This window comes from Streptomyces sp. NBC_00620 (assembly GCF_026341825.1).
Lineage (GTDB): Bacteria > Actinomycetota > Actinomycetes > Streptomycetales > Streptomycetaceae > Streptomyces.
In genome coordinates, this window is record NZ_JAPENY010000002.1 from 1257265 (window position 1) to 1314935 (window position 57671).

Annotated in this window: 46 protein-coding genes and 1 pseudogene (2 of these 47 only partly in view); 24 read left to right on the top strand and 23 right to left on the bottom strand. The window is 70.9% G+C overall.

The window, feature by feature from the left end; translation table 11 throughout:
- A protein-coding gene (locus OG246_RS24885; RefSeq protein WP_266467769.1) for a TetR/AcrR family transcriptional regulator crosses the window boundary here: on the top strand, positions 1-164 show its 3' end. Its footprint begins 502 nt before the window's first position; the window shows 164 of its 666 coding nt (coding positions 503-666); its start codon lies off the left edge, out of view; the stop codon is at positions 162-164.
- A 51-nt stretch (positions 165-215) separates the two neighbouring features.
- Here OG246_RS24885 and OG246_RS24890 read toward each other — a convergent pair whose 3' ends face one another.
- Entirely contained in the window at positions 216-1487 is a 1272-nt protein-coding gene (locus OG246_RS24890) for a glycoside hydrolase family 18 protein (RefSeq protein WP_266467772.1), read from the bottom strand.
- Positions 1488-1818: 331 nt separating this feature from the next.
- Here OG246_RS24890 and OG246_RS24895 point away from each other — a divergent pair, with 331 nt between their 5' ends.
- The 3 genes from OG246_RS24895 to OG246_RS24910 all read left to right on the top strand — a co-directional run bounded on the left by OG246_RS24895 (position 1819) and on the right by OG246_RS24910 (position 5649).
- A complete protein-coding gene (locus tag OG246_RS24895; protein ID WP_266467775.1) occupies positions 1819-2991 on the top strand; it encodes an acyl-CoA dehydrogenase family protein in 1173 nt (390 codons plus the stop codon).
- A gap of 423 nt (positions 2992-3414) precedes the next feature.
- Positions 3415-4542, top strand: coding sequence for a hypothetical protein (locus OG246_RS24905; RefSeq protein WP_266467779.1), 1128 nt, complete (start codon positions 3415-3417; stop codon positions 4540-4542).
- A 12-nt stretch (positions 4543-4554) separates the two neighbouring features.
- Positions 4555-5649 (top strand): phosphotransferase family protein, encoded by a 1095-nt coding sequence (locus tag OG246_RS24910; RefSeq protein WP_266467781.1) that lies wholly within the window; start codon positions 4555-4557, stop codon positions 5647-5649.
- Between the two features lie 30 nt (positions 5650-5679).
- On the opposite strand, the gene OG246_RS24915 is transcribed toward OG246_RS24910, so the two are convergent.
- On the bottom strand, positions 5680-6117 hold the full coding sequence (locus tag OG246_RS24915) for a hypothetical protein (RefSeq protein ID WP_266467783.1): 438 nt from the start codon (positions 6115-6117) through the stop codon (positions 5680-5682).
- 267 nt (positions 6118-6384) lie between these two features.
- Between OG246_RS24915 and OG246_RS24920 the strand changes: the two genes are divergently transcribed.
- From OG246_RS24920 to fxsA, 4 genes are all read left to right on the top strand, one after another.
- Positions 6385-6825, top strand: a complete 441-nt coding sequence (locus tag OG246_RS24920; protein ID WP_266467785.1) for an Lrp/AsnC family transcriptional regulator — start codon at positions 6385-6387, stop codon at positions 6823-6825.
- A 47-nt stretch (positions 6826-6872) separates the two neighbouring features.
- Complete coding sequence (locus tag OG246_RS24925; RefSeq protein ID WP_266467787.1) at positions 6873-8486, top strand: amidohydrolase; 1614 nt, start codon at positions 6873-6875, stop codon at positions 8484-8486.
- A 542-nt stretch (positions 8487-9028) separates the two neighbouring features.
- On the top strand, positions 9029-9820 hold the full coding sequence (locus tag OG246_RS24930; RefSeq protein WP_266467789.1) for a polyprenol monophosphomannose synthase: 792 nt from the start codon (positions 9029-9031) through the stop codon (positions 9818-9820).
- Between the two features lie 125 nt (positions 9821-9945).
- Positions 9946-10521 (top strand): FxsA family membrane protein, encoded by a 576-nt coding sequence (fxsA, locus tag OG246_RS24935; protein WP_266467792.1) that lies wholly within the window; start codon positions 9946-9948, stop codon positions 10519-10521.
- A 141-nt stretch (positions 10522-10662) separates the two neighbouring features.
- On the opposite strand, the gene OG246_RS24940 is transcribed toward fxsA, so the two are convergent.
- The 4 genes from OG246_RS24940 to OG246_RS24955 all read right to left on the bottom strand — a co-directional run bounded on the left by OG246_RS24940 (position 10663) and on the right by OG246_RS24955 (position 14162).
- Positions 10663-11037, bottom strand: coding sequence for an RNA polymerase-binding protein RbpA (locus OG246_RS24940; RefSeq protein WP_164314920.1), 375 nt, complete (start codon positions 11035-11037; stop codon positions 10663-10665).
- Between the two features lie 254 nt (positions 11038-11291).
- Positions 11292-12644, bottom strand: coding sequence for an MFS transporter (locus tag OG246_RS24945; RefSeq protein ID WP_266467797.1), 1353 nt, complete (start codon positions 12642-12644; stop codon positions 11292-11294).
- 40 nt (positions 12645-12684) lie between these two features.
- On the bottom strand, positions 12685-13452 hold the full coding sequence (locus OG246_RS24950) for a glycerophosphodiester phosphodiesterase (protein ID WP_266467798.1): 768 nt from the start codon (positions 13450-13452) through the stop codon (positions 12685-12687).
- Positions 13449-14162 carry a YitT family protein gene (locus OG246_RS24955; protein WP_266467805.1) on the bottom strand — a complete coding sequence of 238 codons (714 nt, stop codon included), beginning with the start codon at positions 14160-14162 and terminating at the stop codon, positions 13449-13451. The genes OG246_RS24950 and OG246_RS24955 overlap by 4 nt, the downstream gene beginning before the upstream one ends.
- A 64-nt stretch (positions 14163-14226) precedes the next feature.
- Here OG246_RS24955 and OG246_RS24960 point away from each other — a divergent pair, with 64 nt between their 5' ends.
- Positions 14227-15726: a PLP-dependent aminotransferase family protein gene (locus OG246_RS24960; RefSeq protein WP_266467808.1), complete on the top strand. Its 1500-nt coding sequence runs from the start codon at positions 14227-14229 to the stop codon at positions 15724-15726.
- Between the two features lie 88 nt (positions 15727-15814).
- Here the strand turns inward: OG246_RS24960 and OG246_RS24965 are convergent.
- Positions 15815-17426, bottom strand: a pseudogene (locus OG246_RS24965) (hypothetical protein).
- On the bottom strand, positions 17395-17589 hold the full coding sequence (locus OG246_RS24970; RefSeq protein WP_266467812.1) for a hypothetical protein: 195 nt from the start codon (positions 17587-17589) through the stop codon (positions 17395-17397). The pseudogene OG246_RS24965 and the gene OG246_RS24970 overlap by 32 nt, the downstream one beginning before the upstream one ends.
- Positions 17590-17848: 259 nt before the next feature.
- Between OG246_RS24970 and OG246_RS24975 the strand changes: the two genes are divergently transcribed.
- The 5 genes from OG246_RS24975 to OG246_RS24995 all read left to right on the top strand — a co-directional run bounded on the left by OG246_RS24975 (position 17849) and on the right by OG246_RS24995 (position 23229).
- Positions 17849-18241, top strand: coding sequence for an ankyrin repeat domain-containing protein (locus OG246_RS24975; RefSeq protein WP_266467815.1), 393 nt, complete (start codon positions 17849-17851; stop codon positions 18239-18241).
- Positions 18242-18541: 300 nt separating this feature from the next.
- Positions 18542-19960, top strand: a complete 1419-nt coding sequence (locus OG246_RS24980; protein WP_266467818.1) for a HEAT repeat domain-containing protein — start codon at positions 18542-18544, stop codon at positions 19958-19960.
- 139 nt (positions 19961-20099) lie between these two features.
- On the top strand, positions 20100-21224 hold the full coding sequence (locus OG246_RS24985; protein WP_266467821.1) for a glycosyltransferase family 1 protein: 1125 nt from the start codon (positions 20100-20102) through the stop codon (positions 21222-21224).
- Positions 21221-22375 (top strand): glycosyltransferase, encoded by a 1155-nt coding sequence (locus OG246_RS24990; RefSeq protein WP_266467824.1) that lies wholly within the window; start codon positions 21221-21223, stop codon positions 22373-22375. The genes OG246_RS24985 and OG246_RS24990 overlap by 4 nt, the downstream gene beginning before the upstream one ends.
- Positions 22372-23229 (top strand): SGNH/GDSL hydrolase family protein, encoded by an 858-nt coding sequence (locus tag OG246_RS24995; RefSeq protein ID WP_266467828.1) that lies wholly within the window; start codon positions 22372-22374, stop codon positions 23227-23229. The genes OG246_RS24990 and OG246_RS24995 overlap by 4 nt, the downstream gene beginning before the upstream one ends.
- Positions 23230-23254: 25 nt before the next feature.
- On the opposite strand, the gene OG246_RS25000 is transcribed toward OG246_RS24995, so the two are convergent.
- The 5 genes from OG246_RS25000 to OG246_RS25020 are packed head-to-tail and all read right to left on the bottom strand — an operon-like array spanning position 23255 to position 27680.
- Positions 23255-24124 carry a biotin-dependent carboxyltransferase family protein gene (locus tag OG246_RS25000; RefSeq protein WP_266467831.1) on the bottom strand — a complete coding sequence of 290 codons (870 nt, stop codon included), beginning with the start codon at positions 24122-24124 and terminating at the stop codon, positions 23255-23257.
- Positions 24121-24738, bottom strand: a complete 618-nt coding sequence (gene pxpB / locus OG246_RS25005) for a 5-oxoprolinase subunit PxpB (RefSeq protein WP_266467835.1) — start codon at positions 24736-24738, stop codon at positions 24121-24123. The genes OG246_RS25000 and pxpB overlap by 4 nt, the downstream gene beginning before the upstream one ends.
- The gene (locus OG246_RS25010; protein ID WP_266467840.1) at positions 24735-25493 is read right to left on the bottom strand and encodes a LamB/YcsF family protein; all 759 of its coding nucleotides are present in this window, start codon (positions 25491-25493) and stop codon (positions 24735-24737) included. Before OG246_RS25010 ends, pxpB begins: the two co-directional genes overlap by 4 nt.
- A 19-nt stretch (positions 25494-25512) precedes the next feature.
- On the bottom strand, positions 25513-26364 hold the full coding sequence (locus OG246_RS25015; protein WP_266467844.1) for a putative hydro-lyase: 852 nt from the start codon (positions 26362-26364) through the stop codon (positions 25513-25515).
- The gene (locus OG246_RS25020) at positions 26361-27680 is read right to left on the bottom strand and encodes an MFS transporter (RefSeq protein WP_266467847.1); all 1320 of its coding nucleotides are present in this window, start codon (positions 27678-27680) and stop codon (positions 26361-26363) included. The genes OG246_RS25015 and OG246_RS25020 overlap by 4 nt, the downstream gene beginning before the upstream one ends.
- 189 nt (positions 27681-27869) lie before the next feature.
- Here OG246_RS25020 and OG246_RS25025 point away from each other — a divergent pair, with 189 nt between their 5' ends.
- The 4 genes from OG246_RS25025 (at position 27870) to OG246_RS25040 (ending at position 36152) form a co-directional block, all read left to right on the top strand.
- Positions 27870-28574 carry a GntR family transcriptional regulator gene (locus OG246_RS25025; RefSeq protein WP_266467850.1) on the top strand — a complete coding sequence of 235 codons (705 nt, stop codon included), beginning with the start codon at positions 27870-27872 and terminating at the stop codon, positions 28572-28574.
- A 93-nt stretch (positions 28575-28667) separates the two neighbouring features.
- Complete coding sequence (locus OG246_RS25030; protein WP_266467853.1) at positions 28668-30194, top strand: hypothetical protein; 1527 nt, start codon at positions 28668-28670, stop codon at positions 30192-30194.
- Between the two features lie 133 nt (positions 30195-30327).
- Positions 30328-31206, top strand: coding sequence for a hypothetical protein (locus OG246_RS25035; protein WP_266467856.1), 879 nt, complete (start codon positions 30328-30330; stop codon positions 31204-31206).
- Between the two features lie 59 nt (positions 31207-31265).
- Positions 31266-36152 carry a hypothetical protein gene (locus OG246_RS25040; RefSeq protein WP_266467859.1) on the top strand — a complete coding sequence of 1629 codons (4887 nt, stop codon included), beginning with the start codon at positions 31266-31268 and terminating at the stop codon, positions 36150-36152.
- 73 nt (positions 36153-36225) lie between these two features.
- Here OG246_RS25040 and OG246_RS25045 read toward each other — a convergent pair whose 3' ends face one another.
- The 9 genes from OG246_RS25045 to OG246_RS25085 form a co-directional block, all read right to left on the bottom strand.
- Positions 36226-37776, bottom strand: a complete 1551-nt coding sequence (locus tag OG246_RS25045; RefSeq protein WP_266467861.1) for a GMC family oxidoreductase — start codon at positions 37774-37776, stop codon at positions 36226-36228.
- Between the two features lie 88 nt (positions 37777-37864).
- Positions 37865-39427, bottom strand: a complete 1563-nt coding sequence (locus tag OG246_RS25050; protein WP_266467870.1) for an APC family permease — start codon at positions 39425-39427, stop codon at positions 37865-37867.
- 174 nt (positions 39428-39601) lie between these two features.
- Complete coding sequence (locus OG246_RS25055; RefSeq protein ID WP_266467873.1) at positions 39602-41068, bottom strand: aldehyde dehydrogenase family protein; 1467 nt, start codon at positions 41066-41068, stop codon at positions 39602-39604.
- Positions 41061-42191, bottom strand: a complete 1131-nt coding sequence (locus tag OG246_RS25060; RefSeq protein WP_266467877.1) for an aromatic ring-hydroxylating dioxygenase subunit alpha — start codon at positions 42189-42191, stop codon at positions 41061-41063. Before OG246_RS25060 ends, OG246_RS25055 begins: the two co-directional genes overlap by 8 nt.
- Before the next feature lie 11 nt (positions 42192-42202).
- Positions 42203-43357 (bottom strand): N-methyl-L-tryptophan oxidase, encoded by a 1155-nt coding sequence (solA, locus tag OG246_RS25065; protein WP_266467880.1) that lies wholly within the window; start codon positions 43355-43357, stop codon positions 42203-42205.
- 52 nt (positions 43358-43409) lie between these two features.
- The gene (locus OG246_RS25070) at positions 43410-45866 is read right to left on the bottom strand and encodes an FAD-dependent oxidoreductase (protein ID WP_266467883.1); all 2457 of its coding nucleotides are present in this window, start codon (positions 45864-45866) and stop codon (positions 43410-43412) included.
- 33 nt (positions 45867-45899) lie between these two features.
- Positions 45900-46508, bottom strand: coding sequence for an MBL fold metallo-hydrolase (locus OG246_RS25075; RefSeq protein WP_266467887.1), 609 nt, complete (start codon positions 46506-46508; stop codon positions 45900-45902).
- A 29-nt stretch (positions 46509-46537) separates the two neighbouring features.
- Complete coding sequence (locus tag OG246_RS25080; protein ID WP_266467891.1) at positions 46538-47623, bottom strand: S-(hydroxymethyl)mycothiol dehydrogenase; 1086 nt, start codon at positions 47621-47623, stop codon at positions 46538-46540.
- Positions 47624-47901: 278 nt separating this feature from the next.
- Positions 47902-48738, bottom strand: coding sequence for an IclR family transcriptional regulator (locus tag OG246_RS25085; RefSeq protein WP_266467893.1), 837 nt, complete (start codon positions 48736-48738; stop codon positions 47902-47904).
- Between the two features lie 241 nt (positions 48739-48979).
- Here OG246_RS25085 and OG246_RS25090 point away from each other — a divergent pair, with 241 nt between their 5' ends.
- Together OG246_RS25090 and OG246_RS25095 are read left to right on the top strand one after the other, a co-directional pair.
- Positions 48980-49300 (top strand): bifunctional 3-phenylpropionate/cinnamic acid dioxygenase ferredoxin subunit, encoded by a 321-nt coding sequence (locus OG246_RS25090; protein WP_266467895.1) that lies wholly within the window; start codon positions 48980-48982, stop codon positions 49298-49300.
- 115 nt (positions 49301-49415) lie between these two features.
- Entirely contained in the window at positions 49416-50690 is a 1275-nt protein-coding gene (locus OG246_RS25095; protein ID WP_266467899.1) for an NAD(P)/FAD-dependent oxidoreductase, read from the top strand.
- A gap of 194 nt (positions 50691-50884) precedes the next feature.
- Here OG246_RS25095 and OG246_RS25100 read toward each other — a convergent pair whose 3' ends face one another.
- Complete coding sequence (locus OG246_RS25100) at positions 50885-51553, bottom strand: hypothetical protein (protein ID WP_266467901.1); 669 nt, start codon at positions 51551-51553, stop codon at positions 50885-50887.
- Between the two features lie 422 nt (positions 51554-51975).
- Here OG246_RS25100 and OG246_RS25105 point away from each other — a divergent pair, with 422 nt between their 5' ends.
- The 4 genes in view from OG246_RS25105 to OG246_RS25120 are tightly spaced (at most 24 nt apart) and all read left to right on the top strand, a layout consistent with a single transcriptional unit that may run on beyond the window.
- Entirely contained in the window at positions 51976-54996 is a 3021-nt protein-coding gene (locus OG246_RS25105) for a nitrate- and nitrite sensing domain-containing protein (protein ID WP_266467905.1), read from the top strand.
- On the top strand, positions 54993-55433 hold the full coding sequence (locus tag OG246_RS25110; protein ID WP_266467908.1) for a roadblock/LC7 domain-containing protein: 441 nt from the start codon (positions 54993-54995) through the stop codon (positions 55431-55433). The genes OG246_RS25105 and OG246_RS25110 overlap by 4 nt, the downstream gene beginning before the upstream one ends.
- A gap of 21 nt (positions 55434-55454) precedes the next feature.
- Complete coding sequence (locus OG246_RS25115; RefSeq protein WP_266467911.1) at positions 55455-55850, top strand: DUF742 domain-containing protein; 396 nt, start codon at positions 55455-55457, stop codon at positions 55848-55850.
- Between the two features lie 24 nt (positions 55851-55874).
- Positions 55875-57671 carry the 5' portion of a hydantoinase B/oxoprolinase family protein gene (locus OG246_RS25120; protein WP_266467914.1) on the top strand. The gene runs 1818 nt beyond the window's last position, so the window shows 1797 of its 3615 coding nt (coding positions 1-1797); the start codon lies at positions 55875-55877; its stop codon lies off the right edge, out of view.

Consider the following 57671-nt stretch of genomic DNA (forward strand, 5'->3'; position numbering starts at 1 on the left):
GCGTCGAGGGGGCGACCCTCGACTGGATCGGCCACCAGGACCAGTCGCTGCCGCGCGACATCATGCGCGAGCTGCTGGTGAAGATGCTGGGCGGTGCCATGCGCGCGGTCGAGGAGCTGGACCCCTCGTACGCGGCCCCGGAGCCCGCACGCCGGGACGGCTGAACAAGGGGCGGGAGCCGCCGGACCCCCGCCCCAAGTGACTTGCCAGTACGGCTAGTTGATCGACTTGATCAGCTCACCGTTCGTGGTGTCACCGCTCAGCTCCCAGAAGAAGGTGCCTCCCAGGCCCTGCGCGTTCTTGTACGTCATCTTGGTCGAGATGGTCGACGGGGTGTCGTAACTCCACCAGTTGGTCCCGCACTTGGCGTACGCCGTGCCGGCCACCGTCCCCGTCGCCGGGCACTTCGTCTTGAGCACCTTGTAGTCCTCGATGCCCGCCTCGTACGTGCCCGCCGCCGCACCGGTCGCCGTGCCGCCCGGAGTTGACTGGGTGACGCCGGTCCAGCCGCGCCCGTAGAAGCCGATGCCAAGGAGCAGCTTCGAGGCCGGGACACCGAGGCCCTTGAGCTTCGCGATGGTCGCGTCGGTGTAGTAGTTGGCCGTCGGGATGCCGCTGTACGAGGTCAGCGGCGAGTGCGGGGCCGTCGGTCCTGTGGCGGCCCAGGCGCCGAAGAAGTCGTACGTCATCGGATTGTACCAGTCGACGTACTGCGCGGCGCCCGCGTAGTTCGCCGCGTCGATCTTGCCGCCGCTGGTGGCGTCGGCCGTGATCGCCGAGGTGACGAGGTTGCCGGTGCCGAACTTCGCACGCAGCGCCGCCATCAGGTTCTTGTACGCCTCCCGGCCACTGGTGTCACAGGTGGCGCCGCAGGCGTTGGGGTACTCCCAGTCGATGTCGATGCCGTCGAAGACATCCGCCCACTTGGAGTTCTCGACCAGGTCGTAGCAGGACTGGGCGAACGCGGCAGGGTTGGCGGCGGCCGCACCGAACCCGCTCGACCAGGTCCAACCACCGAAGGACCAGAGGACCTTGAGGTTCGGGTGCTTCTTCTTCAGCTCACGCAGTTGGTTGAAGTTGCCGCGCAGCGGCTGGTCCCAGGTGTCGGCGACGCCGTCGACGGACTCCGCGGCGGTGTACGTCCGGTCGGTCGCGGCGTACGCGTCGCCCATCGCGCACTTGCCGCCGGTCACGTTGCCGAAGGCGTAGTTGATGTGCGTGAGCTTGGCCCCCGAGCCGGAGGTCTCGATGTTCTTGACGTAGTACTTGCGGTCGTAGGTGCCCCATTCGGTGAAGTAACCGACGACCTTGGAACCGGCCGCGGCGGCCTGGGCGGTGCCGGCCTGTGTGCCGGCCGCGGCGGGGGCGGAATCGGTGGTGGCTGTCGCGGTGCCGGCGCCTGCCAGGAGTCCCGCGCCGAGAACGGCGCAACAGGCGGCGGACAGGAGCGCCCGGAAGAGGGCGCGGGGACGGTGCGGTCTGCGCATCGATGTCTCCTCGTGGGGGAGGGGAGAGCGGGGGAGCCGTGCTGGGACCTGCCGAGTGCTGTTTGGCATGAACGCGGTGAGGCGTTGGAGGAACCCTAGGAGGACTAGACCAGTGCGTCAATGGTGCGGACCAATTTCCCTTTCTTTTAGTAAGCGGTCGTTAACTGGTGACTCGGTGCCTCCGATCGGGCATACTCACAGCGCCACAGCCGCTGGTCAGCCGGTTCTGTAACCCGGAACGGCAGCATCGGTCGAGGCCAGTGAGAGCAGGCGGAAGCCACCCCACCCAGGTGAGCGTTCGCCAGTGCCCAACAGGGAGGAGAGCGTCCCCATGCCCGACCGCGCCCCGCAGCCGGTGGACCGTCAACTGCCCACGGACGAGGCCCGGGATCTGATCTCGCTCGTCCGCGACATCGCGCAGCGCGAGATCGCCCCGCAGGCGGCCGAGCAGGAGGACGCCGGGCACTTCCCGCGCGATGTCTTCCGCCTGCTGTCCGAGTCAGGACTGCTCGGACTGCCCTACGACTCCGGGTACGGCGGCGGCGACCAGCCGTACGAGGTCTATCTCCAGGCCCTCGAAGAGCTCGCCGCGGCCCGCCTCACCATCGGCCTCGGCGTCAGCGTGCACTCCCTCGCCTGTCACGCCCTCGCGAACTACGGCACCAAGGAACAGCAGGCCGAGCACCTGCCCGCGATGCTCGGCGGCGGCCTGCTCGGCGCGTACTGCCTCTCCGAACCGTCCTCGGGCTCGGATGCCGCGTCACTCCGTACGAAGGCGGTACGGGACGGCGACGACTGGGTGATCACGGGCACCAAGGCCTGGATCACCCACGGCGGAGTCGCCGACTTCTACACCGTGCTCGCGCGCAGCGGGGCCGAGGGTGCCCGCGGCATCACGGCTTTCCTGGTGCCGGGCGACGCCGAGGGCCTGAGCGCCGCGCCGCCCGAGAAGAAGATGGGCATGAAGGGCTCGCCCACCGCGCAGGTGCACTTCGACGGTGTACGGATTTCCGACGACCGGAGGATCGGCGACGAGGGCCAGGGTTTCGCGATCGCCCTGTCCGCGCTCGACTCCGGACGGCTCGGCATCGCGGCCTGTGCGATCGGCGTGGCCCAGGCGGCCCTTGACGAGGCCCTGGCCTACGCCACCGGCAGGCTTCAGTTCGGGCGGCCGATCTCGGACTTCCAGGGGCTGCGCTTCATGCTCGCGGACATGGCGACGCAGATCGAGGCGGGCCGGGCGCTCTACCTCGCCGCCGCACGGCTGCGCGACGCGGGCCGGCCGTTCTCCAAGCAGGCGGCCATGGCCAAGCTGCTGTGCACGGACACCGCGATGAAGGTCACCACGGACGCCGTCCAGGTCCTCGGCGGGTACGGCTACACCGCCGACTTCCCCGTCGAGCGCTACATGCGCGAGGCCAAGGTCCTCCAGATCGTCGAGGGCACCAATCAGATCCAGCGGATGGTCATCGCCCGTCACCTCGCGGGTCCTGAGTCCCGCTGAACTGCCCGTGGCCGTACATCGCCGACGGCGACGCCAGCCGGACCCACTCGGGGTCGTGGCGCCCCGGCAGCGTGCGGCCGCGATCGGCCCAGGTGCGGATGAGGGCGCGGTAGATGGGGGGATCCTGGAGCGGCGGAGCCTGCTGAACCGGCCGCTGAACCGATTCTGCGGGAGCCGGAACGAGGATCCTGCGCCGACGCCCGGTCGCTGAATATGTGGGGGTCATACCGGGGCAACGCATGGGCGGGCAGGCAGGTCACCGGCCCCCGGAATCGACCGTGAGTTCGCGGTGAGCCCGTACGGGGACTTCGGACGGGCGCACGATCTGGCCCCCGGCAGATATCTGACGTACCGTCATCTGCGCCGCCGGGGGCCGCATCCCTCCGGGCGACGTCAACTGCCGTGCGCCCAGGGAGGCTTGCCGTGCCCGACGACCGCCCCGTTGCCCTCGACGAGTACCCCGTGCACCAGGTGCCCCTGTCCATGAAGCATGTCGCCACCGGGGACCGGAACGCCTACGACCGCTGCATCTTCCACGTCTTCGACCACCGCGGGCGGGCGCTGCTGATCGTGGGGCTCGGCGTGTATCCGAACGCCGGGGTGATCGACGCGTACGCCACCCTGCGGGACGGGAACCGCCTGCACGCGGTACGGGCGTCGGACGCGCTCGGCGACGACCGGATGAACCTCTCCGTGGGACCACTGCGCATCCTTGTCGAACGCCCCCTGAAGGACTTCGTCCTGCGGTGTGAGGCCGATCCCGACGACCCCGACGGGCTGTCGTACGAGATCAACTGGTCGGCGGACTTCCCGGCCCTCTGGGAGCCGCACCACCTGCAGCGGCGAGGCGGACGGCTCACTCTGGAAGGCAGGCGCTTCGTGCAGGCGGGACGCTGCGAGGGCTGGATCCGCGTCGGCGGCGAGGAGATACGCCTGACCGGTGACCAGTGGACCGGCACCCGCGACCGCAGCTGGGGCGTGCGCCCGATTCCGGGCGAGGAGGGCGGCCGGCTCGCGGACGAGAACCAGACCGAGGGATTCCACTGGCTCTGGTGCCCGGTGCGCTTCGAGGACCGGTTCCTGATGGTCGTCATCCAGGAGGACGCCGACGGACACCGCACCCTCAACGACGCGACACTCGTACGCGACGGGCATCGCGACCTCCAACTCGGCTGGCCCCAGGCCGACATCACCTACCGCCCGGGTACCCGCCACCCCACGTCCGCCGTAATCCACCTCACACATCCGGCGGACCGCAAACCCATGGAGCTGGGAGTGGAGGTCCTCACCTCCTCCCCGCTGGCCGTGGGCGCCGGCTATCCGCCCGCCGACGACTGGCAGCACGGCACCTGGCGCGGCCGCGACTGGACCGACCGCCGCGTCTACGACCTCGCCGACCCGTCGGCTCACCCGCTCGCCGCGTACGGGGTGATCGACCACGCCGCCCGCTTCACCCTGAACGGGCAGACCGGGCACGGGATCTTCGAGCACGGCTCGTTCGGCCGCCACGATCCCAGCGGCTTCACCGGATTCGACTCGGTCGCGCACTGAACGGGCCCTGAGATGACCACAGCACCCCGCCCGCGTACGACGACCCGCGACCTCCAGGAACTGACCGGCCGGCTGACCGGCTGGCTCGCCACGCGCCTCCCCGGCGCCAGGGCGGTGAACGTCACCGTCCCCGAGTCCAACGGCATGTCCAGCGAAACCCTGCTCTTCGACATCGAGCACCCCGAACCACCCTTGCGCGCCTGCGCGTTGAGACTGGCGGCGGACCCGGCGGCGTACACGGTCTTCCCCGTCTACGACATGCCCAGGCAGTACCGCACGATGCGGCTGGTCGCGGAGCACACCGACCTGCCCGTGCCGCGCGTGCTGTGGCTGGAGGAGGACCCGGGCCCGCTCGGGGCGCCGTTCTTCGTCATGGAACGGATCGCCGGGCGAGTGCCGCCGGACGTCATGCCCTATACGTACGAGGGGAATTGGCTCCACGCGGCGAGCGACGAGGAGCGAGAGCTCCTCGAGTCGGCCTCGATCGGACTTCTGGCGCGTCTGCACGACCAAGTGCCCGTGAAGGAGGCGGACTTCCTGTCCCTCACGGGCGACCGGAGCCCGCTGAGGCGTCACGTCGAGGCACAACACGCCTACTACGAATGGGTGGTTGACGGGCTGTCACGCTCGCCCCTCATCGAGAGCGCCTTCGCCCGGCTCGACGACCTGTGGCCGCGCGACGAGGGCGAGGCGGTGCTCAACTGGGGCGACGCGCGCATCGGGAACGTCATCTACGACGGTTTCGAACCCGCCGCCGTCCTCGACTGGGAGATGGCGGCCCTGGCCCCGCGCGAGGTGGACCTCGGCTGGACCGTCTATCTGCACCGCTTCTTCCAGGACCTCACCGTGAGCTTCGGCCAGGCGGGCCTGCCCGACTTCCTGCGCCGCGACCGGGTGGAGCGGCGCTACGCCGAACTCACCGGCCACACACCGCGGGACATGGACTTCTACACGCTGTACGCCGCTCTGCGCCACGCGATCGTGATGCTGCGCATCGCCTACCGACAGGCGCACTTCGGCGAGGTCACCGTCCCCCGGGACCCGGACACACTGATCCTGCACCACGGCAGCCTGCGAGCCATGGTGCAGGGCAGCTACTGGAGTTGACCGGTCGTCAGTCGCGGAACGCGAGGACGGTCAGGCGGCCAGGCGCCGCATCTCGGGGACGCGGATGGGGCGCGAGCTCGGGCCGCCCACGTGCGAGAACGGCTGGGTCCGCCAGTCGAGCCCCTGAGGGAGCGTCAACAGCAGGGCCGTGTCCTGCTCCTGGAGTTCCGCGGTCTCGTCCGCGGGCTGTGCGTCGTCCGCCGCCCGGCCCGTACCGGTGCAGACCGTGAGACCGAACGGGTTCCACGGCGAGGCGCACAGCGCGTGCTCGGGCAGGACCTCCTCGTCCGCCAGGAGCGCGATGGGCTGCGCGCAGTCCGGGCAGATCACCCGGTACATCTCGAAGGTGTCGTACGCGTCGAACTCCTCACCGTCCAGGGCGTCGGGTTCGACGCCCTCCGGCTCGGGTTCGGACACGGCCTGCTGCCGCTTGGACGCGGTACGACCAGGGCGCTTAAGACTCTGCATGGGTTTCTCCCCCTCGGGTGGGCCGACAAGGCACTGCGGCCTCGACCACAGCAAGCACTTCCCGTCCCGTCTCTGCCGTAATCACGAGAACATCACGGACCCGGTTCCGACTATGTGGCGTTCGTCACATGCCGCCCGCAGGTGCCCGGCCCGGTGGATTTGTCCCCCCGTCTCCTCGCAGGCCACTCCCGGCTACATCACAAACCGGGTATGACCTGCGCCGCTCAGGTATCCGACGGGATCAAGGGCCCTGTAGGTTCTTGCGCCATGGAGGAGCTGGACCGACAAATCGTGCAGCTGCTCGTCGCGGACGGGCGGATGAGTTACACCGACCTGGGCAAGGCCACGGGCCTGTCCACGTCTGCCGTGCACCAACGGGTGCGCCGGCTGGAGCAGCGCGGCGTCATCCGCGGCTATGCCGCGGTCGTGGACCCGGAGGCCGTCGGGCTGCCCCTGACCGCCTTCATCTCGGTGAAGCCGTTCGACCCCAGCGCCCCCGACGACATCGCGGAACGCCTCGCCGGTGTGCCCGAACTCGAGGCCTGCCACAGCGTTGCGGGCGACGAGAACTACATCCTCAAGGTGCGCGTCTCGACCCCGCACGAGCTGGAGGAGCTCCTCGCCCGGCTGCGTTCCCTCGCGGGGGTGTCGACGCGGACGACGGTGGTGCTGTCGACGCCCTACGAGGCTCGGCCGCCCCGGATCTGACGGCCCCCGGCGCGGAGCGGGTCGCGACAGGGGCGAGACTGTTCCCCATGAGTGAGAGCACCGCCCCGTCGGACACCGTGCTGCTGCGCGGTGGAGAAGTCCACAGTCCCGCCGATCCCTTCGCCACCGCGATGGTCGTCGAACGCGGGCAGGTCGCCTGGGTCGGCTCGGAGGGCGCGGCCGACGCCTTCGCGGACGGGGTCGACGAGGTCGTGGACCTCGAAGGCGCACTGGTCACCCCGGCGTTCACCGACGCACACGTGCACACCACCTCGACGGGCCTCGCGCTCACCGGCCTCGACCTGTCCGACGCCCCCTCCCTGGACGCCGCGCTCGCCCTCGTACGGGACTTCGCCACCGCCCGCCCCACCGACCGGGTCCTCCTCGGTCACGGCTGGGACGCCGCCCGCTGGCCCGGCGGACGCCCTCCCACGCGCGCCGAACTCGACGAGGCGACCGGCGGACGCCCGCTGTACCTCTCGCGCATCGACGTCCACTCGGCCGTCGTCACCACCGCCCTCCTGGACCTGGTTCCGGGGGTCACCGATCGAGCCGGGTACCAGGACGGCCCGCTCACCCGCGACGCCCACCACGCCGTCCGTGCCGCCGCCCTCGGCGCCATCACCGGGGAGCAGCGCACCCGGGCCCAGCGCACCGCGCTCGCCCACGCCGCCTCCCTCGGTATCGGCTCCGTCCACGAGTGCGCGGGCCCGGACATCTCCTCCGAGGACGACTTCACCGGGCTGCTGCGGCTGGCCGCCGAGGAGCCGGGCCCCAGGGTCGTCGGCTACTGGGCGGAACAGGACATCGACAAGGCCCGTGCCCTGGGTGCGATCGGAGCCGCGGGCGATCTCTTCGTGGACGGCTCCCTCGGCTCGTACACCGCCTGTCTGCACCAGCCGTACGCCGACGCCGCCCACACCGGCACCGCCTACCTCGACGCGGCAGCCGTCGCCGCCCATGTCGCCGCGTGCACCGAGGCGGGCCTCCAGGCGGGCTTCCACGCCATCGGGGACGCCGCGGTGACCTCCGTGGTCGAAGGAGTGCGTGCCGCCGCGGAGAACGTCGGTCTGGCCCGCGTACGCGCCGCCCGGCACCGCGTCGAACACGCCGAGATGCTCACCCCCGAGACCATCGCGGCCTTCGCCGAGCTGGGCCTCACCGCCTCCGTGCAGCCCGCCTTCGACGCGCTCTGGGGCGGCGAGGACGGTATGTACGCCCAGCGCCTGGGTGCCGAACGGGCCCGTACGCTCAACCCGTTCGCGGCCCTGCTGCGCACCGGCGTGCCGCTCGCCTTCGGGTCCGACAGTCCCGTCACCCCCTTCGACCCGTGGGGCACCGTCCGCGCGGCGGCCTTCCACCGGACGCCCGAGCACCGGGTGTCCGTACGCGCAGCCTTCACGGCGCATACGCGCGGTGGATGGCGGGCCATCGGACGGGACGACGCGGGTGTCCTGGTGCCGGGCGCGCCCGCGGACTACGCCTTGTGGCGCACTGAGGACCTGATCGTGCAGGCTCCCGACGACCGGGTCGCACGCTGGTCCACCGACCCTCGCTCCGGCACACCCGGGCTGCCGGATCTGACCCCAGGGAACGACCTGCCCGTCTGCCTGCGCACCGTCGTGGGCGGCCGGACGGTATTCGTACGGCCTAACGAGTGATGTCCCGGGGTGGCGCGGCTCCGATCACCGCCCGCCGCCCCGTCGCGCGACCTGCGCATCCTCCGCACTGACCAGGCGTTTGAGGGTAAAAGCGCAGGTCAGGCGACTGTTGACAGCTGGCCGCAGGTGGCGGGTAGGTTCGGCCGGGTCCACCACCGGACGTCCGACGGGGGAACTTCCGCGCGGTCTCGAAGCGCCGCTGGGTCAGGGGCGGTGTGCCGCACCGGCGCACCACCACTGGGAGCCAGGCCCAGCACCCGCGCAACGAGAGGCGAGGGAACGTTCCGACACGTCGGCAGGTGTGACCCGGGTGGGGCCCGGACGTTCAGTAGACAACGGCTTTCGGTCGACCCGCAGCCAGCGGGTCCCTGGTCGGCCCGAAGGGCGCCGGGCCCCGATCCGCAGCAGGTGAGCTGCGCCGGGCGGGGTTTCCCCTTACCCGCCTCTTGTCGAATCGACACCCCCGTACCGACACCGCGGCGTGGCAGCGCAGGTTGAGGCCACTATGGTGGACCTCTGCGTACGGACTCGAAGGGGCAGCAGTGAACGACGGCGACGCGACCCTCGCGGCGGAAGCCCAGGGGAGACAGTTCGGCCCGCTCGGCACCGCCTTGGTGATCATCCCGACCTACAACGAGGCGGAGAACATCAAGAAGATCGTCGGCAGGGTGCGCGCCGCTGTGCCCGAGGCGCACGTCCTGGTGGCCGACGACAACAGCCCCGACGGCACCGGCAAGCTCGCCGACGAGGTGGCCGCCGAGGACGAGCAGGTCCAGGTGCTGCACCGCAGAGGCAAGGAAGGTCTCGGCGCCGCCTATCTCGCGGGCTTCCGCTGGGGCATCGAGCACGGCTACGGCGTACTCGTCGAGATGGACGCCGACGGCTCCCACCAGCCGGAGGAACTGCCCCGCTTGCTGACCGCCCTCAAGGGCGCCGACCTCGTGCTCGGCTCGCGCTGGGTACCCGGCGGGCGGGTCGTGAACTGGCCCAAGTCCCGCGAGTTCATCTCGCGCGGCGGCAGTCTGTACTCCCGAGTCCTGCTCGATGTGCCGATCCGCGATGTCACGGGCGGCTACCGTGCCTTCCGCAGCGAGACCCTCCAAGGCCTCGGCCTCACCGAGGTCGCCTCCCAGGGCTACTGCTTCCAGGTCGACCTGGCCCGGCGCGCCGTCAAGGCCGGCTATCACGTGGTCGAGGTGCCGATCACCTTCGTCGAGCGGGAACTCGGCGACTCCAAGATGAGCCGGGACATCCTGGTGGAGGCCCTTTGGCGGGTCACCACGTGGGGCGTGGGGGAGCGGCTCGGACGGATCACGGGGCGCAAGTCCCGCTGACGGCGATCCGAGCGACGTACGGCCTCTGAGCGTGTTCCGGCCTTCAGCGGCTCCGTCCCCGACCCACAGGCGCTGTTGATCATCCGCTTATCCCGTACTGAGCCGCGTCCAGGCACACTGGGAACATGACGACTGGCGCTCCCACTCCCACGTACCCCGCTCGCCCGCGGCGCTCGCGGCTGCGCACCTTCCTGCCGCTGGGCATCGCCGTGTGGCTGGTGCTGGAGATCTGGCTGCTGACCGTGGTGGCCGGCGCGGCGAGCGGCCTGACGGTCTTCCTGCTGCTTGTCGCGGGCTTCATCCTCGGCTCCGTGGTCATCAAGCGGGCCGGGCGCCGGGCCTTCCGCAACCTCAGCGAGACGCTGCAACAGCAGCAGAGCGGGGTGGCGCCCACGAGCGGGACCGGCAAGGGCGACGGCAACGGCCTGATGATGCTCGGCGGCCTCCTTCTGATGATCCCCGGCCTGATCTCCGACGCCTTCGGCCTGCTCCTGCTGATCCCGCCGGTCCAGAAGGCCCTCAGCCGCTACGCGGAGCGGACGATCGACCGCAAGATCGCGGCGGCCTCTCCGGGCACGCTGGGCGACGCCTTCCAGCAGGCACGCATGCACCGCCCGGACGGCAAGGTCGTACAGGGCGAGGTCATCAGGGACGACACGGGCCGCCAGGAGCCCGGCCCGCGCCCGCCGCTCAACGGCTGAGTGCTCGCCCTGGGGGCGCGGCCCCCAGGGCCGGCGCCTCCGGGCGTCCCCGGAACGCACAAAGCCACGGACCCCGTACCCATCAGGTACGGCGCCCGCGGCTGCGTGCGTTCGTGGTATGCCACTCAACCCCCGGAGGGGTTACGCGGACTTGCGGCTGTCCCGCGGATGTACCGCGATGTTCATCGCGCCGGAGCGCAGAACCGCCAGACGCTCCTCAAGGACCTCTTCGAGTTCCTCTCGGGTGCGTCGCTCCATCAGCATGTCCCAATGTGTACGCGCGGGCTTGGCCTTCTTTTCCTCAGGGCCGTCGCCGTCCACCAGGAGTGCCTGGGCCCCGCAGACCTTGCACTCCCACTCGGACGGGATCTCCGCCTCGACCGAGAAGGGCATCTCAAAGCGATGTCCCTTCTCGCATGCGTACTCCACGGCCTGGCGCGGGGCCAGGTCGATGCCGCGGTCCGTCTCGTAGCTTGTCACCACGAGGCGCGTACCGCGAAGAGCTCGCTCACTCATGAATCGTGCCTCCCGGGCTTGTCGCCCACAGGACAGGTGTCGCTGTCGTCGTCATCCGGTCAACGTCCGGTCGGCGGTAAAGATTCCCGTTCCGGGTCATGCGTCGCCGTCGTAGCCGCCCCTTGTTGTACCCACCTGCGCCCGCTTTGTCACATCTGAGAGCAGATGTAACCCGGCGTTTCAGTATCTTGACGCGCAGTAACGGTACGCCTGGCAGGCCAAACGCGTACACTACCGGCCTTTGGCCTCCGGCGCTAAATCCTGTCGGGTACGGGATTCCCCGCGTCGCGTATCGCCTGTCGCACCGGCACCCTCGCGAGCAGCACGAACCCGATGACGAAGAAGGCCACAAGCGAGATGATCGCGTCCCGATAACTTCCGGTCAGCTGGTACGTGAGCCCGAACAGCAGAGGGCCCAGCCAGCTCATTCCGCGGTCGCTCATCTCGTACGCGGAGAAGTACTCGGCCTCCTTGCCGCTCGGCACGAGATGCGAGAACAGGGAGCGCGACAGGGCCTGGCTGCCGCCCAGGACGAGCCCGATGCCGGCGGCCAGGACGAAGAACCAGACGGGCGCGCCGGCGGGCAGGAAGTACCCGGCGCCGAGTGTCACGGTCCAGGCGACGAGCGAGCCGAGGATCGTACGTTTCGCGCCGTACCTGCGCGCCAGCCGTCCCATGCCCAGGGCGCCCCCGACCGCGAGCACCTGGACCAGCAGCACGGCGACGATCAGGGTCGACTGGCCGAGGCCCAGCTCCTCCGAACCGTAGATCGAGGCCTGTGAGATGACCGTCTGGATGCCGTCGTTGTAGACGAGGTAGGCGAGAAGGAAGGACAGGGTGAGCGGTTTGCCGCGCATGTCGCGCACGGTGGCCGCCAGTTGCCGCCATCCGGGCGCGGACGCCGTCCCGGCAGGGGTCTTGCGCCTGTCGTCGCGCAGACGCTTGAGCGGTACGAGGGTGAAGGCGCCCCACCAGACGCCCGCCGAGGCCAGACAGATGCGGACCGCCGTCGACTCGGAGACGCCGAAGGTGTCGTGGGCCGTGAACAGGATCAGGTTCGCGACCAGAACGAGGGAGCCCGCCGCGTAGCCGAAGGCCCAGCCCCGGGACGAGACCGCGTCACGCTCCTCGGGCGGGGCGATCTCCGGCAGGTAGGAGTTGTAGAGGACCATCGACACGGCCACCGAGGCGTTGGCGACGATCAACAGCAGACCGCCGAGCAGATAGCGGTCGCCGTCCAGGAAGAACATGCCCGTGGTGGCCGCGGCGCCCACATAGGCGGCGGCCGCGAGCAACGGCTTCTTGCGGCCCGTGCGGTCGGCGGCCGCGCCCGCGATCGGCATCACGAAGATCGACAGGATGACGGACACCGAGACCGAGTACGCGAAGAAGGAACCGGCGCGGATCGGTATCCCCAGCGGATGCACGAAGCCGTCCGCGTCCGCCGCCGCCTTGGCGACCGACGTCAGATAGGGGCCGAGGAACACGGTGAGCACGCTCGTCGAGTAGACGGAGCACGCCCAGTCGTACATGTACCAGCCGTGTTGCTCGCGCCGTCGCTCGGCGGCCTCGTCGGCCGCCTGTGCGCGCACGGTGTCAGTGCCCACCCGTGCCCCTCGCTTCCCGTGAACGGACCGCGCGGCGGGCTCAGACCCAGGTGCCCCGGTCCTCCAGGACCCTGCGCAGCGTGTCGATGTGATCGGTCATGATGCCATCGACTCCCAGGTCCAGGAGCCGGTGCATGCGATCCGCCTCGTTGACCGTCCACACGTGGACCTGCAACCCGCGCGCGTGGGCGGCGCGCAGGAAGCGCCGGTCGACCACCGGCACGCCCGACTGGGACACGGGTACCTGGGCGGCGACCGCCGAGCCGCGCACCGCGGCCGGTATGCCGTACGAGCGCAGCCGCAGCCCCAGGACGCCCCGGGTGCCGTACGAGGTGGCCAGGCGCGGCCCGGCCAGGCGCTGGGCGCGGAAGACGCGCGCCTCGGAGAACGAGCCGACGCAGACGCGGTCCCAGGCGTTGGTGCGGCCGATCAGGTTGAGCAGGGGATGGAGGGCCGGTTCCGCCTTGATGTCGACGTTCCAGCGCACCTCGGGAAAGGTTTCGAGCAGCTCTTCGAAGAGGGGGACCGGTTCTTTGCCCGCCACGCGCGCGTGGCGCACGTCCTCCCACGGGAGGTCCGCGATCCGGCCCGCTCCGTCGGTCACCCGGTCCAGGGTCGAGTCGTGGAAGGCGACGAGCTTGCCGTCCGCCGTCGCGTGTACGTCCGTCTCGATGTAGCGGTAGCCCGCCTCCACCGCCCGCCGGAACTGGGCCAGGGTGTTCTCCAGACCGTCCGCGGCGCCGCCCCGGTGCGCGAAGGGGATTGGGCCGGGGTGGTCGAGGTACGGGTGGCGTATACGCGTGCTCACCCGGGCAGTATGGCGCGCTCCGGTTGACCGGTGGCAACGACCGTGCTGCCGCCCGGTGCCGTGGGGGCGGCGAACACGCGCAGGAAGAACTGGGCCAGCGGACCGATCGCGACGGCGTACAGCACGGTGCCGATGCCGACCGTGCCGCCGAGGGCGAAGCCGGTCGCGACGACCGCCACTTCGACGGCCGTGCGCATCAGGCGGATCGAGCGGCCGGTCCGCCGGTGCAGGCCTGTCATCAGGCCGTCGCGCGGTCCCGGACCGAAGCGTGCGGTGATGTAGAGGCCGGTCGCCGCACCGTTCAGCAGGATGCCCGCCACGAGAAGGGGAATCCGTACGGCCAGGCTGTGCGCGGCGGGCAGGAGGGCGAGGGTGCCGTCCATGGCGATGCCGACCACGAAGACGTTGGAGACCGTGCCCAGGCCCGGGCGCTGGCGGAGCGGGATCCACAGGAGCAGCACCGCCGCGCCCACGAAGATCGACACCACGCCGATCGTCAGGCCGGTCAGCTCGGCGAGCCCCTGGTGGAGCACGTTCCAGGGCTCCAAGCCGAGGCCCGCCTCCACGAGCAGGGCGGAGCTCGCGCCGTACAGCGCCAGGCCGGCGTACAGCTGGACGAGTCGACGCGGGAACCGTCCGGACTTGAGGAGTCCGGTCTCCGATTGGCTGGACAAGATGAAGCCCCCTGTGGTGGTCGTGGCCTGACACATGACACTCTGTGGCTTGAGAAGGAACCACATCCATGGCCAATTCGGGGAAGGTGGACTGGGAATCATGACTCAGTGGACTTCGGCGGTGGGTGCCGCTCAGCTCGCCCGGCTCCTCAACTCCCAGCAGGAGCGCCCCGCGGGGCCCGGCACCCGCCGCCCGCCCGCCTATCGCGCGCTCGCCGACGGCATCCGGCTGCTGGTGCTCGAAGGACGGGTGCCGGTCGCCGCGCGGCTGCCCGCCGAGCGGGAACTCGCGCTGTCCCTGTCCGTCAGCCGTACGACGGTCGCCGCGGCCTACGAGGCGCTGCGGTCCGAAGGATTCCTGGAGTCCCGCCGCGGAGCGGGCAGCTGGACCGCCGTGCCCGCGGGGAACCCGCTGCCCGCGCGCGGCCTTGAACCGTTGCCGCCCGAAGCCCTCGGATCCATGATCGACCTCGGCTGCGCGGCGCTGCCCGCGCCCGAGCCCTGGCTCACCCGGGCCGTGCAGGGCGCCCTGGAGGAGCTGCCGCCGTACGCGCACACCCACGGCGACTATCCCGCCGGACTGCCCGCGCTGCGCTCGATGCTCGCCGAGCGGTACACGGCGCGCGGGATACCGACCATGCCCGAGCAGATCATGGTGACCACCGGGGCGATGGGAGCGATCGACGCGATCTGTCATCTCTTCGCCGGGCGCGGTGAACGGATCGCCGTCGAGTCGCCCTCGTACGCCAACATCCTTCAGCTGATGCGCGAGGCCGGGGCCCGGCTGGTGCCCGTCGCCATGGCCGAGGGGCTCGCCGGGTGGGACATGGACCGCTGGCGGCAGGTCCTGCGGGATTCGGCTCCCCGGCTCGCGTATGTCGTCGCCGACTTCCACAACCCGACGGGCGCCCTTGCCGACGAGGACCAGCGGCGGGTGCTCGTGGACGCGGCGCGGTCTGCTGGGACTGTGCTCGTCGTGGACGAGACGATGAGCGAACTGCATCTGGACGACGGGGTGCACATGCCCCGCCCCGTGAGCAGTTTCGACCCCGCAGGATCGACCGTCATCACGGTCGGGTCCGCAAGCAAGGCCTTCTGGGCCGGGATGCGCATCGGGTGGGTGCGGGCCGCCCCCGATGTGATCCGCAGCCTGGTCTCCGCGCGCGCGTACGCCGACCTGGGCACGCCCGTGCTGGAGCAGTTGGCCGTGAACTGGCTGCTCAGCACCGGGGGCTGGGAGCAGGCCGTGGAGATCCGGCGGACGCAGGCCCGGGAGAACCGGGACGACCTGGTCGCCGCGGTGCGGCGGCAGCTGCCCGAGTGGGATTTCTCGGTGCCGCGGGGCGGGCTCACGTTGTGGGTGCGGACCGGAGGCCTGTCGGGGTCGCGGCTGGCCGAGATGGGGGAGCGGGTGGGGGTCCGCGTGCCGTCCGGGCCACGGTTCGGGGTGGACGGCGCCTTCGAGGGGTATGTGCGGTTGCCGTTCACTGTGGGGGGTGCGGTGGCCGAGGAGGCGGCGGTGCGGCTCGCTGCGGCGGCGCGGTTGGTGGAGACGGGGGGTAGTGGGGGGAGTGAGGTGCCTCGGACGTTTGTGGCTTAGGTGGGGTTTTTCGCCCCCTCCGCCCCTTCCCGTCCCGTTCCTGAGGGCTCCGCCCCCAGACCCCCGTGTCGCGCTGACGCGCTCGTCCTCAGACGCCGGACGGGCTGATCTCCGCCTCTGCCGGAGTCGTGCGCTCCGGTAGGAGGTCCAGGACCGCCCGCCGATGGGTGTCGCTGGTCGCGTCGTCGTAGGGGTCCGGGGTCGCCGGGACCTGGAGGCGGAGGACCGGGCCGGTGCCCAGGCGGGCGTAGCCCCGACCCGGGGGTACCTCACGGGTGGGCGTGGTGTGCGGGGGTGAGCCCAGTACCGCCCCCAGCTGGGCGGAGGACGCGGGACCGAGCACCACGCGCGCGCGAGTGTGCTGGCGGACGGCGTCGCTGAGGGAGTCCAGGCTGTCGAAGTGCTCGGCCACGACGACCGTGACACCGGCCGCGCGGCCATGGCGCAGAGGGACCTGGAGGAGTGACTGTGGGTCGTTGCGGCCGTCGACGGCGGCGAAGTGGCCCAGCGCGCTCGGACGGTCCAGCAGGATCCACAGCGGGTGCTTGGTGTCGTCCGGCGCGGACTGGCCGGCCTGACGGGCGCGGTTCGCGGCGATGAGACGCCGTTCCGTCTCATGGGCGGCCCACTCCAGGCTCGCGAGCGCCCCGGCGAGCCCGCACTCGACGGCCAGTACACCCTCGCGGCCGGTCAGGCACGCGTACTCGCCGGTGCCCGCTCCCTCCACGATCACGACATCGCCGTACTGGAGACACTGCAGGGCGATCGAGCGCAGCAGTGTGGTGGTGCCGCTGCCGGGCTCGCCCGCGACCAGCAGATGCGGCTCCGTGGAGCGGACTCCCGTGCGCCAGACGACCGGGGGGACGTCACGCTGTTCCTCGCCGTAGGTGAGGGGGAGCGTGCGCTGGACGTCGGCGGGGTCGGTGAAGCCGAGGACCGTCTCGCCGGGTGCGGTCACGAACCGCTGGGCGGCGATGTCGGTCGGGAGCGGCGGGAGGACCGTGATCCTCAGCTCGTTGCCCTCCTCGTCCCACTCGAAGTGGTATTCGCGGCCGCGGCCGGACTTGGCGTGCAGCAGCTGCTCGATCCGGGCGCGGGACTCCGCCTCGCCGTCGGTGAAGTACGCCGGGTAGCGGAGGAGGAGCCGGGACACACGTCCGTCCTCGTCGAAGTCGTAGGAGGAGAAGGCCTTCTCCCAGTCGCCGCCGTGGGCATAGAGGGGGGCGGGGTCCTCGGCCGCGGAGAAGTACGGGACCAGGGCCTCGTACAGCGACTGGAGGCGCTGGGTCTGCGACTCGTCGGGGCCCGTCGGCTCCGGGGCGGTGCGTTCGCGGCCCGCCCACGCTGCCGCCGCCATCAGCGTGATGACGGCGAGCAGCGGTCCGTACGGCACCAGTGCCACGACCAGGACCACCGAGGCCACCAGGAACAGCAGGGGCCCGCGCCGGTCCTTGGGCGTGGCGGCCCACTTGCGCCGTCCGGCAGCTGCCAGCCGGCGCAGTCCACGAGTGATCGTGATCAGCGGGTGGAGGACGTCGGTGGCGCTGTCGGCTGCCGTTCGGGCCAGATCCCGGCTTCGGGCGATCTGTGCGCTGCCGTTGCTCAGAATGCGGGGGAGAGGGCGCCGGGCCACTGCTGTCTCCTGATGGTGCGTGCGAGAGAGGGACGTCAGAACTTGATCCCGCCGAGGAGGCCCGCAAGGCTCTCCCCGCCGGCCTTGATGCTCGGAGCGATGGCCGTGCTCGCCATGTAGAACCCGAACAGCGCGGCCACAAAGGCATGCGACGCCTTGAGCCCGTCCTTCTTGAAGAAGAGGAACACGATGATGCCGAGGAGGACGACGCCTGAGATGGACAGAATCATTTGAGCTCTCCTGGTTCGTGGGGACAGTCACCATGAGTTCTTCCAGGATCACAGCATGTATCCATACGATAAAAGGTGCAACTGAGTGAATTTCCGCTGATTTCACCCGAGTGGCGGACTCTTTTGGGCCGCCTGAACAGGTCTGTTCCGTCCGGCAAGTCCGTTGTGATCCTTGCCGCAGGCCGTGCCGGTCATGTGGAGCCGGAGCCAGTACGCTGGCGATTCACCCGAACGGTTGCAGTGAGAGGCGGTCCGGCCGATGAGTGAAGCCCCCGACCCCGAGGTCGTGGAGCTGGCGACCAAGATCTTCGATCTGGCGCGCCGTGGCGAGACCGAGGCGCTCGTGGCGTACGTCGACGCCGGCGTTCCCGCCAACCTCACCAACGACCGTGGCGACTCGCTCGTGATGCTCGCCGCCTACCACGGCCATGCCGAGGCCGTACGCGCCCTGCTGGAGCGCGGCGCCGAGGCGGACCGCATCAACGACCGGGGTCAGACACCGCTCGCCGGTGCTGTCTTCAAGGGCGAGGAAGCCGTGATCCGGGTGCTCCTGGACGGTGGCGCCGATCCGGCCGCGGGCACCCCCTCGGCCGTCGACACGGCGCGCATGTTCGCCAAGGCCGAGCTGCTCGAGTTGTTCGGTACACGATGACTTAGATGCTCTGACCAGGCAAAACGCAAAAAATCGGGGAGGCGGTGCGGGGGCGCCGGAAATGCGGTCGCGGCGGGAAGAACCGCTGGGTCATCATGACGTCGTGATTCACGGACGTGATGGCTGGGCAGGTGTTGCCGCACCGCGCGGGCCGTGATGCGGCCCGCATGGGCCACCTACGAGAGGCAGAGGAAGATGGTCTTCAGCAAGCAAGAAACGGCGGGCGCTCCGACGTGTTGTCACGCGGCCAGGTAATGCAGGATCCCGGTTGCGTCGACGCTTGATGTGAGGCTGTTTCCCATGTTCGATCCGGTCATAGCGCCCAGCGGTACGCTGCTCGGCCTGCTCCAGAGGGGCCGCGGCGACGGCACGCTGCACGCGCTCACCGCACCGCGCGCCGAAGCGCTCGCGGCGCTCAACCACTGTGTGCTGAGCGACCCCCGCCACGACTGGCAGGTGGAGAACCGCTCGCTCTACTACGCCCGTCTCTACCTCGACCTGAGCGGTGAGCTCGACGAGATCGAGCGGCACCTCTTCGACGTGGAGGACGTCCTCGACGACTGCGAGTCACGCACCGGGCTCGGCCTGGCGGTGCTCGGACACCTCGCGTCGTACGGCAGGCAGGACGCGCTCGAACTGCTGCGCAAGTACGCCGCCTCCGGCGCCAACTGGGCCTGGGCGCTCGACGAGCTGGCCCTGCGCGACGACGACGCGGGTCTGCGGGCCCTGGCCGCGCCCGTACTGGCCCGTTTCCCGGCCGACGCGGAGGGTGAGGCCGCACTCGCCGCCACCGTGCGCGACGCCTTCGAACCACGGCCCTGGCGGCTGTGGGCCGACGATCCGCGCGAATCCATCGGCACGCGCGTGCGTGCGGCCCAGGAGCAGGGCTCCTTCGACCGCTGGCAGCGCCAGATGCGACCGGCCGGGCCCCGCCCGGGATGGAGCGTGCAGGCCGTCTTCGAGTGGGCCCAACAGGGCATCGAACGCGGAGCCGCACTCCATGTCCCCGCCGCCCGCTGCCTCAGTGCCGTCGCGGGCCCCGAGGACCGGCCCGAGATCGTCGAGGCCGCCCGCGGCGGCGACGACGGAGCCCGCTGCACCGCCTTGCGCTATCTCGCCGACAGCAACGATCCGGACGCCCTCGACCTGATCGAGGGCGCGGCGGCCACCGGTTCGCCGGCCGCGGCCGAGGCCGCCGTGGAGGCCTTCGAACGGATGCGCAGTGTCGCCGCCGTCGACCGGGCGCGGAACTGGGCCCACCGGCCCGACGCCCTGGGGGCCGCCGCGGGCCGGATGCTCGCCTGCCGGGGCGGTACGCAGGACAGCGAACTGGTCCTGGGCGCGCTGCGCGAGGCCGTACGCGGTGAGGGCCCCGACGCGCCGACGCTGTGGACCCTCGTCGACGGGGCCGGGCGGCTCGGCATCATCTGTGCCGCACCCGTCCTGCGGCATGTGTACCGCGAGACCGCCTCGTCCCATCTGCGCGGGCGCGCCGCCCGCGCACTCGCCGCCACCGATCCGTCCTTCCCCGCCGGCTTCGCCGTCGAGTGCCTGTGGGACTGCGAGGAATCCACCCGCGAGGTGGCCGCACGGCACGCCGAGACCGGTGATGCACGTGTTGTCGATCAGTTGCGCCGGCTGGCGGCAGATCCAGCCGAAGAGGCCGAGGTACAGACAGCGGTACGGAGCAGAATCGGGCCGGACATGCCCGCCGTATGAACGTTCGGTGACCCGGGAGTCAGGAAGTCATGGACGCGGGCTGACCTGGACGGGTGCGGAGCGCAACGCTCATGGGACGTTCCCCGTACGGAAAGATCCACGTTGACGCGGGCACGTCCAGCGGGGCGACAACACGAGTATGCGTGTCGTCATCGTGACCGAATCCTTTCCCCCCGATGTGAACGGCGTGGCCCACTGCGCGCTTCAGACCGCCCGGCACCTCGTCGATCGCGGTCACGTTCCCCTCGTCGTCGCCCCGGCCACCGCCGCCGGGAGCGGGCCCGACGCCACCGCGCCGTGCCCTGTCGTCCGTATCCCCTCCATTCCGCTCCCGGGCTACCCCCAGGTCCGCGTCGCTCTCCCCAGCCGACGCGTCGCCGCGGCGATCACCGAACACCGCGCCGACATCGTCCACCTGGCCAGCCCCTTCATCCTCGGCGTCCGCGGTATGGCCGCGGCCGCCCGGCTCGGCATCCCCGCCGTCGCCGTCTACCAGACCGACCTGGCCGGATACGCCCGTACGTACGTGGGCGCCGGCGAAGCCACGGCGTGGCGGCGCATTCGCTCCGTGCACGCCGCCGCCGACCGGACACTCGCCCCGTCCAGCGTGGCCCTGCACGACCTGGAGGCACACGGTGTGCCGCGGGTGAAGCTGTGGGCGCGTGGCGTGGACACCGTCCGCTTCCGTCCCGACCGCCGGGACGAGGCGATGCGCCGCGAGCTGGCGCCCAACGGCGAGCTGATCGTCGGCTATGTCGGCCGGCTCGCCCCCGAGAAGCAGGTCGAACTGCTCGCCGGGGTCTGCGGCCTGGACGGCGTACGCGTCGTGATCGTCGGGGACGGGCCGAGCCAGACCAGCCTCACCGAACAGTTGCCCGGCGCCGTCTTCCTCGGCCGTCGCACGGGTGACGAACTCGCCCGGATCTTCGCCTCGCTGGACGTCTTCGCGCACACCGGCCCCTTCGAGACCTTCTGCCAGACCGTGCAGGAGGCCATGGCCAGCGGGGTGCCCGTCGTCGCGCCGGCCGCGGGCGGACCGCTCGACCTGGTGGCCCACGGGCGTACCGGGCTGCTGGTGCCGCCGCGCGACGCTGCCGCCGTACGGGACGCGGTGTGGTCCCTGGCCGGCGATCCGGCGCTGCGGGCCGCCTACGGCGCCGCCGCGCGGGACATGGTCGAGGGCCGCACCTGGGCCGCCGTCGGCGATCAGCTCATCGGGCACTACAGCGATGTGCTCTCCGCACGGACGGTGGTGGCGGCATGAGCCTGCGCATCGTACGGCTGGCGAACTTCGTCGCCCCCGCATCCGGCGGCCTGCGCACCGCGCTGCGGGAGCTGGGCACCGGCTACCGGGCCGCGGGGCACGAGCCGGTGCTCATCGTCCCCGGTGAGCGCGCCACGGACCGGGAGACCGAACAGGGGCGCGTCATCACTCTGCCTGGGCCGGTGCTGCCCGGCACCGGCGGCTACCGCGTGCTCACCGACAAGCGGCGGGTCGCCCGGCTCCTGGAGTCGCTCGCACCCGACCGCCTCGAGGTCTCCGACCGGACCACCCTGCGCTGGACCGGCGTCTGGGCACGGCGGGCCCGGGTGCCCGCCGTGATGGTCTCCCACGAGACCGCCGACGGCGTGCTGCGGACCTGGGGGCTCCCCGAGGGCATGGCCCGGCGCACTGCCGACGCCCTCAACGTGCGTACGGCGCACACCTATTCACGTGTCGTGTGCACCACGGAGTTCGCCGAGCGCGAGTTCGTGCGCATCGGCGCCCGCAACGTCGTACGCGCCCCGCTGGGCGTCGACCTGGTGGGACGGGACCCCTCGCTGCGGGATCCTGCGGTGCGTGCCCGCTACGCGCGCGCGGACGAGGCCCTGCTCGTGATGTGCTCCAGGCTGTCCGTCGAGAAGCGGCCCGGTACGGCGCTGGACGGGCTTGAGGCGCTGCTGCGGCGCGGACAGCGTGCGGTCCTCGTCGTCGCCGGGGACGGACCGCTGCGGGCCCGGCTCGAACAGCGCGCCCGGGAGCGGAGGTTGCCCGTCACCTTCCTCGGACACCTTGCGGACCGCGCCGCGCTCGGCGCGCTCCAGGCCTCCGCCGACGTCTGCCTGGCCCCCGGGCCCGCCGAGACCTTCGGGCTCGCCGCCCTGGAGGCGATGGCCTGCGGTACGCCCGTGGTGGCCAGCTCGCTGTCCGCCCTGCCGGAGGTCATCGGCTCCGCCGGGGCCACCGCCGCGGACAGCGGGGACTCCTTCGCGGACGCGGTACGGCTGCTCCTTGGGCGTCCCGAGGGTGCGCGCAGGGAGGCCGCACGCGCGCGTGCCGAGTGTTTCGGATGGGGCACCGCCGTCGAGGGCTTCCTCGCCGCGCACGACGCGGTGGTCGAGGTGCGGCCGCGCCTGCAGGAGGGCGTGGGATGAGACCGCTGCGTTTCGTGGCCCTCGGGGACTCGCTGACGGAAGGGGTGGGCGATCCCGTCGGCGAGGAACGGCGGGGGTGGGCCGCACTGCTCGCACAGGGGCTCGCCCCGGCGGACGCACCCGTGGAGTTCATCAACCTGGCGGTGAGCGGCGCCCAGACGCGTGACGTGCTGGAACGCCAGACGCCGGAGGCGATGGCACTCGGCCCTGACGTGGTCTCCGTCGTCATAGGCGTCAACGACACCCTGCGGTACACCTTCGACATCCACTCCGTGGCCGCCCGACTCGACAAGGTGTACGCGGCGTTCCGGGCTCAGGGAGCGGTGGTGATGACGGCCTGTCTGCCGGATCCCGGCTACATGCTCGGGCTGCCGGGTGCCCTGGCGCGGCCGCTGGCCCGGCGGCAGCGGGCCGTCAACGCGGTGGTCCACGCGCTGTCCGAGCGGTACGGGGCGCTGCATCTGCACGCCGCGGAGGAGGACTGGCTGAAGGACCGCGCGATGTGGAGCGCGGACAAACTGCATCCGGGGGAGCAGGGGCACCGGGCGCTCGCGCTCCGGTTCCACGCGCTGCTTGCCGAGCAGGGCATCGCCACCGGTGTCCAGCCCTCGGCCGAACCAGAGTTCCCCGCGCCCACGCGGTCGGCGAGCCTCTGGTGGCTGGCGACCGCCGGGACCGGCTGGGTCGCCAGGCGGTGCACCGATCTGCTGCCGCAGCTGCTCACCCTCGCCGCCGCCGAGGTACGCCACAAGGCGCGCGGTACCAGCGCACGCCTAGACCTGAGCGCCTCGCACGCCGTGTCGGCCGCGCTGGCCGCCCTGTCGGTGAGCGAACAGCAGCCGGACCCGGTATGACGGCCCGGCTTCGTCTCGGGCCGCTTCATCGTCGTCGTACGGCCACGAAGCGGACCGGCGTGCCGGGGACGGCCTGAGCGGCCGCCGGGAGATCGGCCGGGCGGACCACAGCGATCACCGGGTACCCGCCGGTGGTCGGGTGGTCGGCCAGGAAGACGACCGGTCTGCCGTCGGGCGGTACCTGGACGGCACCCAGGACCATGCCCTCACTGGGGAGTTCGCCGGAAACGGCCCTCTCCAGTGAGGGCCCTTCCGTCCGCAGGCCGATGCGGTTGCTCGCCGCCGACACCCGGTAGGGGCGGGTGGTGAGGGTGCGCAGCGCCGAGGCCGTGAACCAGTCGTCGCGCGGGCCCGGCGTCACCCGCAGGACCAGTTCGGACGGCGGCGCGGGCTGTGGAACCACGTCCACGCGCGCGTGGAGGGTGTCGGGGCGTCCCAGGGGCAGCACCATGCCGTCCGTGAGGGGCGGGGGGCCGAGGCCCGAGAGGAGGTCCGTGGAGCGGCTGCCGAGGACGGGATCCACGGCGACTCCGCCGGAGACGGCCACATAGGTGCGGAGTCCCGCGCGCGCGGGGCCCACGTCGAGGAGCGCGCCGGCCGGCACGCGTACGGGCGCTCCCCAGGGCGCGGGACGCCCGTCCACGGTGACCGGGCAGGGCGCACCCGCCACCGCCACGGTGACGGATGAACGCGGGCGCAGGGCACACCCGTTCACTGTCGTCTCCAGGACGGCCGCTTCCGGGGAGTTCCCGACGAGGCGGTTGGCCAGCGCCGCCGCAGGTCCGTCGAGCGCGCCGGAGCGCGGTACCCCGAGGTGGGCGTGGCCGGGGCGGCCCTGATCCTGGACGGTGGTCAGGGCCCCGGCACGTACGACGGAAAGAGCCCGGTCGGTCATGAGTGCCTCGTCGGTACGAAACGGACCCGGGTACCCGGAGCCAACAGTGCGGCCGGCACGCGCGCGTGGTCCCACAGCACCGCGTCCGTCGTCCCGATCAACTGCCAGCCGCCCGGCGAGGAGCGCGGGTACACGCCGGTGTACGGGCCCGCGAGCGCCACGGAACCGGCCGGAACCGTCGTACGCGGAGTCGCCCGGCGGGGAACGTCGTACCCGGAGGGCAGACCTGTCAGGTAACTGAAGCCGGGCGCGAACCCGCAGAAGGCGACGCGGAATTCGGCCGCCGCGTGGATCTCCGGCACGTCCTGCTCGGGCACCCCCCACAGGGCCGCGACGTCCGCCAGGTCGGGACCGTCGTACCGTACGGGGATCTCGATCGCCCGCTCCGCGCGCGTGGGCAGTGCGGGGATGTCCCAGGAGGCGAGACGGGCCGCCAGGCGCGCGGGGTCGTCCACTCCGTCCAGGAGGACCGTACGGGCCGCGGGGACGATCTCCGCGACCGAGAAGGAGCCGTCCGCGCGGCGGCGCAGCAGTTCGGCGTGCAGGGCCTGGGCCTCCTCGCCCGAGGAGACCTCGATGAGCAGGGCTCGCTCACCGACCGGCAGTGCCCTCATGCGAACGCCTCCACGCGGACACCCGAGGACTCGAGCCCGGCGCGGACCCGGCGTGCCATGTCCACCGCGCCCGGAGTGTCCCCGTGCAGACACAGGGAGCGGGCGCGGACCGGGATGCGCTCCCCGGAGTGCGAGGTCACGACGCCGAAGCGGGCCAGACCCAGCGAGCGTTCGAGGACTGCGTCGGCGTCCGTGATCACCGCGCCGTCCTGGGAACGTGGCACCAGGGTGCCCTCCTCGGTGTAGGCGCGGTCCGCGAACGCCTCGGTGACGGTGGGCAGTCCCGCCCGCTCGGCCAGCTTCAGGAAGCGGGAGGACGGGAGACCGAGGACGGGCAGGGAGGCGTCCGCGAGCAGTACACCGTCGACGACCGCCCCCGCCTGCTCCTCGTCGTGCACGACGCGGTTGTAGAGCGCGCCGTGCGGCTTCACGTACGACACGCGCGAGCCGGCCGCACGTGCGAAGACCTCCAAGGCGCCGATCTGGTAGGCCACTTCGGCCGTCAGCTCGGCGGACGGCACATCCATCGCGCGCCGCCCGAAACCCGCCAGGTCGCGGTAGGAGACCTGGGCGCCGATCCGTACACCGCGCTCGGCCGCCAGCTGGCACACCCGCCGCATGGTGGCCGCGTCCCCGGCGTGGAAACCGCAGGCCACATTGGCGCTGGTGACGACGGACAGCAACTGTTCGTCGTCGGTCAGGCGCCAGCGGCCGAAGCCCTCGCCCAGGTCGGCGTTGAGATCGATCGGTGTCATGAGCTGCTGTCTCTCCTGTTCAGGCCACGCGGTACTGCTCGTCACGGGTGTCCGTGACGAGCATCTGGCCGGGTGCGTGGGTGATGGCGAAGGGCGGGCGCGAGGCCATCACGGCCGCCTGGGGTGTCACTCCGCAGGCCCAGAACACCGGGATGTCACCGGGCTCGGCGTCCACCCGGTCGCCGAAGTCGGGGCGCGCGAGATCCCCGATGCCAAGACCCGACGGCTCACCGCAGTGCACCGGGCTCCCGTGCACGGCGGGCAGCAGACTGCTCTCCCGGATCGCCGCGGCCAGGTGCTCGGGCGGGACCGGGCGCATCGACACCACCATGGGGCCGTGCAGCCGCCCGGCCGGACGGCACTGGCGGCCCGTCACGTACATCGAGACGTTGCGGCCCTGCTCCAGGTGGCGCATCGGGACGCCCGCCTCGCTCAGCGCCCACTCGAAGGTGAAGCTGCAGCCGATGAGGAACGAGACCAGGTCGCCGCGCCAGTGGTCGATCACGTCCGTGGGTTCGGCCACCAACTCCCCGTGCTCCCACACCCGGTAGCGCGGCAGATCGGTGCGCAGGTCCGCGCCCTCGGCGAGCGGAGTGGTCCAGGAACCGGCGTCGGTGACGTCGAGGACCGGGCAGGGTTTCGGGTTGCGCTGACAGAACAGCAGCATGTCGTACGCCCAGTCTGCGGGCACCGAGATCAGGTTCGCCTGGGTGTGGCCCGCGGCGACTCCGGCGGTGGATCCCGACACGCCCGAACGGAACGTGGCGCGCGCCTTCTTGGGGGTCCACGCGTGCGCGTGGCCGTCGCGGAGGCTCAACGGGCGGTCCTGGGGGGAGTGGATCACGGGGATCACAGAGGTCGTGGCAGTCACAGGAGTTCCTTCCCACGGGTCTCGGGGAGTCCGATCAGCGCCACGGCCGCGAGGGCGTAGCCGATCGCACCGAAGACCAGCGCCCCGCCCACGCCCCAACTGTCGGCGAGGAAGCCGACGGTGGTGGGGAAGGCGGCGCCCACGGCACGTCCGGTGTTGTACGTGAAGCCCTGCCCCGTGCCGCGCACCGCCGTCGGGTACAGCTCGCTGAGGAAGGAGCCGAAGCCGCTGAAGATGGCCGACATGCAGAAGCCGAGCGGGAAACCGAGCACCAGGAGAAGGGTGTTGGCGCCGCTCGGGATGTTGGCGTACGCGAGGATGCACAGCGCCGAGAGGATCGCGAAGAGCAGGATGTTGCGCTTGCGGCCCAGTTTGTCGGTGAGATAGCCGCCGGTGAGATAGCCGAGGAAGGCTCCGGAGATCAGGAACGTGAGGTAGCCGCCGGTGCCCACGACGGACAGACCGCGCTCCGTTTTGAGATAGGTGGGCACCCAGGTGGCCAGCGTGTAGTAGCCGCCCTGGACACCGGTGGACAGCAGGACCGCGAAGAACGTGGTGCGCAGGAGACCGGGGCCGTCGGCCGTGGCGGGCTTGAAGATCGCCGCGAACGAGCCCTTCTTGGCGCTCTTCTCACGTACGGCGGCCGCTTTCGGAGCGTCTTCCACCCGGCGCCGCACCCAGACGACGAGCAGCGCGGGCAGCGCGCCGGTCCAGAACATCACGCGCCAGGCGAGGTCGTCGTCGAGGAACTGGAAGACCACCGTGTAGACGATCACGGCCAGTCCCCAGCCGACGGCCCAGGAACTCTGGACCGCACCGAGCGTGCGGCCGCGGTGCTTGGGGCTCGCGTACTCGGCGACCAGGATCGCGCCGACCGCCCACTCACCGCCGAAACCGAGCCCCTGAAGGGCGCGGAAAACCAGCAGAGTCTCGTAGTTGGGCGCGAAACCGCAGGCCACGGTGAACACCGCGTACGTGATCACGGTGATCATCAGGGCCTTGACGCGCCCGATCCGGTCCGCGACCACACCCGCTATCGCGCCGCCGACCGCCGATACGACCAGCGTGACGGTGGTGAACAGGCCGGTCTGGCCGCTGTCCAGGCCGAAGTACGCCGCCAGCGCGACCATGCTCAGCGGCAGTGTGAAGTAGTCGTACGAGTCGAGGCCGTAGCCGCCGAACGCGCCGGCGAAGGCGCGTCGGCCGCGCGGACCGAGAGCGTGCAGCCAGGCGAACGGGCCGTCCTGGGGAGTGGGTTCAGCCGCGTCGGGGCGGTCTTCGGCGGTCAGGGCCTGGGGTGGAGGGGTCGTGCTCATGGGCACCTCGCAGTGAGGGACGGAGGGTGCTTGGACTGAGCCGTGCCGTGCGGGAAGTGCGCGGCGCCTTGGTTCGCGGCCGTTTTCGAGGCCCTGCGATTGACGCCTGACCGACAAGGTAGAGGATCGTTGAACGATCCCTCAATACCCATGTTGTTTCGTTCTTGTATCTGCGATTGAATTCCGGGCATGGCAGAGCTGACGGGACTGGCCGACGATCGCGCCCTGCTGGGCCGCACCAGCACCGCCGAGCGGGTCTCGGACATCCTCAGGAGCCGTATCGCGGAGGGGTACTTCCCGCCCGGCACACGGCTGTCCGAGGACAGCATCGGCGGGGCGCTCGGCGTCTCGCGCAACACGCTGCGCGAGGCGTTCCGGCTGCTCACGCACGAGCGGCTGCTCGTCCACGAGCTCAATCGCGGGGTCTTCGTGCGGGTCCTGACCGTCGAGGACGTCGAGGACATCTACCGCACACGCTCCCTCGTCGAGTGCGCCGTGGTCCGGGGTCTCGGTGAGCCGCCGTACGCCGTGGACGGCCTCGCGACGGCTGTGGCGAACGGACGGCGGTCGGCGGGCGAAGGCGACTGGACGGGCGTCTCGACAGCCAACATCCACTTCCACCGGGAGCTCGTCGCGCTCGCCGGGAGCGCCCGCACCGACGAGCTGATGCGCAGCGTCTTCGCCGAACTGCGCCTCGCGTTCCACGTGGTGGACGACCCGCGGCGGCTGCACGAGCCGTACCTCGCGCGCAACCGCGAGATCCTCCAGACCCTCCAGAAGGGCGACCGGGACGGGGCCGAGCGGCTGCTCGCGGTCTATCTCGACGACTCGCTCAAGGGACTTGTGGCCGTGTACGGGCGGCGGGTGGCCGACGGGGCGCAGGGGACCGGCTGAGCAGCAGGAGGGCGAGCGTGGCGGCCGCTGTGACGGGCGGTCGCTTCTGCGTCGTTTCGACCGTTGTCAGACCGAGGACCTAGTCTGTGCACCGTGACTTCGCCTGCATCGACGGACCGTGTTCCGCCCCAGCTCAGCGCGGGGCCGCGCCCCGCACCGGGCCCGGCCGCCGACGAGGGTCTGGCGCGGCGGCTGCGCGCGCTCGCCTGCACCGCGCCGCTGCACGACCTCGACGTACGCAAGGCGAATCTCGCGGGTGAGTACTCGGTCTACGGGATGGCGGAGGTGGCCCTCGCCGCCATCGACCTCGTCACACTGAACATGGACTTCGACACGGGCGCCGACCACGACCAGATAGTGGCCCGCCTCATCCCGCGCATCGCCGCCCAGGCCCCGCAGCGGCCCGTCGCCGAGCACGAGCGCGTGGCCCGCTGGGTCCTGGAGAACCTGATCAACGTCGGCAGCGTCGACCGCGGCTTCCGGGCCGTATACGGCACGTTCGCACCCGACGGCTCCTATGTACGCCGCGACTACGACTTCAAGCTGATCGAGGAGGTGCCCGGATACGGAGGGAGTGTGTATCTCCGTACGACGGATGAAGCGGTCAATGTGCTCGTCGGCGCCCTCGATACCGACGTCACCAGTGCGCAGATCGCCGCCGAGGTCAAGCTCGAGGTGCTGATCAGCCGCGGCCGGCTCGCCGACGCGCAGCTGGCCGCGGAGCAGGCCAGGTACCGGACCGTGCAGTTCGCCGAGACGCTGCGCAAGGCTCTGGACGCGACCCGCCGCAATGTGCGGGCCGTGGACTGGCTCGAGGCCGTGCCCGACATGATCGCGGAAGCCCTCGACCACGTCGCCGACCGGTACCGCCACGAGAACGCGATCCTCACCAACATCCGCAAGGCCCGCGACGAGTCCGAGGACCCCGAGCAGAAACGCCGTGCGGCCGAGCTGGTCGACATCGTCAAGGACTGCATCCGCAGGCACACGCAGCTGCAGTCCCGGCTCCTGGAGGCCGGACCGCTGTTCCGTGCCGAGCAGGACCGGCAGGCCTTCGCCACACCCATGACGACTTCGGGGATCGATCTCTACGGGCACCTCGTCGCCCCCCTGCTGCCGCTGCCCGTGGAGCAGGCGCTGCGGGTGACGGACGCGTTCTTCGCCCGCGGGACGGGGCTGCGCACGCCGGTGTCGGTACGGGTCGGGGACCTTGTCGACATACTGCTGGCGCCTCCCATGGAGCGGGAGCATCTGGGTGCGGAGATGCCTGAGCCGGATCTGATCGCCACGCCCGACGACAGTCGGTTCAGCGAGGAGCAGCTCGCCAGTGCCATGGAGTTGCTCGACCTGCCCGCGGATGCGCCGCGGCGGTTGTCCGGGCTGCTTGCGGACGCGCGTCGGCGGGACCCTGAACTGCCTTACCTCGTCGCCCTGTTGGCTGTGCACGCCGCGAGTCCGCCCGTCGGCACGGCTTACCGGCAGGGTGAGCAGAAGCTGCTGTTCGCCGTGGACGACGGGACGGAGCTGGACGATCCGGAGTTCGGTGGGGCCGATCTCATCGTAGGCATGGCTCTGTTGGACGCGGTGGGGATGGCAGCCGGTAGATCGGAGGCGGCGTGATCTGTGGGTCGTTCTTTGACTGCGGACCGGTCGTGGCTGGTCGCGCCCACGCGGCGGAGCCGCATATGTCACAGCCCCGCGCCCCTTACGTACCTGCCCTCGCCCTCGTTTGTCAGACCAAGGAGTTTCACCCGTGACCGAGCACGTCGAGTGGAGTGAGCCGGAGGCCGTTGCCGTACCGGCCAACGCGCCCATCACGCCCGCCGACGCCGCCGATGCCGCGCGGCTCGTTGCCTTTGGGCTGCAGCCCAAGCTTCAGCCCGCGCGCGACCAGGAGTACGCGGAGCTGCTGCGGCGGTACCGCGAGGATCCGCCGTTCGCGCGGCTCGCGGACGCCGTGGCCGCCGGGCTCGGGCTGGTCGTCCTGGAGGTGTCCGCGCGCGCGGGGATGGCCGTGACCGCCGCCGAGGACTCGGTGTTCGCCGTGCGTATGGGCGACTACGCGCGCCGGGCGTCGGCCGACTCGGGGGACCGGTTCCTGCACGGGCTCGCGCATCTCGCCGTCGCCGCCATGGCGTTTCCCCGTCCCGAGGACCTCGCGGACGACGGGTACATCGGGCGTGTCTCGGTCAACGGAGCCGACGCGTTCGTACGGCAGGCCTGCCGGCGTCTGGAGGAGCGGGCCGAGGAGGAGGGCCGCAACACCGACCCGGCGACGGAATCGCCGGGCCTGGAGGCGGCCTGGCGGATCTGGGCGCGGCGCAGCTCCACCGGGGCCACCAAGGACGCGCGAAGACTCGCAGGTTCCACCACCGGGATCGTCGGCAAGGCCGTCGCCTTCCTCACCGACTCCGGGTTTCTGCAGCGCACCGGGGACGACTCCGGTGGGACGTACCGGACGACGGCCCGCTATCAGCTCCAGGTCCGTGACATGGCTGGCAGTGCCGCGATGGCCGAGCTCCTTGAGCTGGGCATCGTCCCGGTGACCGACGGCACCGCGAGTCTGCTGCCCGCCGAGGACACCGACGACGTGGAGCTGGCCGCCGGCGCCGGACTCCCGTTCCACTCCTGACCCGCCGATCAGCCGACCGACCGCCTCAACTCCTTTCACGACTACGAGAGTCCGCCGCCATGTACGAGCTGTCCCGGGTCCGCCTCTACTCCATCGGGCCTGCCGGTGCGCGCTACGCCGACACCGTGCTCGACCTGCGCGGAGTGGGTCAGCCGGTGCCCGACCCCGCGCCCACCCAGGCGGAGTTCTTCGCGGAGGAGCCCGTCGGGCCGCCGCGTCGCCCGGCGCCCGCGGGCGTGCTCTTCCTGGAGAACGGCGGCGGCAAGTCGGTGCTGCTCAAGCTGATCTTCTCGGTGATGCTGCCGGGCCACCGGAACACGCTGGGCGGCGCGAGTTCCGGTGTGCTGCGCAAGTTCCTGCTCGCCGACGACTGCGGGCATGTGGCGCTGGAGTGGCAGCACACGCTGACCGGCGAGTGTGTCGTCGTCGGCAAGGTGAGTGAGTGGCGGGGGCGGCAGGTCTCCAACGACCCGCGGAAGTTCGCCGAGGCCTGGTACTCGTTCCGGCCCGGTCCTGGACTGAGCCTGGACAATCTGCCGGTCGCCGAGGCCACCGCCGTACGGCTGCCCGTGGAAGGCGCGTCCGGGGCGCAGGGGCGACGGCGCACCATGAAGGGCTTCCGGGACGCGATCACCGAGGCGGGCAAGGCGTACCCGCATCTCGAAGTGCACTGGGAGGAGATCCACGACCGCTGGAACGAACACCTCGGCGACCTGGGCCTGGACCCCGAACTCTTCCGCTACCAGCGGGAGATGAACGCCGACGAGGGTGAGGCCGCCGGTCTCTTCGCGGTGAAGAAGGACTCCGACTTCACCGACCTGCTGCTGCGCGCGGTCACCGACACCCGGGACACCGACGGGCTCGCCGACCTGGTCGGCGGTTTCGGCAACAAGCTCGGCCGGCGTGCCGAGCTCATCGCCGAGCGGGACTTCACGGCCGGGTCCGCGGACCTGCTCGGGCGGATCGTCGAAGCCGCCGGGGCACGGGCACGCGCACGTGACATCCACGCGGGCGCCGAGCGGCGTACGCGGACACTGGCCAGGCGCCTGTCCGCGCGAGCCGTGCGGGAGCGGGGCCGGGCCGGCGAACTGGCCCAGCGGGTCACCGGCGCCGCGCACACCGTCACCGAGGCCGAGAGCACTCGCTCCACGAGCGCGCTGATCGCGGCCGAACTCGCCTACCGACATGCCTCGTTGGCGCTCGCCGGAGCCGAGAAAGCCGCAGCCGCGCAGAAGCGTGAGCTGGCCGACGCGCGCACCCTGCACTCCGCTTGGCAGGCTGCCGAGGCCGTACTGCGGCACCGCTCCGCCGCCGACCGTTCCTCACGCGTGGCCGCCGCGATTCGCGAGGCCGAGCGGGACGCCGCGCCGGCGCTCGCCGCGCGGGCCAAGGCCGCCGTCGATCTCGTACGGGCCCTGCACCGCGCCGCCGACGGTGCCGAGGCGCTCGCCAACGAGGAGGAGGAGCGGTCCGCCGGGCTCCAGGACGTCGGCGAGACGTCTCACTCGGACGCGACCGCTGCCGCCACCGCCGCGCAGCGCGCCCGAAGTGAGGTCGGGCATCTGCGGCAGCGCCTGAGCGAGGTCGAGCAGGAGACCGCCGAAGCGGTGCGGGCCGGCTGGCTCGACGACAGCGCCCCCGACGCCGACCCGGCGCGGGCCGCGCTCGCCGCGAGCGACGCCGAGAAGACGGCCGTCTCGGCCTGGGACACCGCCCGGGAGGCCTCCCGGCGCGCCTCCGAGCACGCCCGCGAGGCGGCTTCCGTGGCGTCCCGCGCGGAGCTGACGGCTGCCCGCGCCGCGGACGCGGCGACGGCGGCCGAGCGGTCGTACGAGGGCGAGCGGGGCACCGCGGAGGGGCTGGCGGGGGAGGAGCGGCTGGCGGAGTTGCTGAGCCTGCCGGGTGCCTCCGGCAGGGGGCGCGGTGGAGTGCCGGTTCCCCGGGCCGGGGCGGAGGGATCCCCGGGCAATGTGTCCGATGGGGTCGGCGACGACAGTCAGGGCGGTGCCCGCGCGGCCCGTGTTCGTCCCGGCGCGGGTGACGGCGCCGATGAGGGCGAGGCCGGGCTCGGCGCCTCTGACGGGCGCGGCAAGCAAGGGGGTGCGGCGGTGGCCCGCTCTGGCCGGGGTGCCGGTGGAGCGGGCGGGGCCAACGGGGCAGGCGCGGTCAGCGGGTCGGCAGAGTCCGGGGCGGTGGGCAGGGCTCACACCGAGACCTGGGCGACCGCCGAAGGCCCCTTCGCCCCCGAGCAGTTGGACCATTTCGCCGACGAACTGCGTGAACTGCTCGACGACGGTGTCGCCTCCGCCGAGCGTCAGCTGTTCGACCTGCGGACCGCCGCGGCCGACGACGCGCGGATCCTCGGGGCGCTCGGCGACGGGGGTCTGCTGCCGCCCGGCCCGGACGTGCTCGCCACCGTCGAGTTCCTCGGAGAGCACGGGATCCCCGCGCTGCCCGGCTGGCGCTACCTCGCACAGGCCGTCGACCCCGTCGACCACGCGCGCGTGCTGGCTGCCAGGCCGGAGCTGGTCGACGGCGTGATCATCACCGACCCGGACACGCACGCACGGGCGCGCGAGGCGCTCAATGACGCCGCGCTGCTGCCGAGGTCCGCCGTCGCCGTCGGTACCGCCGCCGCGCTGCTCGCCCCGACTCCGGCGCCCGGCGCGGGAGACGGTGACGTCTTCCTCGTACCGCCGAACCCGGCCATGCACGACGAGCACGCCGCCGACGAGGAGCGACAGGCGCTGCGCACGCGCGCGACACAGCGGGACGAGGAGATCCGGGCACTGGCAGGGCGGCTCGCCAAGGACCGTGAACTGGCGGCGCGGCTCGCGTCCTGGCGCACCGGCTGTCCCGCGGGGCGGCTCGTCGAGCTCGCCGCGGCGGCACGGGACGCGCGCGCGTTCGCCGAGGAGGCCGAGGCCGAGCTGGCCGAGGCGCGCACCGTGCGGGCCGAGGCCGACGAGGCAGCGGCCGAGGCGACCCTCGTACGGGACGATCGGCAGGAGGCCGCGCAGCGGGCGCGGCGTGCGGCCGACGCCCTCGCGGGGCTCGCGTTCCGGCTGCGCGAGCGCGCCGGCTGGCAGGTCAAGGTACGCGAACTCGCCGACGAGGCAACGGAGTCGGAGGCCCGCGCCCAGGTCTGCCTGGAGCGCGCCCGCGCCGCCGACGAGGACCGCCGCGCCGCCCAGCGCGCCGCCGACGACGCCCGCCGCACCGCCCGCGCGCTGCGCGCCGAGCGCGCGGAGATCGCGGGCGCCCCCGACGACGTACCGGAAGACGAATCGACGGCCTCGAAGCCGTCCCTGCCGGCTCTGCGCGAGGCCTACCGGGCCGCGTCGCAGCTGTACGAGAAGGTCGGTGTCGGAGCCGACCTCCGGGCCGAGCAGGCACGGGCCGAGAGCGAGGAGAGCGCGGCGCTGGCCGAGTGGGAGCGGCTCAGCAACAAGGTGCGTACGCGCGCCGCGCAGCTCCTGGAGTCGCCGGACGGTTCCGACGGCCCGTCCCGGCAGGCCGCGGCCGCCCGCGCCGAGGAGCACGTGCAGCTCCTGGAGACCCGGATGTCGACCGCGAGCGAGCAGCTCGGACGGCTGCGCGGCGAGGCCGAGCGGCACGCGCCCGAGGACGGCGAGGCCCACACCGAGCTGTCGGAGGAACTGGTCCCGCGCGACGCCGAGCACGCGCAGGTCTTGCTGCGCACGGCCACCGGCGAACTCGCCTCCCGTACCGAGTCGTTGAGCCGGGCGCGCGAAGCCCACGCCGAACTGCTCGGCGCCCACCGGGCCGCCGAGGACGCGGGTGGAGGCTTCGAAGAGACCGCCGCGCTGCTCAGGGACCTGCTGCGCGAGCACTCCGACGAGGAGCAGGAGGAGCCCGAGCCGTACCCCGGCAGCCTCGAAGAGGCACGGCACTCCGCCGCTGAGGCCCGCCGCTCCCTGCGCGGCTGCGCCACCGATCTGTCCGCCGCCGAGGCCGCTGTCCGTGAGGCGAGCGACATCCTCGTACGGCATGCCAACTCCACGCGGTACGAGCAGGTGCGGACCCCGGCGCGGCAGCAGATCCGTGAGCTGCCCGCGTCCGCGCTGCCGGAGCACGCGCAGAAGTGGGCGGACGCCTTCGCGCCCCGACTGCGGGTGCTGACGGACGAGTTGGAGCAGCTCGAGCGCAATCGTGACTCGATCGTGGACCGGCTGCGGGGGCTCGTCGAGTCGGCGCTCGCCACCCTGCGGTCCGCGCAGCGGCTGTCCCGGCTGCCGGAGGGGCTCGGCGAGTGGTCCGGGCAGGAGTTCCTGCGCATCCGCTTCGAGGAGCCCGACCAGGCCACGCTCGCCGAGCGGCTCGGCGAGGTCGTCGACGAGGCCACCCGGGCGGCGGTCAAGAAGAACTCGGACATGCGCCGCGACGGCATGTCACTGCTGCTGCGCGGGGTCGGCGCCGCCCTTCAGCCCAAGGGCATCGCCGTCGAGATCCTCAAGCCGGACGCCGTACTGCGCGCCGAGCGCGTCCCCGTCGGGCAGATGGGCGATGTGTTCTCGGGCGGTCAGCTGCTCACCGCCGCGATTGCGCTGTACTGCACGATGGCGGCGCTGCGCAGCAACGACCGGGGCCGCGACAAGCACCGGCACGCGGGCACGCTGTTCCTCGACAACCCCATCGGGCGCGCCAACGCGACGTATCTGCTGGAGCTCCAGCGGGCCGTGTCGGACGCGCTCGGTGTCCAACTCCTCTACACCACCGGGCTGTTCGACACGACGGCGCTTGCCGAGTTCCCGCTCGTCATCCGGCTGCGCAACGATGCGGACCTGCGTGCCGGGCTGAAGTACATCAGCGTGGAGGAACATCTCCGGCCGGGGCTACCGCGTGCGGCTGCCGACGAGGAGGCCGGGCACAGTGAGATCACCGCTACGCGGATGTTCAAGCGCCCGGCGCCGAGCGTCCCGTAGACGAACGGTTGTGGGGAACCTGCGGGCCGGTTGTGGCTGGTCGCGCAGTTCCCCGCGCCCCTGAAGGGGCGCTTTACGCATCCTCCTTCAGAAGGTCCGCACACTTCTCGCCGATCATCATCGTCGTGATGCACGGATTGACGGAGATGAGGTCCGGCATCACCGAGCCGTCCGCGACCCGCAGACCCTCGATCCCCTTGACCCGCAGCCGCGCGTCGAGCGGGGCGGACGTGTCGTCGTCTGCGCCCATCTTCACGGTGCAGGACGGGTGGTAGACGGTGTTGTGGGTCTTGTGGATGTATTCGAGCAGCTCGTCGTCCGTCTGGACGTCCGGGCCGGGGGCCAGCTCCGCGCCCGCCCAGCCGCTCAGTGCGGGCTGTGACGCGATCTTCCGCGCCAGCTTCAGGCCGTACGTCATCACGCGCACGTCGTGCTCGTGCGTGAAGTAGCGCGGGTCGACCATCGGCTTGTCCCGGTAGTCGCGGGTGCGCAGCCGGACGGTGCCGCGTGACTTGGCGCGGGTCACGTTCGGGGTGAGGCAGAACGCGTTCTCGGACGTCGGATAGCCCCACCGCGCGGTGTTCATGTCGAACGGCACCGAGCCGTAGTGGAACATCAAGTCCGGGCGGTCCAGGCCCGGTTCGGTGTCGTAGAAGATGCCCGCCTCCCACCACTGGCTGGACGTGGTGGGCATGGGCTGCTTGGCGTCCCACATGATGACGCCCTCCGGGTGGTCCTGGAGGTTCTCGCCGACGCCCGCCGAGTCCACCACCACCTCGACCCCGACCTCCCGCAGCTGCTCGGCGGGTCCGATGCCCGACAGCATCAGCAGTTTGGGCGTGTCGATGGAGCCGCAGGACACGATGACCTCGCGGCGGGCGCGTACCGTCCGGGTGTGGATCAGGTCCGGGTCCAGGTAATCGGCGCCGACGCAGCGACGGCCTTCTAGGACGAGCCTCTTGGCGCGGACCCCGGTGCGTACCTCCAGGTTGGGCCGTTTCCCGATGATCGGGTGGAGGTAGGCCACCGACGAGGACTGCCGGATGTTGTTCTCGTCGGAGTTGATCTGGAACCAGTTGGCTCCGCGGATCACGGTCTTGCCGGTGTTGAAACCCGTGGTGGGGATGCCCGCCTGCGCGCACGCCTCCAACAGGGCGGTGCCACAGGGGTCTTCGCCCTTCAGCGTGCGCAGTTTCACCGGGCCGGTGCGGCCGTGGTGGTCGCCGGGAGCGTCGTTCGACTCCAACCGCTGGTAGAGCGGGAAGAGTTCGGCCGCACTCCACCCCGTACAGCCCGCCGCCGCCCAGCCGTCCAGGTCTTCGGCGGGCGCCCAGAAGGCGATACAGGAGTTGTGCGAGGAACAGCCGCCGAGGACCTTGGCGCGGGCGTGCCGCATAAAGCTGTTGCCGCTGGCCTGCGGCTCGACCGGATAGTCCCAGTCGTAGCCGGACTCAAGGAGGCCCATCCAGCGCTCCAGTTTCATCACGTCGTCGTCGCCGACGTCGCTCGGTCCCGCCTCCAGCACGCACACCGTGACGGACGGGTCCTCGGAGAGCCTGGCCGCGACCACGTTGCCGGCGGTGCCGCCACCGACCACGACGTAGTCGAACTCATCTGGGTTCATGGGGAGTTGACCTCCTTGAGTCAGGCGCTTACTTGGTTCGCTTGCTCAGTCGTTTACTCAGTCGTTTGCTCGGTCGCCCAGGGGGCGCCTACTCGGTTGCCGAAGCGTCCTCGGGCGATGCCGACGCGGGCTGCGCCAGCTGGTGCTCGGTGAGCACCCCGGTCCGGTGCCGCTGCACGAACCAGTAGTAGGCGAAGCCGCCTCCCATCACGATGCCGACGAAGAGGAGGGCGCCCCATTTCAGATACCAGTGGAAGGGGGCGGTCGCGTTGTAGACCGCGGCGCGCGGCCAGAGCAGGTTGATCGTCATGGCCGTGCCCCACAGCACCGCGAGGATGTTGACGGGCAGTCCCCAGCGGCCGAGCGAGAACTTGCCGTCGCCCGCGGGCTGCCACTGGCCACGCAGCCTGGCGACCAGCATGGGCACGGTGACCCCCAGGTACGCGAGGTAGATCATGATGATGCCGATGCTGGTGACCACGGTGAAGATCTGCGGCTGGCGGATGTTGACCACCAGGATCGCCAGCGCCAGTATGCCGATGATGACCGCCGGCAGCACCGGGGTCTGGAACCGCGGGTTGACCTTGGCCAGCTTGGACGCGGCGGGCAGGTTGTTGTCGCGGGCCATCGCGAAGGCCAGCCGGATCGCCGCCGTGTGCACGGCCAGGGCACACACGGTGACCGCGATGAACACGCACCACAGCATGGCCTTGCCCGCGTCCTCACCGAGCACGTCGAGGACGATGTACTGCAGGCCGTCCGTGGACAGCTGCTCGCCCTTCAGGTTCGAGACGCTCATCAGGGCGAACAGCAGGACGAGTCCGCCGAGCACGAACGAGGCGATGATGGCGCGGAGGATGGCGCGCGGCGCGTTGCGCGAGGGGTCGACGGACTCCTCACCGAGCGACGCGGCCGTGTCGAAGCCGTACATCACGTACGCGGACGCCAGCGAGGCGATCAGGAACGCGCCGAAGTAGCCGCCGGGCACGCCCTCTCCCGTGCCGTTCGTCTCCATGACGACCTGCGGACCGCGAGTGATGTGCACCGCGAACAGAATGATCAGTACGACGGTCGCGATCAGCTCGATGAAGACGCCCGCCGTGTTGATTCTGGCCATCAGCTTCACGCCGAGGGCATTCACCAGGGTGGTGAAGACGATGAGTACTGAGGCCAGCAGCACGGCGTTGGTGGCGACGTCGTACTTGCCCGTGCCGTCGCCCACGAACTGGAACACGGAAGAGATCTGAGGAAGCGTCAGCTGATAGGCAAGGGCCACGGCGGCGATCGACACGATCGAGGCGAGCAGCATCGTCCAGCCCGCCAGCCAGCCGATGTGCGGGTTTCCCACCTTCTTCGACCAGTTGTAGACGGAGCCGGCCACGGGGTAGCGGGCGGCGAGTTCGGCGAAGCACAGCGCGACCATGAACTGGCCGATGAAGACCATCGGCCAGGACCACCAGTAGGCGGGTCCGCCGGTGCCGTAGCCGAAGTAGAAGAGTTGGAAGGTGCCGGTGAGGATGGAGATGTAGCTGATGCCTGCGGCGAAGGTGTGGAAGTTGCCGAGGGTGCGCTTGAGTTCGGGTTTGTACCCGAACTCGGCCAGTTCCGAGTCGTCCTCGTGTTGCTCGGGTGGCTGAGCCGTGGTGGTCATGAGCGGCCTCCTGAAAGAGGTGAGTTCTCCCGGGCGGGAGGGGGAGTGCGGCTCGTGCGGGGTCGTAGGTGTGTGCGGGTGCTGGATCATAGGGCTGATCCGCGGCTGCTGGGTCCTGCTGCGGATCAGCTGCTTGCCGGAGTTGATGGATCCGAAAGGGCGGAACCGGTCGAATCAGTCGAACCAGCCCTGCGGGCTCGGATTCGTCGTACGCCAGATGTGCTTCGTCTCGCGGTACTCGGCGAGACCGGCAGGTCCGAGCTCCCGCCCGAACCCGGACTGCTTGTAACCGCCCCACTCGGCCTGCGGGACGTACGGGTGGTAGTCGTTGATCCACACGGTGCCGATGCGCAGGGCGGAGGCGACCCGTTGTGCCTTCGCCTCGTCGGAGGTGAAGATCCCGCCGGCGAGACCGTAGATGGTGGCGTTGGCCAGCCGTACCGCCTCCGCCTCGTCCGTGAACCGCTCCACGGTGAGTACGGGCCCGAAGGACTCCTCCTGGACGACGGACATCCCGCCGGAGCACTCGTCGAGCACGGTCGGCAGATAGTAGAAGCCCTCCGGGTGCGGAGGATCGGCAGGACGCGTCCCGCCGCAGCGCAGGACCGCGCCCTCCTCAAGACCCTTGGCGACGTACGCCTCGATCTTCGCCCGGTGCGCCGCCGAGATCAGCGGCCCGGTCTGTGCCCGCTCGTCGAACGGCCCGCCCAGCCTGATGAGTTGGGCCCGGCGTACGACCTCGTCCACGAACCGGTCGTGCAGCGAGTCCTCGACCAGGAGCCGGGCGCCGGCCGAACACACCTGCCCGGAGTGCAGGAAGACGGCGGTCAGCGCCATGTCGACGGCCGTGTCGAAGTCGGCGTCCGCGAAGACGATGTTCGGGTTCTTGCCGCCGAGTTCGAGGGCGACCTTCTTCACCGTCCCGGCCGCCGCGGCCATGAGCCTGCGGCCGGTCTGCAGACCGCCGGTGAAGGACACCAGGTCCACGTCCGGATGCTCGCCCAGCGGTGCGCCGGCCTCGGGCCCCGCGCCGAGGATCAGATTGCCCGCGCCGGCGGGCAGCCCGGCCTCCTCCAGGAGGCGCATCAGATGGATCGCGGTGTGCGGGGTCAGCTCGCTCGGCTTGAGGATGAAGGTGTTGCCCGCCGCGATCGCCGGGGCGACCTTCCAGGCCGTCTGGAGCAGCGGATAGTTCCAGGGCGTGATCAGCGCGCAGACACCGACCGGTTCGTATACGACCCGGCTGTCGACGCCCGCCGAACCCGTCTCCACGACCCGGCCGGCCTCGCTCGCCACGAGCCGCCCGAAGTAGCGGAAGCAGTTCACGATGTCGTCGATGTCGTACTCGCTCTCCACCAGGCGTTTGCCGGTGTCGAGGGATTCCGCGCGGGCGAGCACGTCCTTGTCGCGTACGAGGAGATCGGCGACCCGCAGCAGCAGGTCGCCGCGCTCGTTCGCCGGCGTCCGCGGCCAGGGGCCCTCGTCGAAGGCGCGGCGCGCGGCCGCGATCGCGTCGGCCGTGTCCTGGCCGCCCGCCTCGTCCACCTCGGCGACGAGTGAGCCGTCCGCCGGGCAGCGGATCTCGCGGGTCCGTTTTTCCCGGGCACTCGTCCAGGCGCCGTCGATATAGAGATCAGCCATCCATGCCTCCCAGCATGCCTATGAGCCACTCGTGGAAGATCCCGATGTGGTGCTCGGTGGGCACCAGGACCCCGCCCCGCCGGTAGGCGCGGGACGCCATCGCGGGCTGCGTACGTTCGCAGGCCTCGAAGTCCTGAGCGTTGACTCGATGGAAGAGTTCCACGGACTTCGACACATCGGCGCCCGACGCGACGACCTCAGGTGCGTAGAGCCAGTCGCACTCCACGACCGTGCGGTCCTCGGCGAGGGGGAACATGCGGTGCAGGATGACATGGTCCGGGACAAGGTTGATGAAAACGGTCGGTTTGACAGTTATCGCATAGTAACGACGGTCCTGGTCGTCTGCGACTGCGGGCAGCTTCGCGAATCCCTCGCTGCCGTCGACCGTGAAACCCTTGATCTCCTCGCCGAACTCGGCGCCGTGGCCGACGTAGTACTGGGCGGCGTAACCCTCCGCGAACTCCGGGAGTACGTCGGTGAGCTCGGGGTGGATCGTCGCGCAGTGGTAGCACTCCATGAAGTTCTCGACGATCAGCTTCCAGTTCGCCTTCACGTCATAGGTGATGCGTTTTCCGAGGGCGAGGTTCTCGGTGCCGTAGTGCTCGATCGCCGCCGCGTTGCCGAGTCGCTCCACGGCCGCGCCCATCACGGTGTCCTCGAAGGAGGCCGGCTCGTCGGCCAGGCACACCCAGGCGTAGCCGAGCCACTCCCGCAGGGCGACCTTGACCAGGCCGTATTCGGTGCGGTCGACGTCCGGCATCTTGATCAGGTTCGGCGCGGCGACCAGCTTGCCGTCGAGGTCGTACGTCCAGGCGTGATACGGGCACTGGAGGTTGCGGCGCACCTCGCCCGACTCCTCCGTGCAGAGCCGGGCGCCGCGGTGACGGCAGATGTTGAGGAACGCGCGCAGTTCACCGGTGCGCGAGCGGGTGATCAGGACGCTCTCGCGGCCGACCTGGACCGTGCGGAAGGCGCCGGGCTTGTCGAGATCGGCCGAGCGGACGGCACAGAACCACATCGACTCGAAGAGCCGTTCCTGTTCCGCGCGGAAGATCTCCGGGTCGGTGTAGTAGTGCCCGGGGAGGGTGGCGATCAGGCTGGGGGAGATGGGGGTCGTCGTCACGTGCGTACTCCTCAGGCGGGCGCGGCGGCGAGGCGGTGGGGGTCGAATAGGCCGATCGGGTGCTCGGTGCTGCCCTGCAGGGCCAGGTCGGCGAGGATCTCGCCGACGACCGGCACGAACTTGAAGCCGTGCCCGGAGAACCCGCAGGCCACGGTGACGGACTCCGGGTGCGCGGGGTGCCGCGCGATGACGAAGTGCTCGTCGGGTGTGTTGGAGTACATGCAGGTGGCGGCCTTGAGGAAGGTGCCGGGCAGGTCGGGGATGCAGCGGGCCATGTGGTCCGCCATGGCCTGGATCTCGTCCTCGTGCACGGTCCGGTCGATGTTCTCCGGGGTGCACTCGACGCCCTTGCGGAAGAAGGCGACCTTGGCGCCGAGATCCGGTCCGTCGATGGACGGGAAGCCGTAGACCTGGACTCCGGCCGCGTCCTCCCAGATGTAGATGGGGTGGTTCTCGGGGAGGAACGGCCGGACCCCGGCCTTCGGCTGGAACCAGTACATGACCTGCCGCTCGATGGAGAACGGCACCCCCAGATCGGTGAGCAGCTGCGGCGCCCACGCTCCCGGGCAGATCACCAACTGGCCAGCCGTGTACGTGTTCTCGGCCGTGTGGACGCGTACGCCGTCCTTGTACGGCTCCCAGCGCGTCATCGGCTCCTCGAAGTGCAGGTCGGCGCCCTGGCGGGTGGCGAGCTGGAGGTGCGCGGCGACGGTGTTCTCGGGGCGGATCAGGCCGGCCTTCTTCTCGAAGAGCGCGACCTCGTCGTCGTTCGGGTTGAGCGTCGGGAAGCGGCGGCGGATCTCGGCCGCGTCCAGGATCTCGTGCGGCAGGTCCCACTGGGTGGCGGAGCGCAGCGAGCCGGAGAAGGTCAGCGAGTCGGGGGGACCGATCATCACGCCGCCGCAGAGCGTCGCGATGTCCCGCCCGGTGGCCCGCTCCACCTCGTCATACAGCTCGTACGCGCGGAGCAGCAGGGGTACGTACGCCGGGTCCTCGAAGTAGGACTGGCGTGTGATCCGCGAACCGCCGTGACTGGAGCCGCGGTTGTGGACCGGCCCGAACTTCTCCAGGCCGAGCACGCGGGCGCCGCGCGCGGAGAGGTGGTGGGCGGCGGCGCTGCCCATACCGCCGAGACCGATCACGATCACGTCGTAAGTCGGGGACACGGAAAGCCTCCTGAGGGTGTGTCAGCGGCAGACTGTGGCTGCGGCAGCTGTGTCAGCGGCGGATGCGGGTCATCTTCGGGTCGAAGAGCGGCTCGTCGGCGACGGTCGCGGCGACCTTCTCGCCGAAGTACTCGATGTGCACACCCGTGCCGCTCGCGAGCGCCGGCAGCCAGGCGTACGCGACGCAGCGGCCCAGCGTGTAGCCGTACGAGGCGCTGGTCACGTAGCCGGCCGGGGCGCCGTCGACGAACACGGGCTCCTTGCCGAGGACCACGGAGGCCGGGTCGTCGAGGAGGAGGGGGGTGAGCCTGCGCGCCGGCTCCGCTGTGGCCAGACCCTGCAGTGCCTCCTGGCCGACGAACCCGTCCTTGTCCATGCGGACGGCGAAACCGACGCCCGCCTCGTACGGGTTGTGCTCGTCCGTCATGTCGACGCCCCAGGCGCGGTAACCCTTCTCCAGGCGGAGGGAGTTGAAGGCCGAACGCCCGGCCGCGATCACGCCGTGTTCTTCTCCCGCCTGCCACAACGTGTCCCAGAGCCTGAGTCCGAGGTCGGCGCTTGTGTACAACTCCCAGCCCAGCTCGCCGACATAGGACAGGCGCATCGCCGTCACCGGGACGTGCCCGAGGTAGGTCTCCTTCGCGCGGAAGTAGCCGAAGCCCTCGTGGGAGAAGTCGTCGCGGGTCAGCGGCTGGACGAGGTCGCGGGCGAGCGGGCCCCAGACGCCGATGCAGCAGGTGCCGGAGGTGATGTCTTTCAGGTGCACGTCTGCGGGTGCGTGCCTGAGGAGCCAGTCCAGGTCCGTGGGGGAGTTGGCACCCACCTGGAAGCGGTCGGGGGCGAGGCGCGCGACGGTGAGGTCGGAGCGTACGCCGCCGGTCTCGTCCAGGAGCAGGGTGTAGGTGACCGCGCCGGGCTTCTTGCGGAGGTTGTTGGTGGTCATGCGCTGGAGGAAGCCGAGGGCACCGGGGCCGGTGACCTCGAGGCGGCGCAGCGGGGTCATGTCGTACAGCGCGACCTTCTCGCGGGTCGCCTTCGCCTCGGCGGCCGCGATGGGCGACCAGTAGCGGGCCGACCAGGCGTCGCGCTCGGGGAGGGGGTCGAGCGCGTCGACGAGCGGGGCGTTCGCCTCGTACCAGTGCGGGCGCTCCCAGCCGCCGCCCTCCAGGAAGTGCGCGCCGAGTTCCTGCTGCCGGGCGTAGAAGGGGCTGACGCGCAGCGGACGGGGCTGCTCCATCGGCTGGAGGGGGTGCAGGACGTCGTACACCTCGACGAACTGCTGTGAACCGCGTTCACGGATGTACGACGGTGAACGCTGCGCTTCCTCGAAACGCGTGAGGTCGCACTCGTGCAGGTCGATGGAGGCGCGACCGTCGACCATCCACTCTGCGACCGCCTTGGCGACGCCTGCGGAGTGGGTGACCCAGACAGCCTCGGCCAGCCAGAAGCCGCGCAGTTTCCGCGACTCCCCGAGGACGGGCATGCCGTCGGGAGTGAAGGAGAAGACGCCGTTGAAGCCCTCCTCGATCTCCGTCTCGCGCAGGGCCGGCATCAGATCGCGGCAGTCGTCCCAGCTCGGCGCCCAGTCCTCCTCGGTGAAGGGGAAGGAGGACGGCATCTCCATGTCGTTCGCGCGCGCCTCGTCGTACGGGAGGATCGCGAACGGGTCGACGGGGAGCGGCTTGTGGGCGTAACTGCCGATGCCGATGCGGTCGTGGTGCTCGCGGAAGTAGAGGTCGCGGTCCTGGAAGCGGAGGATGGGCTTTTCGGCTTCCTCGGTCGCGCCTGTGAGTTCGGGGAGCTGCCGAGTCTTCGCGTACTGGTGCGCGAGCGGCTGCAGCGGGACCTCGACTCCGGCCATACGGCCGATGACCGGGCCCCAGAAACCGGCGGCGGAGACGACATGGTCGGCGGGGAAAGAGCCGCGGTCGGTGACGACGGCGGTGACCCGGCCGTCCTCCTGCTCGATGCCGGTGACCGTGTGGCGGTCCAGGAAGCGGGCGCCCCTTTCGACGGCGCGTGCCATCTGGGCGCGGGACGCGAGAACGGCGCGGGCCAGGCCGTCGTCGGGCGTGTGGAAGCCGCCGAGGACGGTCGACTCGTCGATGAGCGGCCAGAGTTCCTTGCAGCGGGCCGCGCTGACGATCTCGCCGCGCACGCCCCAGGAGGCGGCGTAACCGGCCTTGCGGTGCAGATCGGCCAGGCGCTCCGGCGTGGTCGCGAGCTCCAGGCCGCCGACCTGGTTGAAACAGGAAACCCCGTCCACCTGGAGGGAGTTGAACTTCGCGACCGTGTAGCGGGCGAACGCCGTGAGCGTCTTGGACGGGCTCGTCTGGAACACCAGTCCTGGCGCGTGCGAGGTGGAGCCGCCCGGGGCGGGCAGTGGTCCCTGTTCGAGAACGGTGACGTCGGTCCAGCCGCGGGCGGTCAGCTCGTCGGCGAGCGAACAGCCGACGATGCCGGCGCCCACGATGACCACACGGGGATGGGTTTCGGGTGTGCTGGACATGCCCCTCCTTGCCGGGGTGGGGAGCGAACGCGCTCAGGGCCTGGGGACGTTGGGCCGCTCGGCGGCGACGGTGGTGTCCTCGCCGTGTCCGGTGCGGACGACCGTGTTGCCGGGGAGGGTGAGCAGCCGGTTGCGGATGGAGGCCTCGATGGTGGGCCGGTCGGAGTAGGAGCGGCCGGTCGCGCCGGGGCCGCCGTGGAAGAGGGTGTCCCCGGTGAAGACCGTGTCGAGGAACGGAACGTAGAGCGAGCAACTGCCCCAGGTGTGGCCTGGGTTGTGGATCACCTGGAGTTCGATGCCGGCGACCGAGATGATCTGACCGTCGGTCAGATCGCTGTCCGGCTTGCGGTCGGGGTGCGTGGCGGCCCACAGTTCGTGGTCCGCGGGGTGCAACAGGATGGGTGCACCGGTGAGTTCGGCGAGTTCGACGGCCGCGTCGATGTGGTCGTCGTGCGCGTGAGTGCAGACGATCGCGGCCACCGCACGGCCCGCGACGGCCTGGTGGATCGTACGGGCGTCATGGGCGGCGTCGACGATCAGCACCTCTTCGTCGTCGCCGAGCACCCAGACGTTGTTGTCGACGTCGAAGGTGTCACCGTCGAGGTTGAACGTGCCGGAGGTGACGACGCGTTGGACTCGCACGCGGTGGCTCTGTCGAGTGCTGTGCGTGGTCACAGGACCACCACCGAACGCAGTACCTCGCCCCGGTGCATCTTCGCGAACGCCTCCTCGACCTGATCGAGCGAGATGGTCTCGCTGACGAAGGCGTTGAGGTCCAGCAGCCCGTAGAGGTACTGGTCGATGAGGAACGGGAAGTCGCGGCTCGGCAGACAGTCGCCGTACCAGGAGGACTTGAGGGCGCCGCCGCGCGAGAACAGGTCGATCAGCGGGATCTCGATCTTCATCTCGGGGTCGGGGACGCCGACCTGGACGAGCACACCTGCATGGTCGCGCATGTAGAAGGCCTGCTTGTACGTCTCCGGCCGGCCCACCGCGTCGATCGCGATGTCGACCCCGAAACCGTCGGTGAGTGCCCGTACCGCCTCGACGGGATCCGTGCCGCGGGAGTTGACCGTGTGCGTCGCACCGAACTTCTCCGCCGCGTCCAGTTTCTTGTCGTCGATGTCGACGGCGATGACCTTCATGGCGCCGTTGAGGCAGGCGCCCGCGATGGCCGCGTTGCCGACACCGCCGCAGCCGATGACGGCGACCGTGTCACCGCGGCCCACGTTGCCGGTGTTGACGGCGGCGCCGTATCCGGCCATCACCCCGCAGCCGATGAGGCCCGCGGCCTCGGGACGGGCCGCCGGGTCGATCTTCACCGCCTGTCCGGCCGCGACCAGTGTCTTCTCGGCGAAGGCGCCGATGCCGAGGGCGTTGCTGAGCGGGGTGCCGTCGAGGAGCGTCATCGGCTGGGTGGCGTTGCGGGAGTCGAAGCAGTACCAGGGGCGGCCGCGGCGACAGGAGCGACAGCTTCCGCAGGGGGCCCGCCAGGCGAGGACGACGTAATCGCCGGGCACCAGATCGGTGACCCCGTCGCCGACCGCTTCGATCGTGCCGGCCGCCTCATGGCCGAGGAGGAAGGGGAAGTCGTCGGTGATCGCGCCCTCCCGGTAGTGCAGATCCGTGTGGCAGACCCCGCAGGCCTGGACGGCGACGAGCACCTCGCCGGGCCCGGGATCGGGAACGACGATCGTCCGCACCTCGACGGGTGCGCCCTTCTTGACAGCGACTACGGCACGGACCTCGTGTGGCACGACAAGCTCCTCTGCTGTTGCGCAATGCACGATGGGTTGCGCGATGAGGAACATATTGAGAATGCCGACAGGGGGTCGTCAAGAGGTGGGGGTTAACCCTTGGCAAAAGGAACGGGCGGGACGAAACGTGCCCGACACACAGAGGCGCGGGGCCAGGAGATTCCTGGCCCCGCGCCATGTGTCCATGCGATGCGGTGTCCCGGGGTTGCGCCGTGCCGGGTGGGTTTTCCGGCTGCGTTACGTGCCCGCTGTCCGCTCTGTGTCCGCTACGGCTTCCGTCAGAAGCCGTAGCCCATCCGGCGCGAGAGTTCGGCCGCGGCGGCGACCGTGCGCTTGGCGAGATCCGGCAGACGGTCGGAGTCCAGCCGGTACACCGGCCCCGAGGTGCTGATCGCGCCGATGACCTTGCCGTCGTGGGCGCGCACCGGGGCGGCGACCGCCGCAAGTCCCAGCTCCAGCTCCTCGAGCGCGAACGCGTAGCCCTGCTCGACGACCGCTTCCAGTTCGGAGCGGAGCGCGGCCGTGCCGGTGATGGTGCGCTCGGTGAACCGCGGCAGCGGGCGGGCGAGCAGGCCCTCGCGCAGCGTGGGCGGGAGATGCGCGAGGAGGACCTTTCCGCTGGAGGTGGCGTGCAGGGGTGTCCGTCTGCCCAGCCAGTTCTGCGCGGTGACGGAGGCGGCGCCGCGGGCCTGCATGATGTTGACCGCCGCGTCGTCGTCGAGGACCGCGATGTTGACGGTCTCGCCCAGCTCGTCGGCCAGTTCGCGGCAGACCGGAACGCCCTCCTGGGAGATGTCCAGACGTACTGCCGCCGCCCCCGCCAGGCGCAGTACGGCCGCTCCCAGGTAGTACTTCCCGCGGTCCTTGGCCTGTGCCACCAGGCCGCGGTTCTCCAGGACGCCGAGCAGCCGGAAGGCGGTGGACTTGTGCACCTCCAGCTCGTCGGCGATCTCGGTGACACCCGCCTCGCCGAGCCGGGCGAGGATTTCCAGCACGCTCACGGCGCGGTCCACCGACTGGACTGCACTGCCGGCGCCCCTGCCCTGCTTCTCCGGCGTCGCCCTGTTGGCCTCGGTCTCCTCGTTCCCCTCAGCCTGCTTCTGAGTGCGGGTCATAGCTCAACTCTCACCACCTGGCGGCCCTGTTTGGGCCGCATCTGCGGGAAGCCCTTGACGTGACGGGACCCCCGCGCGGATTCTGTTGCGCATAGCGCTCCCTCATGCGCCATACGAAACATCATGTTACCGAAGCGTCCGGAACCGGAAAGGGCTCGAAGGCGAGCCCGTCCCGCTCGTTCCCGGACGACCTGGACCTTGAGAGGTCGCGGACGAAGCGTCCGGACCGAGAGGGGGGCCCATGATTCCCGTCTGCCGCCTTGAAGACCTCCCCGTGGGCGAATCCGTCCGTGTCGACACCACACCGCCCGTCGCCGTGTTCAACGCCGACGGCGAGCTGTACGCCATCGACGACACCTGCACCCACCAGGACGCCTCCCTCTCCGAGGGCTGGCTGGAGGGCTGTCTGGTCGAATGCCCGCTGCACGCCGCCTCATTCGATCTCCGTACGGGCCAACCGACGTGCCTCCCCGCACGCCGCCCCGTCCGCACCCACCGCGTCACCGTCGACGACGGCGTCATCCACGTCCACCCGGCCGCGGAGGAGGGCACCGCCGCATGACGTACGAGACCACCGCCGACCATGAGCGGACTGCTCCCCGAGGAGCCCCCGTGGTTCGGCGTGCCGCTGGTGATGCCGGCGCCGCCCCTGTCGTACGGGCCGGGAGGCGCGCCTCATGAGGACCGTGACCGTCGTCGGTGCCTCCCTCTCCGGGGTGTACGCGGCCCGCGAACTGCGGACCCAGGGGTTCGACGGACGTCTGGTGATCGTCGGGGACGAACCCCACCGACCCTACGACCGCCCGCCCCTGTCCAAGGACTTCCTCACCGGCCGCGCCGACGAGGACCAACTCGCCCTCACCGACGCCGAGGAGATCGCCGAACTCGACGCGGAGTGGCTCCTCGGCGTACGTGCCCGAGGTCTCGACGCCCGCGGCCGCACCGTCCTCCTCGACAACGGCCGCACCGTCTCCACCGACGGCGTGGTCATCGCCACCGGCGCGGCGGCCCGCCGCCTCCCGGGTGACGACCTCGCCGGCGTCCACACTCTGCGCACCCTCGACGACGCCCGTGCCCTGCGCGAGGAACTCACCCGGGGCCCGCTCCGCGTCGTCGTCATCGGAGGCGGCTTCATCGGCGCGGAGACCGCCTCCTCGTGCGCCGCCCTCGGCCATGACGTCACGGTCGTCGAGGCCGCCCCGCTGCCCCTCGTCCCTCACCTCGGCCCCGACATGGCAGCCGTGTGCGCCGCGCTGCACCGCCGAGGCGGCGTCAGCCTTGTCACCGGCATCGGTGTCGCCGGACTGCGGGGGAGCGGCACCGCGCGATCGGACGGAGGCCGCGCCGCGGCTTCGCACGATGGCCCCGCCGCCGGCCCGTCGGTCGCCGAGGGCGTCGCGCCGCGGCGCACCGTCACCGGGGTGCGGCTCACCGACGGCCGGACCCTGCCCGCCGACGTGGTGATCGTGGGCATCGGCGCCACCCCCAACACCGGCTGGCTCGCGGGTTCGACGCTCGCCCTGCACGACGGCGTGCTGTGCGACGACGGTTGCGTGACCGGACTTGCGCAGGTGGTCGCCGTCGGAGACGTCGCCCGCGTCGGAGGTGCCCGCGCCGAACACTGGACCTCCGCCACCGAACAACCCCGGGTCGCCGTACGCAACTTGCTCGCCGGCCGCACCGTCGACACCGTGCGATCCCTGCCCTACTTCTGGTCCGACCAGTACGGCGCACGCATCCAGTTCGCGGGCCGACGACACGAGGCCGACACCGTCCGTATCGCCGAGGGCGCCATCGAGGACGGCGCACCCGCCGAGGGCGGCTTCCTCGCCCTCTACGAACGCGACGGCCGTACGACAGCCGTCCTCTCCGTCGACCGCCCGCGCCCGTTCATGCGAGCACGCCGTGAACTGGCCCGCAGCGCAGGCCCGGTGGAGTCGGCGGCACTGTGACGACCTGAGCGTTCAGAGAGCGTGCGGGCGGGCCGTGGGGCCGGTGGTCCGCGGAGTGGGCGTAGCGGGGTGGGGTCGTGCTCAGGCGCGACCCCGGTCGCCATGAGTCGGCAGTCGCCATGAGTCGCGAGTCGCTAGTCGCGATGACTCGCGACTCATGGCACCTGGTCGCACCTGGTCGACCGTCATCGCACCTACGAATGCGACAGCTGCCCCGCCGCGCCCTGTCGACGTATTCGCTCCTGAGTGCGCTCGGCCGTCCGTGCCTGCCGCCGCGCCCTGCGCCGTTCGCGCCGCAACGCCCGCGCGGTGCTGCTCGGTACCGACACCACTCCGTTCCGCTGGTTCCACACCTGTCGCGTCACCCAGACGTCGAGGGCGGCCCAGGTGGCCACGACCGTGCTGGCCACACTGCTGAGCACCATGGGGAACGCCAGCCAGGATCCCGCGAGCGTGGACAGGAAGGCCACCATGGCCTGGATCAGCGTCACGGCGATGATGATCACCGCTCGCACAGCCGCCGTACGCACCGGATCGGGAAGTCGACGCCTGCGTGCGGGCTCCTCGACCCACAACGGCCGGTAGTACGCCCGCTCTTCGTACTCCTCCTCAGCCGCGAGGCCCCGGCCCTCCGCAAGGGCGGGGCCCTCCGCGGTGCCGGGTCCGTCCGTGCGGCTGCGCCCGTCCACGGCAATGCCCTGCCCGTCGGCCTCGTCGTGACCGCCTGCCGCACCGTGCCGCTCGGCCGACCGGTCGTGCCCGTTCACCGGAATGTCGCGATCCGGTGCCTGCGTGGCCGGTTGTACCGCCTCGGGTACCGCAACGCTGGTCCCGGCCGCCCCGCTCCGCTCTGCCGTGCCCATCAACTTGTCACTCCCCACCGCCCAGCAGACCCTTCGCACCGGTGTCAGGTGACCCCGGCTCCCCAGTGGCTGCCCGGCTTGCGCTGAATTACGCCGCCTGGGTGTGGCATGCGGCGCCTGTGGCCGATTCCGCACCCATCTCCCGTACAGAAAGACGAACAACGCGCCCTGAAGATTCCCAAGGAGCGAAGAATTCCGGCCAACTGACGGAGTTCACCTCTCCGATGTAATCCGGCCCAACGGGCGGATTCAGGGAGGCAATCTCACCCAATGAACGGACAACTCCCCATGTTTTGTTCCCCATATGAGGCGTGTGCTCCCGGACGGGTCTTCGAGTTACTTGAGCGTCGGTAGTAGGCTCACGCCGTTTGTTGACGCACATGTGTACCCCCGGGTCGGAGGGGGTCGAGCTGGGGGAGGCCATGCGCTTTCGCGGGAAGTCCATCCGCAGGAAGATCGTGGCGCTGCTCCTGGTGCCGCTGGTGTCCTTGACCGCGATCTGGGCGTTCGCCACGGTGCTCACCGGGCGCGAGGCCAACGACCTGTTCAACGTGTCGGACGTCGTGGAGAAGATCGGCTATCCCACCGAGGACGCCGTCCGAGTCCTCCAGCAGGAACGCCGCCAGACTCTCGTCTATCTGGCCGACCCGCGCGCCTCCGACGCCCTCGCGGCGCTCAAGCGGAGCCGGACCGCCACTGACGACGCCGTGGCGAAGGTCCGAAAGAACGCCAAGGACGAGGAGGTCCGCGGGAGCATGGGTGAGCGCACCTCCGAGCGCCTCACCACCATCCTGGACGCGTTCGACGGAATCGACTCGCTGCGCCAGAGCGTCGAGGACGGCACCGTCAACCGCGCGCAGGCCCTTGACCTCTACAACCGTCTGGTCGACCCCTGCTACGTCCTGATGACCAACATCCACCTGCTCAACAACGTGGAGATGGACAAGCAGGGCCGCGCACTGGTCAACCTCGCCCGGGCCCGTGAGCTCGTCTCCCGCGAGGACGCCCTCCTGGGCTCCGCGCTGGTCGCGGGCCGCATCACGCAGGACGAGATCCGCGACGTCTCCGACCTCATGGCCCAGCGCTCCCTGATGTACGAGATGAGCCTGCCGCTGTTGCCCTCCTCGGAGCGCGAACGGTACGAGCGCTACTGGAAGAACGCCGACACGGCGCCCCTGCGGGTGGCCGAGCAGGCCGTCGTCACCTCCTCGGCAGGCTCGCCCCGCGGTGTCACCGCGAAGAGCTGGGACACCGCGGCCGGACGGGTCGTCGACGAGCTCGGCACGCTCAACGACCAAGCGGCCGACCGCTACCAGGACCGGGTCCGGCCGGTGGCCGTGGGAGTCATCCTCAAGGCGGTCATCGCCGGCGTCCTCGGCCTCATCGCCCTGCTGATCTCGCTCTTCATGTCCGTACGCATCGGCCGGAGCCTCATCCGCGACCTGCGCCGACTGCGCCTGGACGCTCATGAGGCGTCCGGCGTCCGGCTGCCCAGCGTCATGCGCCGCCTGTCCGCGGGCGAGCAGGTCGACGTCGAGACCGAAGTTCCGCGCCTGGAGTACGACAAGAACGAGATCGGTGAGGTGGGCCAGGCCCTCAACACCCTTCAGCGCGCCGCCGTCGAGGCCGCCGTCAAGCAGTCCGAACTCCGCGACGGCGTCTCCGAGGTCTTCGTCAACCTCGCCCGCCGCAGCCAGGTCCTGCTCCACAAGCAGCTCACCCTGCTCGACACCATGGAGCGCAGGACCGACGACACCGACGAGCTCGCCGACCTGTTCCGCCTCGACCACCTGACCACCCGGATGCGCCGCCACGCCGAGGGCCTGGTGATCCTCTCGGGCGCCGCCCCGTCCCGGCAGTGGCGCAAGCCGGTCCAGCTCATGGACATCGTCCGAGCCGCGGTCGCCGAGGTCGAGGACTACGAACGCATCGAGGTACGCCGGCTTCCGCGCGTCGCCGCCACCGGGCCCGCCGTCGCCGACCTCACCCACCTCGTCGCCGAACTCCTCGAGAACGCCACGGTGTTCTCGCCCCCGCACACGGCCGTGCAGGTCCTCGGCGAGCGCGTCGCCAACGGCTTCACCCTGGAGATCCACGACCGCGGCCTGGGTATGGCGGCCGAGGCGCTCCTCGACGCCAACCTGAGGCTCGCCGAAACCCCCGAGTTCGAGCTGTCCGACACCGACCGGCTCGGCCTCTTCGTGGTCAGCCGGCTCGCACAGCGGCAGAACGTCCGCGTCTCCCTCCAGCCCTCCCCGTACGGCGGTACCACCGCGGTCGTCTTCATTCCCGACGCGCTGCTCACGGACGACGTGCCGGACACGAACGGCATCGGGTTCCGTCTCGACCGCGCGCTGCCCACAAAGGAGGGCGAGGTCGAAGCGGAGCGGAAGGCCGCCCTCTCCCAGGTCCCGGTCCACCTCCCCGGCCTGCCCGCCTCGATCCTCGACGGGCCCGTCGAACTGGAAGCTCCGGTCGACCTGGACACCCTCAGCGGCTTCCCCGGCGCACTCGGCGACGACGACAGCGAACGCGGCGGTCTGTTCCGGCCGCGCCGCTCCATCGCGGGTGTCCCGGGTGAACAGCACCAGCAGGCCCGCGACAGCCGGGGCGAGCCCGCCCGATCCGGCGACGACGGCCAGCCGGACGCTCCCGTCCCGCTGCCCCGGCGCAGGGCACCCAAGCTCGTCAGCTCGCACGGTCGTCCTGTGACCCAGACGCGGTCCCGCCGCGACGGGGCGGGCGAGGAGTCGGCGGAGGACTTCGAGCCGGGCCGTGGTCCGGAGCAGGCGGAGAGCCCGGAGACGGGGGAACAAAGAGACATGGCGGAGCCCGACGGTACGGAGCCGCTCGCGGCCCGGCGCGTCGATCGCGCGGAGACTCCGGCGCTGCGCGGGAGCGAGCGAGCCGAGACGCCGGCACGACGCGCCGGCGAGAGCACTGAGAGCCCGTTGCGGCACGGGGTCGAGCGCTCTGATTCCACAGGTCCCGGAAGGGTCCCCGGACCGCGCGAGGTTTCTGGCCTACGGCCGGCACCCGGGCTTCGAGAGACCACCGAGCTTCGGCACACCGCCGGGAGCCGAGAGGCCCCCGCTCTTCCGCAACGAAGCCGTCGCACCACCCCGTCGCCCGGCGCGGACGAGACCATCCCGCGTTCCGACGGCGCGACGGCAGGGGCGGAACCGGGCGCGGGCCCGCTGCCCCGCCGCGTCCGACAGGCCAATCTGGCCCCGCAGTTGAAGGACGGCCCCGAGCGGCGCACCGAGCGGGACAAGGCCCGCACCGGCAGCGGAGCGGACCCCGCCGAACGTGACGCCGACGAGGTACGCAACCGGATGGCCTCGCTCCAGCGCGGCTGGCAGCGAGGCCGCGAGGAGAACGCCGCGGGCGACGAGCCCCACGACGGCACAGCACCAGGAACCACAAAGGGGGACGGTCGATGACCGCACCGAAGTCCACAGGGCCCACCACGACCAGCACGGCGTCGGGGGAGCTGAACTGGCTTCTCGACGACCTGGTTGACCGTGTCGCCAGCATCCGCCAGGCGATCGTGCTCTCCGGTGACGGCCTTCCCACGGGTGTCTCCAAGGACCTGACCCGGGAGGACAGCGAGCACCTGGCCGCCGTCGCCTCGGGCTTCCACAGCCTCGCCAAGGGCGTCGGCCGCCACTTCGAGGTGGGCAGCGTCCGCCAGACGGTCGTCGAGCTGGACGAGGCCTTCCTGTTCGTCACGGCTGCGGGCGACGGCAGCTGCCTGGCCGTTCTGTCGGACGCCGAATCGGATGTCGGCCAGGTCGCGTACGAGATGACGCTCCTGGTCAAGCGGGTCGGCGTACATCTGGCCGCCGCTCCGCGCACCGATCCGCCCGCAGGCGGGTAGTGGGATGACATGAGTGTGAGCGTGAGCGGAGACAACCAAGGACGACGCCCCTGGTTCGACGACGAGGCCGGACCGGTGGTCCGCCCCTACGCCATGACGCGCGGCCGCACCACCAGTACGGCCCAACACCGCCTCGACCTGATCGCGGTGGTCGTCACGGAGTCGTACGACCACGACCCCGAGGTGGACCAGACGCTGTCCCCGGAACACGTGGACATCGTCGAACTCTGCCGCGACGCCCCGCAGTCGGTCGCCGAACTCGCTGCCGAACTCGATCTCCCCGTCGGGGTGGTGCGGGTCCTCATCGGGGACCTCGTGGATGAGGAAATGGTCCATGTGACACGTCCAGTACCGCCCGCCGAGCTGCCGGACGAGAGTATTCTGCGCGACGTGATCAACGGCCTCCGGGCGCTCTGAGCAGGGCGGAAGCGGGGAACAGACGTGACTGGCTGGCAGTTCTGGGTCGACCGAGGCGGCACCTTCACCGATATCGTCGCGCGGCGCCCGGACGGCCGCCTGCTCATGCACAAACTGCTGTCCGACAACCCGGCCAGGTACGCCGACGCGGCGGTCGCGGGTGTGCGGGAGCTCCTCGAAGAGGGCGCGGAGATCGATGCCGTCCGCATGGGCACCACGGTCGCCACCAACGCCCTCCTGGAACGCAAGGGCGAGCGCACCCTCCTGGTCATCACTCGCGGCTTCCGCGACGCCCTGCGCATCGCCTACCAGAACCGCCCCCGCATCTTCGCCCGCGCGATCGAACTGCCGGAGCTGCTGTACGAGCGTGTCGTCGAGGTCGACGAGCGGATCGCCGCCGACGGCACGGTCCTGCGCGCCCCGGACCTGGACGCCCTCGCCGGACCCCTCCAGGAGGCGTACGACTCCGGGATCCGCGCCCTCGCCGTCGTCTGTATGCACAGCCACCTCCACCCCGCCCACGAACAGGCCATCGGTGAGCTGGCGGCCCGCACGGGCTTCCCGCAGATCTCGCTCTCCAGCGAGGTCAGCCCGCTGATGAAGCTCGTCCCGCGCGGAGATACGGCCGTGGTCGATGCCTACCTGTCGCCCGTGCTGCGCCGCTACGTCCAGCACGTCGCCGATGAACTCCAAGGCGTGCGGCTGATGTTCATGCAGTCCAACGGAGGCCTCGCCGAAGCCGGCCAGTTCCGCGGCAAGGACGCCATCCTGTCCGGTCCGGCCGGTGGCATCGTCGGCATGGCCCGGATGTCGCAGCTCGCCGGCTTCGACCGCGTCATCGGCTTCGACATGGGCGGCACCTCCACGGACGTCTCGCACTTCGCCGGCGAGTACGAACGGGTCTTCACCACCCAGATCGCCGGAGTCCGGCTGCGCTCGCCCATGCTCGACATCCACACCGTCGCGGCGGGCGGCGGCTCGCTGCTCCACTTCGACGGCTCCCGCTACCGGGTGGGCCCCGACTCGGCGGGCGCCGAACCCGGACCCGCCTGCTACCGCGCCGGCGGACCACTCACCGTCACCGACGCCAATGTCGCCCTCGGCCGCATCCAACCGGCCCATTTCCCCCGGGTGTTCGGCCCGGACGGCGACCAGCCCATCGACGACGCACTGGTCCGCGAACGCTTCGCCGCCCTCGCCCGCGAGATCCGGGAGCGGACCGGCGACGACCGTACCCCTGAGCAGGTCGCCGAGGGCTACCTCCAGATCGCCGTGGCCAACATCGCCAACGCCGTCAAGCGGATCTCGGTCCAGAAGGGCCACGACGTCACCCGGTACGCACTGACCACCTTCGGAGGCGCGGGCGGCCAGCACGCGTGCATGGTCGCCGACTCGCTCGGCATCCGAACCGTCCTCGTGCCACCCATGGCCGGTGTCCTGTCCGCCCTCGGCATCGGACTCGCCGATACGACGGCCATGCGCGAACAGTCCGTCGAAGTACCCCTGGAAGCCTCCGCGATGCCCGGCGTCCTGAAGACCGCCGACGACCTGGAGGGCGCCGCCCGAGCCGAACTCCTCGCCGAGGACGTGCCCGAGGACCGCATCCGGGTCACCCGCCGGGCCCAGCTCCGCTATGACGGCACGGACACGGCACTCACCGTCGAGCTCACCGAGCCCGACACCATGACCCGCACCTTCGAAGAACGCCATCGCGCCACCTACTCCTTCACCCTCGACCGTCCGGTCGTCGTGGAAGCCCTCTCCGTGGAAGCCACCGGTCTCACCGACCCCCCCGATCTCTCCGCTCTCGCCGCCTTCGTA

What these genes read in the sequence shown, in the direction of transcription:
- OG246_RS24975 (WP_266467815.1), top strand. Translation starts at nt 17,849, where the DNA reads ATGAGTGAAGCCCCCGACCCCGAGGTCGTGGAGCTGGCGACCAAGATC.
- OG246_RS24980 (WP_266467818.1), top strand. Translation starts at nt 18,542, where the DNA reads ATGTTCGATCCGGTCATAGCGCCCAGCGGTACGCTGCTCGGCCTGCTC.
- OG246_RS25100 (WP_266467901.1), bottom strand. Translation starts at nt 51,553, where the DNA reads ATGGGCACGGCAGAGCGGAGCGGGGCGGCCGGGACCAGCGTTGCGGTA.
- OG246_RS24895 (WP_266467775.1), top strand. Translation starts at nt 1,819, where the DNA reads ATGCCCGACCGCGCCCCGCAGCCGGTGGACCGTCAACTGCCCACGGAC.
- OG246_RS25090 (WP_266467895.1), top strand. Translation starts at nt 48,980, where the DNA reads ATGATTCCCGTCTGCCGCCTTGAAGACCTCCCCGTGGGCGAATCCGTC.
- OG246_RS24915 (WP_266467783.1), bottom strand. Translation starts at nt 6,117, where the DNA reads ATGCAGAGTCTTAAGCGCCCTGGTCGTACCGCGTCCAAGCGGCAGCAG.
- OG246_RS25010 (WP_266467840.1), bottom strand. Translation starts at nt 25,493, where the DNA reads ATGACACCGATCGATCTCAACGCCGACCTGGGCGAGGGCTTCGGCCGC.
- OG246_RS25050 (WP_266467870.1), bottom strand. Translation starts at nt 39,427, where the DNA reads ATGACCACCACGGCTCAGCCACCCGAGCAACACGAGGACGACTCGGAA.
- OG246_RS24990 (WP_266467824.1), top strand. Translation starts at nt 21,221, where the DNA reads ATGAGCCTGCGCATCGTACGGCTGGCGAACTTCGTCGCCCCCGCATCC.
- OG246_RS25055 (WP_266467873.1), bottom strand. Translation starts at nt 41,068, where the DNA reads ATGGCTGATCTCTATATCGACGGCGCCTGGACGAGTGCCCGGGAAAAA.
- OG246_RS25000 (WP_266467831.1), bottom strand. Translation starts at nt 24,124, where the DNA reads ATGACCGACCGGGCTCTTTCCGTCGTACGTGCCGGGGCCCTGACCACC.
- OG246_RS25110 (WP_266467908.1), top strand. Translation starts at nt 54,993, where the DNA reads ATGACCGCACCGAAGTCCACAGGGCCCACCACGACCAGCACGGCGTCG.
- OG246_RS25040 (WP_266467859.1), top strand. Translation starts at nt 31,266, where the DNA reads ATGTACGAGCTGTCCCGGGTCCGCCTCTACTCCATCGGGCCTGCCGGT.
- OG246_RS24890 (WP_266467772.1), bottom strand. Translation starts at nt 1,487, where the DNA reads ATGCGCAGACCGCACCGTCCCCGCGCCCTCTTCCGGGCGCTCCTGTCC.
- OG246_RS25070 (WP_266467883.1), bottom strand. Translation starts at nt 45,866, where the DNA reads ATGTCCAGCACACCCGAAACCCATCCCCGTGTGGTCATCGTGGGCGCC.
- OG246_RS25095 (WP_266467899.1), top strand. Translation starts at nt 49,416, where the DNA reads ATGAGGACCGTGACCGTCGTCGGTGCCTCCCTCTCCGGGGTGTACGCG.
- OG246_RS24995 (WP_266467828.1), top strand. Translation starts at nt 22,372, where the DNA reads ATGAGACCGCTGCGTTTCGTGGCCCTCGGGGACTCGCTGACGGAAGGG.
- OG246_RS24920 (WP_266467785.1), top strand. Translation starts at nt 6,385, where the DNA reads ATGGAGGAGCTGGACCGACAAATCGTGCAGCTGCTCGTCGCGGACGGG.
- fxsA (WP_266467792.1), top strand. Translation starts at nt 9,946, where the DNA reads ATGACGACTGGCGCTCCCACTCCCACGTACCCCGCTCGCCCGCGGCGC.
- pxpB (WP_266467835.1), bottom strand. Translation starts at nt 24,738, where the DNA reads ATGAGGGCACTGCCGGTCGGTGAGCGAGCCCTGCTCATCGAGGTCTCC.
- OG246_RS25085 (WP_266467893.1), bottom strand. Translation starts at nt 48,738, where the DNA reads ATGACCCGCACTCAGAAGCAGGCTGAGGGGAACGAGGAGACCGAGGCC.
- OG246_RS25020 (WP_266467847.1), bottom strand. Translation starts at nt 27,680, where the DNA reads ATGAGCACGACCCCTCCACCCCAGGCCCTGACCGCCGAAGACCGCCCC.
- OG246_RS25045 (WP_266467861.1), bottom strand. Translation starts at nt 37,776, where the DNA reads ATGAACCCAGATGAGTTCGACTACGTCGTGGTCGGTGGCGGCACCGCC.
- OG246_RS25025 (WP_266467850.1), top strand. Translation starts at nt 27,870, where the DNA reads ATGGCAGAGCTGACGGGACTGGCCGACGATCGCGCCCTGCTGGGCCGC.
- OG246_RS24940 (WP_164314920.1), bottom strand. Translation starts at nt 11,037, where the DNA reads ATGAGTGAGCGAGCTCTTCGCGGTACGCGCCTCGTGGTGACAAGCTAC.
- OG246_RS25105 (WP_266467905.1), top strand. Translation starts at nt 51,976, where the DNA reads ATGCGCTTTCGCGGGAAGTCCATCCGCAGGAAGATCGTGGCGCTGCTC.
- OG246_RS24985 (WP_266467821.1), top strand. Translation starts at nt 20,100, where the DNA reads ATGCGTGTCGTCATCGTGACCGAATCCTTTCCCCCCGATGTGAACGGC.
- OG246_RS24925 (WP_266467787.1), top strand. Translation starts at nt 6,873, where the DNA reads ATGAGTGAGAGCACCGCCCCGTCGGACACCGTGCTGCTGCGCGGTGGA.
- OG246_RS24960 (WP_266467808.1), top strand. Translation starts at nt 14,227, where the DNA reads ATGACTCAGTGGACTTCGGCGGTGGGTGCCGCTCAGCTCGCCCGGCTC.
- OG246_RS24955 (WP_266467805.1), bottom strand. Translation starts at nt 14,162, where the DNA reads ATGTGTCAGGCCACGACCACCACAGGGGGCTTCATCTTGTCCAGCCAA.
- OG246_RS24970 (WP_266467812.1), bottom strand. Translation starts at nt 17,589, where the DNA reads ATGATTCTGTCCATCTCAGGCGTCGTCCTCCTCGGCATCATCGTGTTC.
- OG246_RS24910 (WP_266467781.1), top strand. Translation starts at nt 4,555, where the DNA reads ATGACCACAGCACCCCGCCCGCGTACGACGACCCGCGACCTCCAGGAA.